This window comes from Streptomyces sp. GLSS-08, assembly GCF_056387915.1.
In genome coordinates this window covers 1-57,671 of record NZ_JBWJAQ010000029.1, presented here as the reverse complement: position 1 = coordinate 57,671, position 57,671 = coordinate 1, and the positions used below count along the sequence as shown (strand labels likewise).

Sequence of the window (57,671 nt, the reverse complement as noted above, 5' to 3'; positions counted from 1 at the left end):
TCGAACAGCGCGGAGCCGTGCACCCGCGGGATGGCCTCGACCTCGGCGGCCAGCGTACGGATGTCGGTGACACCGCGGCCGTCGATGCGCTTCTTGTCCTTGATGACGCGCTCACGCACGAGGGACTTGGTCAGCGAGCGGTACGCGGCGGAGATCTCCTTCTCGCGGCCCTCGAACTGCGGGAGCAGCTTCTCGGCGGCGAGACCCTTGACGCGGTCCAGCTCGGCCTCGCGCTCCTGCTTGCCCGCGATGGTGAGGGCCTGCGAGAGCTCGCCCTTGACGGCGGCGGTGAGCGCCTCCAGGACGTCGTCCTGGTAGTCGAGGAAGACGGGGAACTCGCCGGTCGGCTTCGCGGCCTTGGCGGCGAGGTCGGCCTGGGCCTTGCAGAGAACCCGGATGAAGGGCTTCGCGGCGTCCAGACCGGCGGCGACGACCTCCTCGGTCGGCGCCTCGGCGCCACCCTGCACGAGCTGGATCGTCTTCTCGGTGGCCTCGGCCTCGACCATCATGATCGCGACGTCGCCGTCCTCGAGGGTGCGACCGGCGACGACCATGTCGAAGACGGCGTTCTCGAGTTCGGTGTGCGTCGGGAACGCGACCCACTGGCCGTTGATCAGCGCGACGCGGACGCCGCCGATCGGGCCGGAGAAGGGCAGACCGGCCAGCTGCGTGGACGCGGACGCGGCGTTGATCGCCACGACGTCGTACAGGTGGTCGGGGTTGAGTGCCATGATCGTCGCGACGACCTGGATCTCGTTGCGCAGGCCCTTCTTGAAGGACGGGCGCAGCGGACGGTCGATGAGGCGGCAGGTGAGGATGGCGTCCTCGGAGGGCCGGCCCTCACGGCGGAAGAAGCTGCCGGGGATCTTGCCGGCGGCGTACATCCGCTCCTCGACGTCCACCGTGAGGGGGAAGAAGTCGAGCTGGTCCTTGGGGTTCTTCGAGGCGGTGGTGGCCGACAGCACCATGGTGTCGTCGTCCAGGTACGCCACGGCGGAGCCGGCGGCCTGCCTGGCCAGGCGGCCCGTCTCGAAACGGATGGTGCGGGTGCCGAAGGAACCGTTGTCGATAACGGCCTCGGCGTAGTGGGTCTCGTTCTCCACTAGCAATTTCTCCGATACTTTTCGTCTTTCGTCCCTCCTGTCCGTGTGACAGGGGGACGGTGGCGGAGAAGCGCTCCGTCTGGTGCGGGCCGGTCTTCGATCGAAGCACCCGGGCTTGCTTCCCCGGGGGCCACTACCGAGGACCGGCGGCGGCGAGGCGCGCTTCTCCTCGTTCAGTGTGTGACCTCGGCCTGCCCGGTGCGGGCGGGCGCTGTCACGTGGTGTCGTACGTCCTGCGTCGTGCTACCACATTACAAAGAGGCGGCGTTGTTCCGCACGTACGGCAAAGGGAGCGGTTCCCTCCTGAGGTGGGAACCGCTCCCTTCACGGCGTGTTACTTGGCGCCCGCCGCACCGCGGCGGATGCCCAGGCGGTCGACCAGCGCACGGAAGCGCTGGATGTCCTTCTTGGCCAGGTACTGCAGCAGACGGCGGCGCTGACCGACCAGGATCAGCAGACCACGACGGGAGTGGTGGTCGTGCTTGTGCGTCTTCAGGTGCTCGGTCAGGTCCGAGATCCGGCGGGACAGCATGGCGACCTGGACCTCGGGGGAGCCGGTGTCGCCCTCCTTCTGACCGAATTCGCTGATGAGCTGCTTCTTCGTAGCGGCGTCGAGCGGCACGCGTACTCCTCGTAGTCTTTGTGGTGGCCACCGAGTGCCCCTGGTCCACATCTCAGGGGAGCTTCCGTAACTCGGGAGGCGGGGATCCGCTGGGCGCGACCTCCAGAACACATGGCTCCGGGGGTGCGTACACAAACGGCCGTTACACAGCGTACCAGCCTGGGAGGACGCGCTCGCCAGGGTCCTGGAAGGACCCCTGGCGCGGAGGGGGCGGCCACTAGGGTGAACGCTCGGATCGTTTCGTACGGGAAGGGGTCGCTTCGCCATGGCCGAGGCACAGGACAAGGACGTCAGGGCCCGCAAGGAGCGCGAGAGGGACGAGCTCTACGCCCTCGACATCTCGGGCGTCGAGTGGCACGGCGCGCCGGGTACGGAGGAGCACGAGGAGCGGGTCGAGATCGCGTATCTGCCGGCGGGTGCCGTGGCCATGCGGTCCTCGCTGGACCCGGACACGGTCCTGCGGTACACGGAGGCGGAGTGGACCGCGTTCGTGCTGGGGGCGCGGGACGGGGAGTTCGACCTGGATCCGGCCCCGGGCGGCACAGTGGACGCGGAGCCGGCGTCCTGACCCTTCCGTACGGACACTCGTTCCCTACGGACGCCCGTTCCGTACGGACGCCCGTTCCGTCACGGACGTGACGGAACGGGGGAAGGGGCGGCACGCGGGTCTCCCACCCGCGGCCCGCCCCTTCTCGTTGTCCGCTCACACGGTCGACCCCTCAGCTGGTCATGGCGCGGGCGGTCGCGTACACGTCGAAGACGGCGAGCGCCAGCGGTACCAGCGTCAGCAGGACGAAGCCCTCGGCGATCTCCAGGAAGCGGCCCCAGAACGGGGTGAGACCCCCGCGCGGGAGGATCAGACCGAGCGCGGTGACCAGGGCCGCCGCCGCCGCGATCACGGCGACGAGCCAGATCGTACGGAGGTCCAGGGCCGCGCGGTCCCCGGCGAGGGCGTCGCGCATCAGGGCGGACGGCGGGTTCAGCGCCAGGCCGAGGCCGAGCAGGACGAGGGCGGCGAGGCCCGCGGCGAGGATGGGCGCCACCTGGGCGGTGTAGCGGAAGAGGTGGGCGCGCATCAGCAGCGCGACGCCGGTCGCGAGGGCGAGCAGCCGGCCCCACACGTCGTCGGAGAAGCCGAGCACCGCGCAGGCCGCGACGGCCACCAGCGCGCAGCCGCCCACCAGGCCGACGAGCAGTTCGTGGCCGCGGCGGGCCTGCGCCTGGATGCGTTCGGCGTCGACCGGCTCGGGCGGCACGGGATCGGTGCCGTACGCGCTGCGCTGCGAGTTGTTCGGCGGGTCGAAGCCGATCGGCAGGCGGGCGAAGCGCATGGACAGGCCGGGCAGGAAGGCCAGCGCGCCCACGGAGACGGGCGCGCACAGCGCGGCCGTCTCCGTGGGCGTCCAGTGCGCGAGGAGCGCCACGAACACGGTGATCAGACCGATGGCGGAGGCGCACACGAACGCCACGAACGGGCCGTCGCCACGCGGGGAGCACAAGGTGAGGACCACCGAGGCCACCAGGACCGCGGCGCAGCCGAGGAGGAACTGGAGCTTGCCGATGCCCTGGCCGGCGGCGAGGGCCAGCAGTCCGGAGCCCGCCACCGCCGTGTTCGGCAGGGCGCCGAGCCCGAGCGCGATCGCGGACGCCCGGTCGTCGTAGACCCGAGCGCGCACCGCGGCAAAGACCACCAGGAGGACGCCGGCGACGGCCGCGAGGATGCCGGGCAGGCTGTGCATGTCGTGCAGCGGGTCGGCGGTCCAGGCGACGAAGGCGAGCAGCGCCGGCAGGACACCGCCGCCGACGAGGCCCGCGGCGCGCGTCAGGTCGCCGTTCCACAGGGTGCGCTCGCGGGTGACCGCGGAGGCCACGGCCTCGGACACGTCGTCGAAGACGGCGGGCGGCAGCGACTCGGAGAAGGGGCGCAGCGTGAGGAGTTCGCCGTCGAGAATGCGCTGGGCGGCGAAGGAGCGGGAGCTGTCGAGGACCGTGCCGTCGCGGCGTACCAGGTGGTAGCCGACCGGGGCGCCCTCCGCGGGGCTCTGCCGGGAGAGCCGCAGGATCTCCGGATAGATGTCCGCGACCGGGATGTCGTCTGGCAGCGCCACGTCGATCCGGCTGTCCGGCGCGACGATGGTGACCCGGCAGAAACCGAGACCCGCGCCCGCCCCGGAAGGGGCTGCGGGACCGGGACCGCCGGCTCCGGTGGTCGTCGCGGAGGCCGTCATGCTCACCTGCTGCTCCCCCTCAGTGATGGTTGTGGAACTGGGCTGTGAAGGTCCTGCGCCCGTTTCCGCGGGGTGCTCCGCCGATCGCCCGACGGGGCGCCGATCCTGGGCCCGTCCGGCCGACCAGCGGGGCCAACGCACCTCCACATGGCGCGAAATGCCCTGATTCTCCAGCCTGGTTCGTGTGTGCTCACGCGAACATCCGGCACCCTACCGCCCACCGGTCCCGCGTGAAGTCAGTAGGATCACGCGGCGGCCTGCGTCCGCCTGACACGGGGCGGCGGGCGGAAGACCCTGGGGCCGGCAAGGGAATTGGTGAGCAGTGAGCCACATCGTCGTGAAGCGCCCGCCGCGGGCGCTGCCGTCCGAAGTGCCCACGGACGAGGTCGTCCTGCAGCCTCCGCCCGAGCTGCCGCGAGGACATCAGGAGAGCGTCCTCATGCAGTTGCTGCCGACGCTCGGCATGGGCGGCTCGGTGGTGTTCTTCTTCACGAGCGGGCAGCCGTTCATGAAGATCATGGGCATGGTGATGATCGCCTCGACGGTGGCCATGTCCATCGCGATGGTGGTGCGCTTCCGGCGCGGTTCCCAGGGCCAGCTCGCCGACATGCGCCGCGACTATCTGAGCTACCTGTCGCAGACCCGGCGCGCCGCCGTAGGCACCGCGAAGACGCAGCGCGACGCCCAGTACTACCTGCACCCCTCGCCCGAGCAGCTGTGGGCGCTGGTCGCCGAGGGCAGCCGGCTGTGGGAGCGGCGCCCGGGCGACGAGGACTTCGCGCAGGTCCGCGTCGGTCTCGGCCCGCAGTCCCTCGCCACCCCCCTGCTCACCCCCGAGACCGGCCCCGTGGATCAGCTGGAGCCGTTGACCGCGGGCGCGATGCAGCGGTTCGTCGCCACCCACAGCACATTGGACGACCTGCCGATGGCGGTCTCGCTGCGCGCCTTCTACCACGTGAGCATCAGCGGTGAGCCGCAGTCCGTACGTGCCTCGGCACGCGCCCTGACCGGTTCGCTGGCCGCCCTGCACTCCCCCGAGGATCTGATCATCGTGGTCGCGGCCGGGCGGGATGCCCTGCCGCACTGGGAGTGGGCCAAGTGGCTGCCCCATGTGCAGGCGCCCGGCGCGGTGGACGGCGCGGGCAGCCGCCGTCTGATCGGCAGCGACACCCGCGAGCTCGAGGACCTGCTCGCCACCCGCCTGACCGGCCGCCCCCGCTTCCACCCGAACGCCGCCCCGCTCACCGATGAACCGCACATCGTTGTCGTACTCGACGGCCTGTCCCTGCTGCCCGACTCCGTCCTCGCCTCCGCCGAAGGCCTCCAAGGTGTCACGGTTCTCGAGGTCGCGCCCGGTGACCCGGCGGGCGCCCAGGGCGACTTGTCCATCGTCGTACAGCCGCAGGAGCTGCACCTGGAGTCCGGGCACGGCGTCGTCTACGAGGGGATCCCCGACATCCTCTCCTACGAGTCGGCCGAGGCGCTGGCACGGCAACTCGCCCCGCTGCGCTTGGCGTCGGGCGGCGACGACGACGAACCGCTGCTCGCCAACCTGGAGTTCACCGACCTGCTGAATCTCGGCGACGCCGCGTCGGTGGACACCAAGCGCACCTGGCGGCCGCGTTCGCTGGCCGAGCGGCTGCGGGTGCCGATCGGCGTCGGCGAGGACGGCCGTCCGGTGATGCTGGACCTCAAGGAGGCCGCCCAGGAGGGCATGGGCCCGCACGGCCTGTGCGTGGGTGCGACCGGTTCCGGCAAGTCGGAGCTGCTGCGCACCCTGGTGCTCGGCCTCGCGGTCACCCACTCCTCGGAGACCCTGAACTTCGTCCTCGCGGACTTCAAGGGCGGTGCCACCTTCGCCGGCATGGCGCAGATGCCGCACGTGGCGGCCGTCATCACCAACCTCGCGGACGACCTGACGCTGGTCGACCGCATGGGCGACTCCATCCGGGGCGAGCTCAACCGCCGCCAGGAGATGCTGCGCGACGCGGGCAACTACGCCAACATCCACGACTACGAGAAGGCGCGCGCGGCCGGCGCCCCCCTCCAGCCGATCCCCTCTCTCGTCCTGGTGATCGACGAGTTCAGCGAACTGCTCACCGCGAAGCCGGACTTCATCGAGATGTTCGTGCAGATCGGCCGTATCGGCCGTTCGCTGGGCGTGCACCTGCTGCTGGCGTCCCAGCGCCTGGAGGAGGGGCGGCTGCGCGGCCTGGAGACGTATCTGTCGTACCGCGTCGGTCTGCGCACGTTCTCCGCCGCCGAGTCGCGTGCGGCTCTCGGCGTGCCGGACGCCTACGAACTGCCGAACGTGCCCGGATCGGGTTTCCTGAAGTACGGCACGGACGAGATGGTCCGGTTCAAGGCGGCGTACGTCTCCGGGGTGTACCGCTCCGGTTCGGCGCGGGCCGCCGCGCTCGGCGGGGCGCTGCCGCTGGACCGGCGGCCGGTGGTGTTCACCGCGGCCGAGGTGCCCGTGCAGTACGTGACCGTGCCCCAGCAGCGTCCGGAGGCGTCCGACACGGACGACGCGCTGGCGGACACCGTCCTCGACGTGATCGTGCGCCGGCTGGAGGCGCAGGGGCCGGCGGCGCACCAGGTGTGGCTGCCGCCGCTGGACAGCCCGCCGTCGCTCGACGGGCTGCTGCCCGGTCTGACCGCGGTCGAGGGCCGGGGGCTCACCCAGCCCGGGTACGAGGGAGCGGGACGCCTCGTCGTCCCCGTCGGCCTCGTCGACAAGCCGTACGAGCAGCGCCGCGACCCGCTGTGGGTCGACTTCTCCGGCGCGGCCGGCCACATGCAGATCGTCGGCGGCCCGCAGTCCGGCAAGTCGACGCTGCTGCGCACGCTGATCGCGTCGTTCGCCCTGACCCACACCCCGGCCGAAGTGCAGTTCTACGGACTCGACTTCGGCGGTGGCGGGCTGTCGGCGATCGCCGGGCTGCCGCACGTCGGCGGTGTCGCGTCCCGGCTGGACCCCGAGCGGGTGCGCCGCACGGTCGCCGAGGTGTACGGCGTCATGACGCGCCGCGAGGAGTACTTCCGCTCGTCCGGCATCTCCTCCATCGCGGAGTTCCGGACCAAGCGCGGCCGCGGCGGGATCTCGCTGACCGAGCAGCCGTGGGGCGACGTCTTCCTCGTCATCGACGGCTGGGGGAACTTCCGCACCGACTACGAGGGTCTGGAGCAGGTCGTCCTGGACATGGCCGCGCGGGGCCTCGGCTACGGCATCCACGTGGTGCTGTCCGCGTCCCGGTCGATGGAGGTCAGGTCCAACCTGAAGGACCACCTGATGAACCGCCTGGAGCTGCGGCTCGGCGACACGATGGACTCGGAGCTGGACCGCAAGGTGGCGGCGAACGTCCCGACGGGGGTGCCGGGGCGCGGCCAGTCGCCGCAGAAGCTGCACTTCATGGCAGCCGTTCCGCGGATCGACGGGCTCACCTCGGACACGGACCTCGCCGACGCCACGGCGGCGCTGACGACGGAGGTCGCCCGTCACTGGCAGGGGCCGGGTGCGCCGGAAGTGCGTCTGCTGCCGCGCGAGTTCCCGGCGGAGCAGCTGCCTCCGGGCGACCGGTTCCCCCGGCGCGGGGTGGCCTTCGCCCTCGACGAGGACAATCTCGAACCCGTCTTCGTCGACTTCGAGCAGGACCCGTTCTTCCTGGTCTTCGGTGAGAGCGAGACGGGCAAGTCGAACCTGCTGCGGCTGCTCATCAGGCAGCTGACCGCGCGCTACTCCGGCGACGAGTGCAAGCTGTTCGTCGTCGACAACCGGCGGTCCCTGCTCGGCGTCACCCCGTCCTCGCATCTGGCGGAGTACATCCCGATGTCCAACGCCATGGACCACCACATGACCGCGCTCGCCGACCTGATGCAGCGCCGGACGCCCACGGCCGACGTGACCGCGCAGCAGCTGCGGGACCGGAGCTGGTGGCAGGGGCCGACGGTGTACGTGATCGTGGACGACTACGACCTGGTGTCCACGTCGAGCGGGAACCCGCTGGGCGGCCTGACGGAACTCCTCCCCTTCGCCCGGGACGTCGGCGTGCGCTTCATCGTCGCGCGGTCGACGGCGGGCGCGGGGCGCGCGGCGTACGAGCCGTTCATGCAGCGCATGAAGGAACTGGGCGCGCAGGGTGTCGTGATGGCCGGTGACCCGGGCGAGGGGGACATCCTCGGCGGGGTGCGTCCCCGGCCGATGCCGGTGGGCCGGGGGGTCTTCGTCTCCCGCCGACGCGGAAAGCCCCTGGTGCAGACGGGGTTGGTCGCGGGCGAGTACTGACGGGGCTCGGTGGGCTCGGGTGTCGGGTACTTCGGGTTGCGGAGAGAGGGTGGTCGGGTCCGTGGAGAGGGTGGTCGGGTCCGTGGAGGCTCTTGCGTCGGGCGTGCGGATCCGACCGGTTGGTCGTTGGCGGAACGGGCCCGTCCTTGACACGGGCTCGACGGGGACACGGGGAAGGGTTCGCGCATGGCGTGGGACGAGTGGGAACAGCTGAAGTCGCAGGCGGCCGAGCGTCAGTCGGCCCACATGCAGCTCAATCAGCTGGAGCCGGGCGGCGGTGGCGGCCATGTCACGGATCCCGGCCAGTACGGCGACCTCACCGTGCATCAGGGCGACCTGGCGAAGATCGGCGAGCATGCGTTCACGCTGTACAACGACCTGTGGAACAAGGGCCGCCGGGCCGTCCCGAGCAGTGACAAGGCCGCCGGTGACCTGACCAAGCAGGGTTTCGCCCTCGGTGGTGGGCTCCAGCACGTCTCCACCCGCTGGGACGAGCAGCTGTCGTCCCTGCGGGACGCGTGCGCCCACATCTCGAACCACATGCAGGTCACCAAGAAACTCCACACCGGCGACGACCACTACATCCGGCGCCAGATGAGCAGCATCGACGTTCTGGACCAGGGCTTCGACGAACGCGTCGGTGCTCCGGGCGACAGGAACCCCGCCTACGCCGACAAGGACGAGAAGAAGGACAAGAAGGGCGAGTGATGGACCTCGACGCGCTCCGCTTCGCCGACTTCAAGCTGCTCGAAGATGCGGTCACCGACTGGACCACGATGATCGGTGACCTCGACGAACTCAAGGCGTCCGCCGACAAGGGCCTCAGAGGCGCCGCCAACAAGGCCGACTGGACCGGCGAGAACGCCACCGTCTCCAAGGAGTTCGTCGGCAAGACAGCCGGCGAGTTCGAGGACGCCCACACCCAGGCGACCTCCATCAGAAACATCCTCCGGGACACCCTCGGCGAACTGAAGAACCACAAGGGCAAGCTCGAAGACGCCATCGCACGCGGCCTGAAGAAGAACCTGACGGTCACGGCCACCGCGGGTGGCGGGTTCACGGTGGCCACCCACGTCCATCCTGACCGTGGCAATACGCCCGAACACGACGCCAGCGATGTCACCGGGCTGCGCGATGAGATCCAGAAGATCCTCGACGACGCGACGGAGAGCGACACCTCCGCCAACAAGGTCCTGCAAGCGCTGGCCGACCAGAGCCGACTCGGCTTCTCCGACGCGAGCTACGCCAACCGGAACGCCGCCGCCGACGCCATAAAGAAAGCCGATGAGCTGGCCGAACTGGCGAAGAAGAAACCGGAAGATCTCAGCGTCGCGGATTTCGACCGGCTCAACGCCGGCCTGAAGAAGTACGCGAACGACGACCTGTTCGCCGAGGAGTTCACCACGAAGCTCGGCGCCGAGGGAACGCTCCAGTTCTGGACGAACCTCAGTGAACCAGGAATTAATCCCGAGGTGTATCGTGCACGCCGCGAACAGCTCGACAGTCTACAAAGGCACCTATCCCTCACTCTCGCCACGGCAAGCCACAGCGACACCGCGGCCATGACGGAATGGAAGAGCCAAGTGGTGGACCTCGGGGACAAGCCACTCTCCCGGAATGGCGGATTTCCCTTGGGCGTTCAGGTCATGAGCAACCTCATGCGGTGGGGCGACTATGACGACCAGTTCCTGAATGACTATGGCCGCAAGCTCGTCGAAACGGACAAAAAGTTCACCGGGGACGGGAAACATGGCGCATGGCAGCATCCGGGCGCTGCCCCCTTCCTCAACCGCACGAAGTCTGATGGCGGCTGGGACCCCATGACTGGTTTTTTGGAGGCACTTGGACATAACCCTGGCGCCTCAACGGAGTTCTTCGCCGCGCCTGATAGGGCGAGCGGCAAAATTGGCAGCCACTCCAAAGTGAACGACAATCTTGAATACTTGCTCGACCGCCATTGGTCCCCTGACCCCGCGCAGGACGGCGGAAACAGCAGGGCCGTAGCGGGACGAGACGCTCTGGGTCATGCCCTCGAATCCGCAACGACTGGCTACGCCTACGACGCGTCGACTGGCGAGGATCCGATGGTTTCCGGCGACGGAGACCGCCGTACCGCTGCGACTGCACGCGTCATGGAACAAGTTGCCTATCTGTTCAGCGACAAGGACGGCTCGCAGACACTGCACGAGCAGCCTGAACTGGCTGACAGTCTTGGCAAAATGGGGTCCGCCTACATCGACGACATCAACTATAGCCTGTCGGGAATCGGCGATCACGGCAGAAGTGCCGACGACTTCCCCGCCATGTATCCCGGTCGGGCTGACTTCGGAAACCAGGGCGCCATCAACTTTCTCAGCGTGCTGGGGCAGAACGAGACCTCTCATGGCATTGTGACAGCAGGCCAGCATCTGTACACACTAAGTCTGCTCGACTCCAATCCGCCCACCGACCAGTCGAACTATGAGCACGGCAAGGATGCCCTGTTCATGGAGGCGGAAGCGCGCGGAATCTTGGATCACTCGCGAGTGCAACAAGCCGAGTCCGACTTCAAACAAGGCTCGGAGGACGCGAACAAGTCGCTCGGCAGATCAGCTGAGTGGGGAAAGTACTTGGCGGGTGCCGCCGTCGGAACAGGAATCGCCTTCCTCCCCCTGCCCGGAGCTCAATACGCCGGCGTCGCGATCGCCCCCATCGCAGCCGACCTGACAGGGGAAGCGGTGAGCACCTTTATTGGTCAGGAGACCGACAAGGCGGTTGATGACGCCGAACAGGACCATATCGAGCAATCTCAATTGACGAGTCAGGAGTTCTACAACAAGGGCGCGGACACGCTGGGCAAGAGCTATGAAGCGTACTTTGAAGACTTCGCAAAGTACCGCGGAAGAGCCGATTCTGATGATGTTGCCCGACAGTTGAGAACCACGTACCTTTCGACGGGTTCAGATGAGGATGACGCGCGTGGCCTTCCCCCATACAAGGACTGATCGATGAAGCAATTCTACGGCTCTGTAGGCGAGCCCAGAAAAGCACTCGCGGTGCAACGTCGATGGCTTGCAGTGGGAATAACCTGCGCGTTGACTCTTTCCGGATGCTCAGAGGGAACCGGAAAAAATATTCGCGGACATCCAGCCGGCCAGATCTGCGACGGCACGCTCAGCAAATCAGCCGCCGACTCTCTGCGCAGGCTCGCAGGAGCCGACAAGTTCACTGAACTTACAGGAAAAACCGACGCGGGCGAGCCCAACAAGTTCAGCCTCAAGCGGGCCGCCACACATCTTCACGACGAAACGAACAAACGCAGCAGATGCACGATATACAAAGCCAGTGACGACAGCGGAATTCCGCTGATTCAACTGGATTTCAAGGCAGCACAGCAATACCCTCGACCCGAAAAGGCGGATCAGAGTCAAGCGCGCGATACGACTTGGTATGACATCGGAGTCTACGCAAACACAAAAGGAAAAAACTCGACTTCTCTCTACTTCCGCTGCAAATCGAGCAGAGGCGGGAGGCCAACCGAATATGTAAATGCTGGCATGTTCAGTACGGAGAGCAAGCTGAAAGGAAACTTCGTCAGCAGTGACCGCATGAACATCCTCAACTCTGTTGCTCGTCACATAGCCGCGCAGTTGAAGTGCGAAAATGAGGCCCGGTTGCCGGATGAAGTAGCCGAGATGAAGGACAAGAAGGGCGAGTGATGGACCTCGACGCGCTCCGCTTCGCCGACTTCAAGCTGCTCGAAGATGCGGTCACCGACTGGACCACGATGATCGGTGACCTCGACGAACTCAAGGCGTCCGCCGACAAGGGCCTCAGAGGCGCCGCCAACAAGGCCGACTGGACCGGCGAGAACGCCACCGTCTCCAAGGAGTTCGTCGGCAAGACAGCCGGCGAGTTCGAGGACGCCCACACCCAGGCGACCTCCATCAGAAACATCCTCCGGGACACCCTCGGCGAACTGAAGAACCACAAGGGCAAGCTCGAAGACGCCATCGCACGCGGCCTGAAGAAGAACCTGACGGTCACGGCCACCGCGGGTGGCGGGTTCACGGTGGCCACCCACGTCCATCCTGACCGTGGCAATACGCCCGAACACGACGCCAGCGATGTCACCGGGCTGCGCGATGAGATCCAGAAGATCCTCGACGACGCGACGGAGAGCGACACCTCCGCCAACAAGGTCCTGCAAGCGCTGGCCGACCAGAGCCGACTCGGCTTCTCCGACGCGAGCTACGCCAACCGGAACGCCGCCGCCGACGCCATAAAGAAAGCCGATGAGCTGGCCGAACTGGCGAAGAAGAAACCGGAGGACCTCAGCGTCGCCGATTTCGACCGGCTCAACGCCGGCCTGAAGAAGTACGCGAACGACGACCTGTTCGCCGAGGAGTTCACCACGAAGCTCGGGCCGAGGGGGACGCTCGACTTCTGGACCGGGCTCAACGACGTGCACAGCGCCTATGCGGTGGGCAGCAAGCGGGTGGACCAGTACGACGATCTGCAGAAAAGTCTGAGCCTCACTCTGGCCAACGCCACACAGAGCGACACGGGTGCCATGACCGAGTGGAAGAGCGGCATGCTCGACCTCGCCGACAAGCCTGTCGGCCGGGGCGGCGGTTTCCCCCTCGGTGCGCAGGTCATGTCCAACCTGATGCGGTGGGGCGACTACGACGACAGGTTCCTGGTCGACTACGGCGACAAGCTGGTCGCGACGGAGAAGAAGTTCCCGGGCAACGGCCGTCACGGGGCCTGGGTGCGCATGGACATGGGCGTGAGCTCGCTCATCAACCGCACCGGCACGGACTCCGGCTGGGACCCGATGACCGGCTATCTGAAAGCACTGTCGAACAGCCCCGACGCGGCGACCGAGTTCTTCAACGACGACTTCGTCACCAAGGACGAGGACCACGACTTCACCGAGAAGAAGGACGGCAAGGACGTCAAGAAGTCCCTGTCCAACTTCGACTACCTCTTCGAGGAGCGGGACTGGCCGCCGGACCACAACGACAAGGGTGACGACAGCATCGAGGGGCGCAACAATCTGGCGCTGGCTCTGGAGGCGGCGACCACGGGGCATCCTGCCGGTGAGCTGCCTACGGCGGACACGCCTCCACACGACCTGGAACAGGCCAAGCTCATGGAGAGCCTGGTGGCATCGATTGCAGACGATCCCGAGCGCCTGACTAAGTATGGGTACATGACCGACAGTGTCGGTCAGATCACGTCAGAATATCTGCCTGACATCAACAGAGGCATGAGTGACGTGCAACGAGACCCGCACTCGGACGACTGGCGAGACATCGAGAAGCTCTACCCAGTCGCCGGCTCGGAGGCCGAACTCCAGCATACGGACATCACCAAGCTCCTCTTCGCTGTCGGACAGAATGAAGAGGGATATGCCGCGGTCGAGGTCGGCCAGAAGGCGTACATGGCCAAGCTGATGGACTACCACTTGGATCCGGACCTGCCGACAGGCCAACGCGTATCCGAGGACGAGGAACTCGTAGTCCGGCAGATCGCGGGGAGGTCCGGCGAAGTCTCCGGCACCCTCGGGCTCGGCCGTCAGGAAGCCATCGGAGAGGAAGCCTCCGACAAGGACAAGGATTACGAGCAATCCGTGTCCCAGTACAAGAACCTCATCTCCGGTGGTGTTGGCACAGTCGTCGGAGTGGGCACGTCGTTCGTCGCGACCCCTTGGGTCGGAGCGGCAGTTGGTGGCGGCGCCGGCACCGTGACCAGCGTAATTCTGGAGTCTGTCTTCAAAGATGCGGAAGGGCATGCTCTGGATGACGTCCAGAAGACGATGGGTGAGCGTTGGCAGGACGGCCTGATGAGGAACGCAGAGGTCTCCGGGCAGGCTGCTCGTCTCGCAGCGGAGGAACACCGCTCGGTCGATGCCGGCGACGCTTCTACCTGGGCGCGGGAGGCAGGACGCCAAGGTTATGTCAATGCACGGGCCATTCTGGAAGGCCAGGCTCCGGGAAGTATCGCTTACTCCTGACCAAGTCGAGCATTGGAAGAGAAACGCGATGAGCCATCGTCGAGACGCTGCGGGACTTCCTCTTTTGGTTACCTCTGCCGCGTTCGCCGCTCTGTCCCTTACGGCCACTGGGTGCAGCGGAGACACGGAGAATCGCGAATATGCCGTGCCTCACGAGCTGTGCGGAACGACCATCTCCTCCGACGAGCTCGCCCGTTTCCTCCCTCCCGGAGAAGAGATCACCGTGAGGGATGATTCCCACACGGCAGTCGAGGGATGCGAGGTCCTCGTTGACAAAAAGCTCGTCGTTTCCACTACGCAGGCCTGGCTCGAAAGAGGCAAAACGACAGCCTATTTCGCGGCCGGCCAGACTCTTGACGCGCCCGAGGGATCTTCAGCCGACGGTAGGTTCCGATACTCGGACAACGAGGCCTTCGGGAAGACTCGCGGCTGCATCGACAAGGAGCACGGACAGGAGTTGTACACCGCCGTACAGGCAGAGGGGTCGAAGCGCAGGGACGTTGAGGCCATGAAGCGCCTCATCGTCTCCTACACCAAGAATGTCGAAGAGTCAGCCGAGTGCACAGCAGGTTCCCAGTAGGAGTCACTGCGCTCACCGGCATCGCCGAGATTCAGCTCGTGTCGCCTCCACCTCGACAAGGGGTCGAAAAGTGTGATGATTCAAGTGCGCGTCGGTAGCGCACTGTTGTTGACCATGCGGGAAGCAGCCGCCGGCGTCGACCTGAACAATGAGCTGATGACCGAGGCCGTCACCACGTTCGCGAAACGCGCGCGCCAGGTTCAGGACGGCGAGACGGCGTCGGCACGTATGAGCGGTGCTTGACGCCTGGCGTGATGGCGGGAGGGCGCCCGCCCCCTCCCGCGAGGACCAGACCGGGCAGAGCGCTCGGGCACAGTTCGGGGTGGGCGCCTCCCGCGCGCGCCCACCCCGGTGACCTGTGCGCATCAGCGCTACGCGTAGTAGCTGGCGGCCTTCTTGTCGCCGCCCATGTAGTCACCGCCGGCGCGGCCGACGACCTGCGCGATGGAGACCAGGGCCTGGTGGATGTCCCGGGCTTCCTTGTCCCACAGGGCCTGTTGCTGCTTGTACATGTCGTGCGCGTCGCCCTCCCAGCCCGAGGCGACACTGGCGACCATCTTCTTGATCTCTTCCAGGTCCTGCTCGAGCTGCTTGGCCTGGTTGCCGATCTCGGTCGCGGCTGCGTCAAGCGCCCCGTACTTGACTACGAGTTCATCGTGGCTGTTGCCGGCCATACTCACTCCACTCCTTCATGTTGTGCATCGACGGATCCGGCCTCGGGTGTCCGAGGCGGCACTCGCTCAGAACCCGGCGAGACTCGACTTCGGGGCTCCGTCGTGCACGTTGATGCTGTTGACGGCCTGGCGGACGTCGTCCTCGGTGCCGTCCTTGATCTTCCTGGTGGCGGTCATGGCTTCGAGGAACTTGGTGAGGATGTTGCCGATCCGCACCAGGGACGTGTTGATCTCGTACTGCTTGGTGTTGAAGGCACCGGCACCGATGCCCTTCCACTGACCGCTCTCGAGGCTGTCGATGGTCCCCTGAAGGCGGTGGACCTGCCCCTTGATCGACTCGAACTTCGTCGCGATGTCCTGCTCGAGCTTGATTACTTGGGCATCTGATAGCCGCTGGCCGTCTGCCATGAATGGGCTTCCTTCCTGGATTGCCGTACGAACGTGCCGGGTGCGCGGGTCACCGGTCGGCGAATGCGCGTCCCGGCCTGGAAAGTTGGGCCGGAGGGGAGGACGTGCTCAGCCGTTGCGGCGCGCGCGCAGCACGGCGAAGCCGCCTCCCCCGATCACCGCCGCCGCGGCGACGGCACCCAGGACCACCCACAGCGTGTTGCCGTCGGACGGCTCCGAGCTTGATCCTGCCGTTGAAGTCCGGCCGCCTGAAGAGCTTTTTGGGGGCTGTGACGAGGCTGGGACGGATGTGGAGGGAGTGGCGCCCGCCTCACCGGCCGGCGTCTTCTCGTTGGTGATCGGATTGACGTCTGCGGGACCGGGGTCGCCCTTGCCCTTGATCAGATTGGATCCGGGGCGGATCAGGCCGTAGCCCAGGTACTTGCTCGGCGTGTTCTTGGGCCAGTCACGCGCTGCCGTGTCGATCAGGACGCGGAGCACCTGGTTCGCGGTCCAGGTGGGGTGAGCTGACCAGATGAGGGCGGCGGAGGCGGAGGCGATCGCGGAACCCTGACTCGTTCCCTTGCCCATGCAGTACCGCTGGAAGGTGTTGTCGCACCAGACGGGTACGTCGAGGCCGGGGGCCGCCAAATCTACGTAGTCACCTGACTGCGAGAACTTCCCTACGGCACCGCTCTTGTCGGCCGCTCCTACTCCGACGACCTCGAAGAATCCTGCCGGGTATCCGATGAATTCGTCTCTGTTGGTGCTCTCACTATTGCCAGCAGCAGCGAAAAGCAACTTTCCCTTCGACGCCGCATATTTTACAGCTTCTTTCTCGTCGTCCTCCGGAAGGAAGCCACCGAACGACATGTTGATGATTTGCGCGTCGGAGTCCGCAGCTGCCCGAATCGCTTCAGCGGGCGAAGCTGTACGCCTGAATTCCGCTTTGTCTTTCAGTGAGGACAACGAGACCCGGATCGGAATAATTTTCGCGCTGGGAGCGAGGCCTTTGATGCCACTTCCACGACCCGTGCCTGCGATCAACTCGGCCATGCTCGTACCGTGACCGTCGTAGTCCTTGGTTGCCCCGTATGCCACTTCCTGCGGGATGTCCTCGGTCAGCAGTTGCCCCTTCAGGGCGGGTGTCGACGCGTTGACGCCGGTATCCAGGACAGCGACCTTGATGCCTTTACCGGTGCTGACCTTCCACATCTTTTGGGCGGACATGGCATCCAGATACCACTGCTTCGGGGAGGTGCCGTCAGCGTAGGCGTGCGGAGCGACAGCGATAGAGACGGCGACGCAGACTCCAAATGCCGCCGCTGTCGAGGCAACCCGCTTCCAAACCCTGCCCCGGCGCGTGCCAATTTCAGTGCCGGGTCGGCTGATTTCTGACTTCATGCCTCTGGATGTCCCTGCTCGCGGCTGTCGGTCACTGATGAAACAGAACCCTGCCTGTCGGGCGGGCTGGCCTCTTCCCTTGTCACACGCCGGTCCGTCCTCCGCGAGGCGCTTCGCTCAGCCTCGTCAGCGGGCTGGTTGTTGCCTGAAGGGTTACGCACCAGCCCCGAACCGCCGACGGTGCCTCCGCGCGCGCTCCGTGCAGAGCGCCTTTGGGGGGCACCAACCACCCCATCGGGATTGGTTGCCGATCGACCCGCGGCACGCCCCTCACCGCTCTTTGCAGGCGGGTTTCCGATCACGCCACGCTGTCCGACCCTTGATCCGGTGCCGGTGTTCCGGGCAGCAGCCTGGGTCTCGCCGCCGACGACCGTGCCCCGGGGCACTCGCGAACCCGACCCACTTTGGGCAGTCCCTGTCGGACGCCCACCCACAACTCCGTTGGCGCGTCCTGCGCCCGTGGCACCGCTTCGTGGTGCGCCGTTCGTCCCGGTGACCTTCGGCGTGCCTCCGGTTACCGCCCGGCCCATCGGTGACCGTCCCCCGGCCCCACCCTGACCGATCGCTCCGGCACGTCCCATCGCATTGCCAGTGCGGCTTGAGGTGTTCGCGGCTGCGCGCCCGGCGGAAGCAGGAGTCCCGGCCCGCCCGGAGGCAGTCGGGTTCCCGGTGCGTCCCGTGGCGGCCGGACTTCCGGCTCTTGCCGCACCTTGCCGCGCGACCCCCTGCGCCTGGGCAGAAGCCCTGGGAACACCCGAGGCGCGGATCGGCTTCGACGGACCGGTCGTGCCTGCTTTCACGAACCCTTGAGCGAACGGCACAGGAGCATTGGTGGAGGGCGGCGTTGTACCTGTGGTGGACACGGGTGTGCTGGTGGTTGCGGGCGTGTTGACCGTCGGCGGCGTGGCGACGCTGTCGATCTGCGTGCCGATGTGTGAGGTGGCAGGGGGGTTGGGCTCCTGCAAGTCTGCTACCCCTGAGTGTTTCTCAAGGACGGGGCTTGCGTGCCCGACTGGCGTCCCCGAGTCGCTCGTGTATCGCCCGGTGCCCTGTTCCGAAGGGATAGGGCCTGAGATGTGATCAGGGTTCTTCGCACGCGCGACAGGCTTCGGAACCCCCAGATCCGGCATCGTCGAGAACGTAGGCGGCTCGCTCGCCGCCAGGGTTTGTTCCGAGACCGAGTAGAAGGACGCGAGGCGGTTCATCTGGTTGATCGCCTCTTGGCGGTCCTTCTCGACCTTCAGGGCCGCGGCGTAGTCCTTGTTCCCCTCGACCCTGCCCGGGGTGGGGATGTCGTCGACGGTCTTCTTGTCGGCCCTGTTGTCCCGAGGCGGCATCGCCTTGCGCACGGAGGCCAGGCCCGTCCCCGCGGCGGTGATCTGCACGCCCGCGACCTCCGCGTAGTCCGCGAGGAGCGTCGAGTCCTTGGCGAGGTTCTTCCCCCAGGTACGGAAGGCGTCGGCCGCTTCGCCCTCCCATTCGACACGGTCGATGTGCTCGCTGAGCTCCTTCGCCGCGGCGCTGATGGCGTCGCGCGCCTTCCACAGTGCCTCGCCGGCGCGTTCGAGTTCCTCGGGCTGTGTGTTCTCGACCAGGTCGATCATGGCGTTGAGGGCGTGTCCCTCGAAGTTCGTGCTGCCGAAGACATTCATGCGCCCGAACCCGAAGGCGTCGTGCATGATCTCCGACACCCGGTTGGGCATGTCGGTGACGCCCACCTGAACGGCGGCGGCCTCGTGTACGTTCTTGGGCTGCTCTTTATCGGTCATACGCCCACCCGCCGTCGACCTTCTTGTCGTTGTTGCGCTCAGGCTGGGCCTTGCCGTCCTTGGCCCGCTGCGCTGCCTCGTGTTCGTGGTCCACCTTGGCCTTGATGGCCCAGAAGCGGTGCCGCAGATCCTCTTCGAGGTTGTCGAACGTGACGTCCGCACCGTGCACGGCGATACCCATGGCCTCGATCTGCAGGCCCAGCGTCTTGGAGAGGGAGGTGAGGCGCTCGTGCACACGGTGGTACTGGGTGTACAGACCGGCGGCCTCGGGGAAGTTGCCCGTCCCGCTGAAGGCGTGCTGAGGAATCGTGTGCGCGGCGACCTTGGACGAGCTGGCCGCCGAGCCCTCGAACTCCGTCAGCAGTGTGTCCACGCGCTTTTTGAAGTCCGTGAGCGCCTCCAGGCCCCGCTTGAGGCCAACGCCCCCGCCGCCCATGTCCGCAGGAAGCACGATCAGTCCCCTTCCCCGTTCCCCGTTTGTACAGCCACTGAGTGGCGCGGCGGCCCAGCCGCGTGCGACACACTCGTTGACCACTGTAGTCACTGTGTAAATCCCGGCCAACTGAACTTTGTGCTGTGTCAGTTACGAAACCGTCGAGACGTCGCCGGGTGTTGACCGGCAGGCGATCTCAAATGTCCAAATAGAGCGCCAAATCGCACATCTCCTCCGTGGTCGAGTGGTGACTCTCACCATCCCCGGCCGTCGCCGCCGATCCGAGCGGATCTTTGCAACTACAAAACCTGCGGGTGCACCGCCCCGCGCGGCGTTGACGTGGTTCGCTCCGTCCGGCCGGGGGTCAAGTGGCACCACCCCTGTCCCTCCAACGAGTCGCGGTAAACCGCCCGCGGCCCTCACCCGCACCACAGGACCCTCCACCCCTCTTCACGGCTCGGTCACGAGCCTCCATCAAGGCTACTCTGCGTCACTGACAAGCACTCAGGGTGCACGCAAGGGAGGAAGCTTGCTGTGACGTGGGACGAGTGGGAGCAGGCGCGGGGTCGGGTCGCGGGGCAGGGCGCCGGGATGCGGCTGGATCAGTTGCCGGCTCAGCGGAGTGCCACCGGTGGCGGCGGGCCCGATCTGGCATCGCGTCCGGCTGAGAAGAAGGCTGCCGCGCGGGCGATCGAGGAGCACCTCGAGCCCGACACGCGGAAGTCCGGAGCCTGGGCCGACGAGGAAACAGGCACCGTGGTCGCGGAGTTCGCGGGCCGGGACGGGCACGGATGGGTTACGTCCGGAGCCCTCAAGCGGGCGCACAAAGCCTGGAGCGACCAGGTCAAGGCCCTCATGGACCGGCTCGGTTCGGAGAAGGACGCGTTGCGGAGCACCTCCGTGCTCTTCCAGAAGACGGACGCAGGGGTCGGTGCGCAGGTGCGACGGCCCTCGGGCCTCGACCTGCTCTGACCGGGTCCACCCTGCCAACGCCCGCGGCCGGCAGATCCGGTGCGCTGTTCGCACCCACCAAGACCCTCATCCCGGGAAGCCATGCCGACGTACCACGAAATCATGACCACCGACCTCTCGACCCTCACCACCGCCGCCGAACGCTGGGACGCCATGGCCGAGGAATTCGAGAAACGGGAGGCCCAGTACAAGCGGGACGTGCACGGCGTTTCCCTGGGGCACTCCTGGAAGGGACAGAGCGCGCATGCCGCCCACGCCCGGTTCGACATCACCCTCAAGGAGTTCCGGGCCGCCCAGACCGAGGCCAGAGCGGTCGCGTCGCTGCTGCGGGACGCCCACACGCGGTTCGTCGAACTGCGCGCCAAGGTCCGGGCCGTGCGGAAGGACGCCGTCGCGGCGGGAATGCGGGTCTCCGAGCGGGGAGTCGTCTCGTACGAGGGACACGACAAGGCAGGTGGTGCGCAGAAGGCCTGTACGTCGACGTCCTCCTGGCAGGACGGTCTCGACCGTGCGGTCCGGGCCGTCGAAGACGCGGACCGGGGAGTCGAGATCGCCCTGAAGGCCGTCGCGGTCGACTCGGACGTCTCCGACGGCACCTTCAACGGCTTCAACTCCCGTGCCAGCGGCGACATCGAGAAGTACGAGGCCGAGGCCGCGGACGCCATCGCCCTGCGGCTCAACAGCGGTGCGGAACTCTCCGACCGCGACATCGCGGAGCTGCGGCGCACCTTCCGCGACAACGGCCGCGACCAGGCGTTCAGCCGCATGTTCCTCGACGGGCTCGGCGCCGGCGGGACGATCAGGATGACGAACCGGCTGAACGACCTCATCCATGTCCGGGGCGGCAGGGGCGCCGGCGACTTCTCCGCCATCGAGTCCGGGCTGGCGCGCACGCTCGCCACCGCCACCAGGAACACGAGGTCCCAGTGGTACGAGGGCTGGCGGGCCGACATGCGGAAAGCGGGCGTGGAGCGCTACGAGACGGACTACCAGGGTGCCCGTCTCGACAAGGCCCGCGGGTACCAGTCGCTGGTCACGCTCATGGAGAAGGGGGACGGTTACGCGCCCCAGTTCCTCACGGACATGGGCGACGACATCATCCGGGCGGAGAAGAACGACCCTGGCATCTGGGATCTGAAGGGCGAGTACGCCGGCAAGCGGGGCGGCTGGTTCGCCAACGATCCACTGGACGGGTTGCTCGGTGTCATGAGCCACGACCCGGACACCGCCGCGTCCTATCTGAAGTCGGATAACCGGATGAAGTACCTGATGGAGGAACGTGACTGGAAGGTGGTCCAGCAGGCTCAGGAGGGCGCCAAGGCTCCGGCCTACGGCGCCGTCCTGGACGGGGACGATCGTGCCGGGTTCGGTGCCGCGCTCCAGGCCGCGACGACCGGGATCGATCCCTCCGACAAGGACGCGGAGTTCGTACGGCACACCAAGGACAACGACGCCGTCCTCCGGTCGTCGCTGCGCTACCTGGCTGACAGCGGGGACGACTTTCCGCCCTCGCTGCGGGCGCCCGTCGCCGGGATCCTTGCCAATCACGGTGACGCCGTGCACGCGTCGGCCAGCAGTGTCGACATGTCCGCGTCTCCGCTGAAGCAGGAGCAGCTTCTCGAGGTCATGAAGCAGGTCTCCAGGGACCAGGGCGCGTACGGGACCCTGAATCGCGGGATCAACCACGCGCTGGTCTCCGACATCCACGAGCCCGGTCAGCGGGAGCCCGAGGAGTCGCTTCTCCGCGCGGGGCGCACGGTGGGCTTCCTGGAGGAGGCCCGCGCGCAGACCGCCTCGGAGCCCAAGACGGCCGAGCTGCCGGGCAAGTGGGTGGTGGACCAGGCCATCGGTCACCTCCCGGTGGGCAGCGGAGAGGTCCAGGCGGGGGTGGACTACGTGACGGAGCGGTGGCTCGCCGACGAACAGAGGCGTTATGACGATAAGGCGGTTGCGGAAAAGGTCGCCCACTACGAGAACAGAAACCATCAGTTGACGGCACTGACCAATGAATGGTGGGGGGTGCACGGCGACGGCGGCCGCACACCGTACAGCCGTCAGGATGCCACCGAGCGAGCTGCGGATGCCGGCATCAACCGCGCCCGAGGAATCTCAGGATAGGTGGCACGTGAACGGCACCACGAGATATGGCAAGAGCATTCCGGTAGCAATCAGCCTCACGGCTCTGCTTCTGACGTCGTGCGGCGGCTCACGCTCAGATCAGACGGTTCCTCGGTCTATGTGCGGGACTCCCGTCAGTCGACCTATGGTCAAGCCGCTCCTGCAACCCATGGGCAAAGTCACGGAGTGGACCAGCGCAGGTTTCCGCGAAGCGGGCGAGACGTCGTGGTGCGTCGTCCTCGTCGGAGGTGACGACGCGATGCACCTCAAGTTCGCCTCCCACGGCGGCCCAGCCGACGTAACGGAAGCCGCCTCCCCCGGTAACTCCGTCACCGGGCTACAAAACCCCCGTCCCCTCCGTCTCGCCGACAGTGCCGTTGCCGGTGATGACGGGGCCATCGCAACCACCCGTTGCCGGGACGGGAGCGGGGCCGATCACTTCACCCTCGCGCTCAAGGTGACGCGGGGGAAGTTCGACGAGGACCGCAGGGTCGCCATCGAGAGGTTCATGCGGGCGTACATGCCGGCGACCGTGAAGACGCTCGGCTGCCTCAAGGGGTAGGGCCGGGCCCGCCACCCGTCACGCGGCGGGCCCGTCGACGGGCGTCGCGGAGGGCCACGGCCGTTCCGCCCAGCGCGGCGACCAGGACCGCCGCGCCCACCGCCACGTACGTGCCGAGGCGGGCGTTGCGCTCGTCCGGGGATTCGCCGAGGCGGAGCTCGGCGGGGGTGGGAGCCTCGGCCTTCGTGACGCCCTCGTGGGGGGTGGGGGTCTCGACGGGCCGGTCGTCCTCCGTCAGGGCGCGGACCGGGTCCACCACGCCCCAGCCGACGTAGCTGTCGTGACCGGCGACGGAGCGCTCCGCGGTCTGTTCGATCTGGGCGACGATCTGGCGTTGGGTCCAGTCGCGGTGCTTCGCCTTGATGAGCGCGGCGACTCCGGCCACGTAGGGGGCGGAGAAACTGGTGCCGTTGTCGGTGCAGTGGCCGCCCCTGGGGACGGTGGAGATCATGTCGACGCCGGGGGCGGCCACGCCGACGAAGCCGCCCGACTGGGAGAACGGGGCGCGTTCGTTGTTGCGGTCGGAGGACGCCACGGCCAGCACGCCGGGGTACGACGCGGGGTAGGTCCGCTTGACGTTGCCGCCGAGGCCGTCGTTGCCCGCGGAGGCGACCACCACGATCTGCTGCGCCAGGGCCGCGTCCACCGCCTGCTTCAGGGCGGGGGCGGGCTCGACGGCGTTCGCGGTGTCCTGGGAGATGTTGATGACGTCGGCTTTGACCCTGATCGCGTGGCGGATGGCGCGGGCGAGCGAGTCCGCCGTGCCGTGTCCCTCCGCGTCGTTCTGCTTGACGGGGATGACGGTCGCCGCCGGGGCGAGGCCCACGAAGCCCGTTCCCGCGGTGGGGCGGGCCGCGATGATGCCCGCCACGCGCGTGCCGTGGCCCACCGTGTCCGTGGTGCCCTGGGCGTTGCCGCGGTCGATCTTCTCGCCCTTGTCGTCCTTCGGCGGCAGGAAGTTGGCGCCGGTCGACGTGTCCACCGCGTGCGTGAGCTGGGGATTCTTGACGTCGACACCCGTGTCGATCACCGCCACCCGTACGCCCTTGCCCCGGGACTGGCTCCACAGTTCGTCCAGCAGGACGCGTTGCAGGGACCAAGGGCGGCCCGCGTACTTCTTGTTGGGGAAGGTGCACTGGTCGGTGGAGGAGTCGGCGGTCGCCGGGGGCGCGAGGGCGAGGATCAGCGTCGCGGCCGCGGCGGCGACCGTACGGACGGAGCCCGGGGCGCCGGAGGATGCGTACGGCATGGTCTCCCCCGTCCTACGAGCCCTGCGGCTGGCGTGCCGCCGACGTCGACAGGCGGGGGCCCGTGGACAGGAACCGGGACCATTCGGCGGGGACGGGTGCCGGGTCCACGTCCGCGTAACCCAGGCGGATCTGGGCCTGCTTGGCCTCCTGCTGGAGCTGCTGGCGCTCCTTGGCCGTGATGCCGATGCCCGAATCGCCGCTGTCACCGTCGTCGTTGGACTGGATGGCGTACCGCAGGCCGGTGTCGGTGACGAGGAAGACGCCGCCCGCCTTGATCTCCTCGCCCTTGAACTGGCGGTACAGCTGGCCGGATCCGGGCGTGACGTACGCGCTGTCGGAGCCGGTAGGCAGGACGGCGGGGAACGCGGTGCCGGCCCAAGTGCTCAGCGTGGTGGCGCCCTTGTTCTCGTCGTCGACGTCGCGCAGGACGTTGCAGACGGTGTTGCGGCTGCCTTCGGCGGTGCCCGCGTCGTTGACGGCCTTGGGTTCGTGGGTCGGCCAGTCGCGGTCCGCGGCGAACTCGTCCGTGGTGGGGACGAAGGCACCCGCGCTGACGTCGAGCGCCCGGCCGGCCTGGCCGAGGTCCACCAGGTCCCGGCTGTTGAGGAGCAGCGTGGCGGTGAAGTCCGAGACGGGGGCGACCTTGCCCGGCTGGACGACGTAGTACTGGTCGGTGTCGCCGTCGGGTGCCTTGAGGACCATGCCGACCTTGTTCGCCTCGGCCGGCAGGCTGCCCTCGATGTCCGCCGCGGCGCCGATCCGTCCCCGCACGTCGGGGAAGGTGACGGCGTCGCCCCGGTGCAGGGTCTTCAGCCAGGGGTCGGACACCCGCTCCGGTTCGCGCCCGGAGCCGACGAGGGTCCGCAGCAGCAGCTCGTCCTTTCCGACCTCGTAGGCGGTGCCGTGCGCGTCGACGATGTAGCGGGTGCTGTCCGGTCCTACGACGTACATGAGCTCACCGCCGCGCAGTTTGTTCGTGCCCTCGGTCCTGTTCATGTCGCGGGAGGCGAGGACGAACGCGGCCTTCTGGATGGACCGGCCGCCGGCGCTGGGGCGCTCGCAGACGGCCCAGCGCTTCGCGGAGCCGGCTTCCTTCTCGGACGGCAGGCGGTCGGGGGCGTACGGAATGCCGATCGTGACGCCGCGGGGGATGTCGCCCTTGTCCAGGACCGACTCGTCCACGGTGACGACCTCACCCTCACCCGTTTTGAGGAGGAGCTTCGCGGACGCCATGTTGAGGACGGGGTGCAGCCGGGTCTTGCCCCTGGTCTTCAGGACCACGTAGCGGGTGGTGGACTCGCTGGCGACGATCACCTTCTCGCCGGGGGCGTCCCAGCCCTTCGGGGCGGTCGGCTTGAACATGCCCCACGCCCCGAAGGCGGCCATCACGATCACTCCGACGACGATGCCCGGGACCACGGCGCGCAGCGGGCGCGGCGCCCCTTCCTCGGAGCCGTCGGGGGACGACTGGACGAAGGATGCCAGCATGCGGCGCTTCGCGAAGGTGTAGGCGTTGAGCTGGTCCCGCCGAGATGCCATGTGTGCCTGCTTCTCCCCGTGTTTCGCCTGGTCGGCGCTCGGGGGTCACCGTCCCCCCGCCCTCCGTTGTCGGACCGGCCCCCTACTATGCCTGGTAAGTGGACGGTCTCGTGGAGCGGGTAGGGTACCTGGACCTTCAAGGGCCCTTTGTGGCGGCGGAATTCCAGTGAGTTGTGAGCAAAGCGGGGGGATGGAGTGATGGCTTCCGGAACGCGTGCCCGGATGCGCGAGCGGTCGCGTGCGCGCGGTGCCGCGGAGCCCCGGCCGCCGCACGCGGGGCAGCCGTCGGCGTCGCGCACGCAGCCGCGGGAGCCGGACGCGCTGCAACTGCGGACGCGGCCCGGGCAGTTCGGGTCGTTCCGGTTGCAACGGGTCGTTCTGCTGGAGCTCGCCGCCGCCGTGCTGCTGACCGGGTGGGTCATCGGCCCGCTGGCGCTGACCGTGGCCGGCGTGGTCGCGCTGGTCCTCGTGCTCCTCGCCTTCGTACGCCGCCGCGGCCGCTCCCTGCCCGAATGGCTCGGTACGGCCAGGGCCCTGCGCACCCGTCTCCGCCAGGCGGCGGGTACGCCGATACAGCCGGGCACGGAGCCCGGGCTCGCCCCCGCCGTGGAGTGCGACCCGAGCCTGCGCACGTACGCGTACGGCGGCCGGGACCGTCGGTCCGTGGGGATGATCGGGGACGGCACGTTCGTGACCGCGGTTCTCCAGGTGGAGGCCGACGCGACGGCGCTGAGGGCCGAGCGGAGCCGGCAGCCGCTGCCGCTGGGCCTGGTGGCGGACGCTCTGCAGGTGGACGGGATCCGGCTGGAGTCGGCGCAGATCGTGCTGCACACGCAGCCCGCGCCCGCGCTGCACCTCCCCCAGCAGTCCGTCGCGGTGAGCAACTACGCGCCGTTGCAGGCACAGACCGGGGCCCCCGCGGTGCGCATCACCTGGATCGCGCTGAAGCTGGACCCGGAGCTGTGCCCGGAGGCCGTGGCCGCGCGCGGGGGTGGGCTCGTCGGGGCGCAGAAGTGTGTCGTGCGGGCCGCTGACCATCTCGCCAGCAGGCTGACGGGGGCCGGTTTCCGTACGACGGTCCTCGACGAGGAGGAGCTGACCGCGGCCGTCGCCACGTCGGCGTGCGCGAACCCGCTGGTGACCGCGGAGGCCGGGCGGACCGACGTGCCGGAGCGGCGGACCGAGGAGTCCGGCCGGAGCTGGCGCTGCGACAACCGCAGGCATACGACGTACTGGGTGCGCCGCTGGCCCCGGTTGGGCGGGCGGGGGCCCGCGCTGCCGCAGCTCGTGGCGCTGCTGACCGCCGTTCCCGCGCTGGCCACGACGTTCAGTCTCACGATGGCGCGCGGTGAGCGGCAGGAGGTGTCGCTCACGGGGCATCTGCGGGTGACGGGGCGCTCCGACGACGAACTGGTCGCCGCCCGGCGCGCGTTGGAGGGCGCCGCACGGCAGGCCGGGGTGGGTCTTGCCCGGCTCGACCGTCAGCAACTGCCCGGCGTGCTCGCCACTCTGCCTCTCGGAGGTGCTCGATGACGGCCACGACGTCACAGCCGGCGGGCGGTTCGGGCGCGTATCCCCCCGGACAGTACGTGCCGGGGGCGGGCGCAGGAGGGTTCGCGCCCGGTGGGGGCCCTGGGTCCGGTGGCGCTCCGGAACCGTCGGCCGCGGACCGGCTCCGCGGCCGGGTGCGCAGCGGGTTCGGGCTGCTCGGCCCGCGGCACGGCCGCCACACCCTGCCCGCGGACCAGCTCGACTCCCTCGCGCTGCCCATCGGGGACGACGGGGTCGTCATCGGCGTGGACGCGGAGGGACAGCCCGCGGTGCTGGGCCTCAACAGGCCGACTCCGTACGACGTCGTCCTGATCGGCGGACTGTGGACCGCGCAGGTGCTCGCCCTGCGGGCGGCGGCCACGGGGACGCGTGTCGCCGTGGAGACGGGGCGGGCGCAGGCCTGGGCGCAGATGGTGCAGGCCGTCGGTGGCGGGCAGACCGGGATGACCGTGTACGACGTGGGGCGGGTGCCGCCGCAGGGTGCGTCGGCCGGGAACCCGGTGCTCGTGGTGCGGGACTGCGGGATGCGGCCGCCGCGCGGGCGGGTCGTCTCGGGTCCCTGGCAGGCGGTGCTGACGCTGCTGCCGTATCTCAGCCCGGTGGCCCCGCGGTTGATGCGGCAGGCGCGGCTCGTCGGAGTGCAGCGCGTCTCCCCGGACGAGGCCGCGGAGATAGGCCGCACGCTGGCGCTGCCCCGGGGGGACATGGACTCCCTGCCGACGCTGGCCGACGGCGTCACACTCTGGTGCGCCGACCGCGACCGGCAGTACGTGATGACCCAGCCGACGGACGCCGAGACCGGATTGTTGGGTACGCCACGCAGGATGGACTGACCCGGCCCAACGGCCGCCCGGTCTGGGGCGTTTGCGACTGATTCGGTCCCGCTTTCATTCGGCTCCATCACCGCAATCACCCGTTTTGTTCGTGCGCGGGGAACATTAGTGTGCGGGCTCCGGGCGAGGGGTGACGGAGCGGGCGGGCGCAGAGGGGCGGACGGGCCTGCCCCGGGGGCGCTTGTGGTGATTAGGCTGGGACCGGGCGCGACATCGAGACCCGTGAGAGGGGCCCTCGGCACCCCAGGGGGACAGCCGGGCGGATTCGGACGACTTCGGACAACGAGAGCGGTCGCCCCAGCACGGCATGAGGGTGCTCGACCACACCAGGAGGAATTGTGAACAGCGATCGGGACGGGATCCGCGGGGGCTGGGCCACGCCCGGCGATGACCAGTCCGACGCCGAGTCCGCCATCGAGACGACGGGCGAGTTCACCATCGACTACGCGCCGCCTGCCTGGTACACGCAGAACGCCTCGGGCGGTTCGGCGGAGGCGGCACCGGTTCCGGAGCCGCAGGCCCCGTCACCGGCGGCTCCTCCGGCGCCCCCTGCCCCTCCTGTCGGCCCGGTTGATCCGGCCCATCCCGTCGGCGCGGTGCCGACGCCCGCTCCGCCGGTCGGCGTGCCCGTCGACCTTCCTCCCCCGCCTCCGGACGGCTTCCAGCAGCAGAGTTGGACGCCAGCGGCTCCTCCGGCTCCTCCGGCCGCGCCGGCCGCGCCGACCGCCGAGGCGGATGCCGGGAACGGGGACCTGGAGAGCGGCGCGACCATGCGTTTCTCCTCCGCGGCGCTGAGGCGTGAGATCGCGTCGCGGGCCGCCGAGTCGGCGGTTGCCGACGGGACGGCCGGAACGGGTGGGGTGAACGCCGGTTCCGACGGATCCCGGTCCTCCGAGTCCGGGGCCGGTTCCGACGCGGCCGGTTCCTCCGGGTCCGGTTCCTCCGGGTCCGGTTCCTCCGGGTCCGGTTCCTCCGGGGCCGGTTCCTCCGGGTCCGGTTCAGGAGGCTCCCGCTCCGACGGTTCGGGAGCCGGATCCGACCGTTCTGCGTCCGGGCAGCAGGCCGGGAACAGCACCGGGGCCGACGTCACTTCCTCCGGCGCGCCCGCGCACGCACCCTCCGGCGCCCCTGTGTCCGACGGCACCTCGTCCGTCGACGTGGCACCCGCCGCGTCCGCTCCCGAAGCCGCGGCTCCGGCCGTCCCCGGTGTCGCCGACGCCGCCGGCGCGGCCCATCCGCACGGTGGCACGGACGGCGGCTCTCCGGAGCCGGCCCAGGAGTCCGAGCAGCCGCCCGCGGTCGGCGGTGCCGGTGCGGGCGCAGGCGCCGTGGAGTCGGCCGACGCCGCCCCGAACGCCGCCCCGGACACCGGCACCGGCACCGGCACCGGCACCGAGGGTGAGGCCCCTTCTGCGACGCCGGACGCGGTACCCGACGACGCCGCCGCCGAATCCGGCTCCGTCCGGAACGCCGCCGTGCAGGACACCGGCGCCCCGGAGGGCACGGCCCCCCAGGCCTCGGAGGCACCGGCGCAGCCCGACGCCCGGCCCGGCGCAGGGGCGGATGTCTCCGCCGGCACCTCCGGTGACGTACCGGCGGCTTCCCCGGCCTGGACACCGCCGCCGGTGCCGCAGAGCGGGCTTCCGCCGTTGCCGCCCGCGTTCCAGCCCGCGGCGCCCGACCCGGCGGTTCAGTGGCCCGCGTCGACGCAGCCGGCCGAGCCGACGGCGCCCCAGGCTCCGGTGCCCCCGCAGCCCCAGCCGCAGGTCACGCCCGTACAGCAGGCCGAGGCCCCCGCACAGGCACCCGTGCCGCCCCAGGCACCCACGCCGCAGCCGCCGTCCTTCCAGCCCCAGCAGCCGTCCCGGCCCGAGGCGCCGCAGCCCTTCCCGCCGCAGGCCCCGCAGCCGGCTCCGGCCGCCTGGACCACGGCTCCCGCGCCGCAGCCGCCCCACGCCGCCCAGGCACAGCCTGCGCCCGCCGACGCCCCGCCGGCCCCCCAGGCCGGTTACGGCTTCCCGCAGCCGGGCGTCCCCGCCCCGCACGCGCCCGCTCCCCAGCCCCCCGCCCCGCGGGCCCCGGCACCGCAGTCCGGTTACGGCTTCCCGCAGACCGGCGCACCGGTCCCGCCGCAGGGTGGTTACGGTTTCCCCCAGCCCGGCACCCCCGCTCCCAGTGCACCGGCCCCGCATTCACCGGGCCCGCAGGCACCCGCGCCCCAGCCCCCGGCCGACCGGTCCGGGTACGGGTTCCCGCACACCGCTCCCCCGGCCGCGCCCAACGCCCCGGCGCAGCAGCCCGGTTACGGCTTCCCGCAGCCGCCCGTCCAGCAGGGCCCCGTGCAGCAGGACCCTCCGTACCAAGGGCACCCGCAGCAGGCTCAGCCCCCGGCCGCGCCCGTGGATCCGCGTGCCGGTGCCGCCTGGCCGCAGCCCATCCAGCACGATCAGCGGCAGCCGACCAACCCGGGTGCCGCACCCCTCGGTTACACCGCCGCGGTGGAGCTGTCCTCCGACCGGCTGCTCAACAACAAGAGGCAGAAGCCGAAGAGCGGCCGTCCGGCCGCGGGCGCCTCGCGGTTCAAGCTCGGCGGCAAGAAGGAAGAGGCGGAGCGCCAGCGGAAGTTGGAGCTGATCCGTACCCCGGTGCTGTCCTGCTACCGGATCGCGGTCATCAGCCTGAAGGGCGGCGTGGGCAAGACGACCACGACCACCGCGCTCGGCTCCACGCTCGCCAGCGAGCGGCAGGACAAGATCCTCGCGATCGACGCCAACCCGGACGCCGGTACGCTCGGCCGCCGGGTCCGCCGGGAGACCGGCGCGACGATCCGCGACCTCGTGCAGGCGATCCCGCACCTCAACTCGTACATGGACATCCGGCGGTTCACCTCGCAGGCGTCCTCCGGGTTGGAGATCATCGCCAACGACGTCGACCCCGCGGTGTCGACGGCCTTCAACGACGAGGACTACCGCCGGGCGATCGACGTGCTCGGCAAGCAGTACCCGATCATCCTCACCGACTCGGGCACCGGCCTGCTCTACAGCGCCATGCGCGGCGTGCTCGACCTCGCCGACCAGCTCATCATCGTCTCGACGCCGTCCGTCGACGGTGCGAGCAGTGCGAGTACGACGCTGGACTGGCTGTCGGCGCACGGGTACGCGGATCTCGTCTCGCGGTCCGTCACGGTCATCTCCGGGGTGCGTGAGACCGGCAAGATGATCAAGGTGGACGACATCGTCGCGCACTTCGAGACCCGCTGCCGGGGTGTCGTCGTCGTACCGTTCGACGAGCACCTCGCGGCCGGTGCCGAGGTCGATCTCGACATGATGCGGCCGAAGGTGCGTGAGGCGTACTTCAACCTGTCCGCGATGGTGGCCGAGGACATCGCGCGCCACCAGCAGTCGCACGGCCTGTGGACGTCCGACGGCAATCCGCCGCCGGTCGCCGCGCCGCCGCTGCCGGGCCAGGCGGTGCCGCCGCAGCCGATGCCGGGGCAGCCCCTGCCCGGACAGGCGCCGGGCGGGCCCTTCCCCGGGCAGATCCCGGGCCAGTACGCGCCCGGACAGCCGGTTCCGGGCCAGGTGCCGGGGCAGCCGGTTCCGGGCCCGTACGCACCCGGACAGCCGATGCCGGGCCAGGTGCCTCAGCAGCCGCATCCGCAGGCACAGCCCGGGCCGGTGTACCCGCCGCATCCCGGCCAGCCCTACCCGCCCCAGCAGGCCCACCCGCAGCAGGGTGCGCCGCAGCAAGGTGCCCCGCAGCCCGGAATCCCGCACCAGGGCGCCCCGCAGCCCGGAATCCCGCACCAGGGCGCCCCCCAGCCGGACGTGCCCCACCAGGGCGCCCCGCAGCCCGGTTACCCGCCGCACCCGGGGCAGACCCCGCCCCCGCCCCCTCAGCAGTAACCGGACCGGTCCCTCCCGGGGGCCGGTCGCCGCTCGGGCCCGCACCGTCGAGGACGGTGCGGGCCCTTCGCATGTCAGCCGGATCCCCTCTCACCCCTGCCTCGCGTACGCATGGACGATACGAGGCGTCAGGCCCCCACCTGGGCGGCTTCAGGGGTCTGGACCAATGAGCGCGAAATCCGCATCAACTCGTTATTTCCGCAGGCCACATGGGGTGCACGCGCCGTTGACGTGCGGAGACCGCCGCTGATAGACACACACATCAACCCCGCCGGCGTCACCCGATCAACCCTGGTCCAGCAGTTCGACAAGCCATCCCTGTGCGAGCGATGACGCGAGGTCACCGACCCATGAACACACACGATCAGCACGGCAGAGTGCCGTTGCGCCCACGGATCCGCCTGCCCCGGCTCGTCGCCCTCGCAGGCGCCGCAGCACTCACTCTCACCGCAGGTCTCGCGACCCCGCTCAACCCTGCGCCCCAGCCGGCCCAGGCCAAGGAGGGCAAGCGGGTCCTCACCGTGGCGGTCGCGCAGAGTGTCGACTCGCTGAGCCCGTTCCTGGCGTCGCGCCTGGTCAGTACGAGCATCCACCGGCTCATGTACGAGTACCTGACCAACTACGACCCCAAGGACAACCACGCGATCCCGGGCCTCGCCACCAAGTGGTCGCCCTCCGCGGACAAGCTCACCTGGACCTACACGATCCGCTCCAACTCCAAGTGGTCGGACGGCGAGCAGGCCACCGCCGAGGACGCGGCGTGGACGTTCAACAAGATGATGACCGACGAGGGCGCGGCGACGGCCAACGGCAGCTTCGTCGCCAACTTCAGGAAGGTCACCGCCCCGAGCCCCACCGAGCTGGTCGTCGAGCTGAAGAAGCCGCAGGCCACGATGGCGGCGCTCGACGTGCCGATCGTGCCCCGGCACGTGTGGGAGAAGGTCGACGACTTCTCCGAGTTCAACAACGACAAGAACTTCCCGATCGTCGGCAACGGACCGTTCGTCCTCACCGACTACAAGGCCGACAGCTACGTCCGGCTCGAGCCCAACAAGAGCTTCTGGCGCGGCGCGCCCAAGTTCGACGAGTTGGTCTTCAAGTACTACAAGGACGGTGACGCGGCGGTCGCGGCCCTGCAGAAAGGGGAGGTGTCGTTCGTCTCCGGACTTGCGCCGGCTCAGGCGTCGGCACTCAGGAGCCAGTCCGACATCAAGGTCAACGACGCCCCCGGCCGCCGCTTCTACGCCCTGGCCACCAACCCGGGCGCCCAGGCCAGGAACGGCAAGCACTTCGGCGACGGGGCCAGGTCGCTGCTCGATGAGAAAGTCCGCCAGGCGCTGTTCCGGGCGATCGACCGCAAGGCCCTCATCGACAAGGTGTTCCAGGGCCACGCCGTCGAGGGCCAGGGGTACATCCCGCCGCGCTTCTCGACGTACTACTGGAAGCCGTCGGCCGGGCAGGAACTCGCGTACGACCCGGCCAAGGCGGCCCGGCTCCTCGACGAGGCCGGCTACAAGAAGAACGGCGACGGCAAGCGCGTCGAGAAGAACGGCAAGCCGATCAACTACCGCGTTCTGTGCCACGCCACCGATCCGAACGACAAGGCGGTCGGCAAGTACCTCAAGGAGTGGTTCGGCAGACTCGGCATCGGTGTCACACTCAACTGCCTGGACAACGTGACCGATCCGTGGCTGGCGGGCGAGTACGACCTCGCGTTCGACGGCTGGTCCGTCAATCCGGACCCGGACTTCGTCCTCTCCATCCACACCTGCGCGGCGCTGCCCGCCACTCCCAAGGACACCGGCGCGACCGACAACTTCATCTGCGACAAGAAGTACGACGGCCTGTACGCGCGGCAGCTCGCCGAGTACGACACGGCCAAGCGGGCGGACCTGGTCAAGCAGATGCAGTCGCGGCTGTACGACTCCGGCTACATGAACGTGATGGCGTACCCGAACGCGGTCGAGGCCTATCGTACCGACCAGATCAAGTCGATCACCACCATGCCCGAGGCCGCGGGCAACATCTTCGGGCAGGACGGCTACTGGAGCTGGTGGTCGGCGGTTCCCGCCGCCTCTTCCGGTGAGTCCTCCGACGATTCGAGTTCGACGGGCGCCATCATCGGCATCGTCGCCGGGGTCGTCGTCCTGGCGGGTGCCGGGGTGTTCCTCGCGATGCGGCGCCGCTCCACCGCCGAGGACCGCGAGTAGGGAGCGGGCCGTGATCGACGAGAAGACCGCGAACAGCGAGTAGTAAGAGCCACTGATGACCGCTGAGGCAACACCGGCGCTGGTCGAGGGGACCGGCGGTCCGGCTACGGCCGGGCCGTCGGCCCGCGGCCCGAGGGCGCGCACCACCACCGCGTATCTGCGTTATGTGGCGGGCAAGTTGGGCGGCGCGGCCGTCTCGCTGCTCGCCGTTCTCGTCACCAGTTTCTTCCTCTTCCGGCTGATCCCGGGCGACCCGGTGAAGTACATGACGGGCGGCCGTCAGGTATCGGCTGAGCAACTTGCCTCCTACCGGCGCGAGTTCGGGCTCGATCTGCCGATGTGGCAGCAGTTCACGGACTACTGCGGCAAGGCGCTGACCGGTGACCTCGGAACGTCGTACCAGTTCCGGGCGCCCGTCATGGACAAGGTCACCGAGGCGCTGCCGAACACACTGCTGCTGACCGGCACGGCGTTCGTCCTGTACACCGTGCTCGGCATCTTCCTCGGCACGCGCTCCGCGTGGCGCAACGGCGGGCTCGGCGACCGGCTCAACACCGGTCTGGCACTGACCCTCTACTCGATCCCCTCGTTCTGGCTCGGGCTGCTGCTCATCATCGTCTTCTCGGTGGGCATCGGGCCGGTCCCCGGACTCTTCCCGACCGGCGGCATGGAGTCGGGCGGCGAGCAGGGCTTCGCGTACGTCCTCGACGTCGCCCACCACCTGGTCCTGCCGGTGGTCACGCTCGTCGCCGTCGAGTACGGGCAGACCCTGCTCGTCACCCGTTCCGCGCTGCTGGACGAGATGGGCAGCGACTACCTCACCACCGCACGCGCCAAGGGCCTGCGGGACGACCAGGTCCGCCGCCGTCACGCGGTGCCCAACGCGCTGCTGCCGACGGTCACGCTGATCTTCGTCAATCTCGGCCGTACGGTCGCGGGCGTCATCCTCGTGGAGACCGTGTTCTCCTGGCCGGGGCTCGGCGGCCTGTTCTACCAGGCGCTGAGCGTGCCCGATCTGCCGCTGGTGCAGGGGCTGTTCTTCATCTTCGCGGCGGCGGTGATCGTGATGAACACGCTGGCCGACCTGATCTATCCGCTTCTGGACCCCCGGGTGGGCCGATGACCACGACCGAGTCGGACGGGCCGCTGACGCCCGACGCAGTTCCCCGCGTGTCACCGGCAGGACCGCGCGCCCTCGCCCGGCAGCGCCGCCGACGTTCCGCCGCGCGCTTCTGGCGGCAGTACCGCAGCCACCGGGCCGGTGTCGTCGGTCTCGCCGCGCTCGCGCTGTTCGCGCTGGTCGCCCTGACCGCGCCGCTGACCGTGGGCGCGGGCGTGCAGAACGTGACGGACGCGCCGGGCGGCCCCATGGAGAGCCCGAGCGCCCGTTTCCCGCTGGGCACGGACCAGTTCGGCCGTAACCTGCTGGGCCTGGTGGTGTGGGGGTCCCGCGTCTCGCTGCTCGTGGGACTGCTCGCCGCCGTCCTGTCCGTCGCGATCGGCGCGCTCATCGGCATCACCGCCGGGCACTTCCGCGGCTGGTACGCGACAGTGATCATGCGGATCACGGACTGGTTCCTGGTGATGCCGACGCTCGTCCTCGCGATCGCCCTCGCGACCGTCCTGTCCCGCTCCCTCGGCACCATCATCCTGGCGATCGGCGTCACCACCTGGCCTACGACGGCCCGGCTGGTGCGCGCCCAGACGCTTGCCGTGGAGTCGCGGCCGTACATCGAACGCGCCAAGGCGCTCGGCGGCGGCCACTGGCACGTGATGTCCCGCCATGTACTGCCCAACGTGATGCCGCTGGTGCTGGCGCAGACGACCCTCATCATCTCCTCGGCGATCCTCGCCGAGGCGACGCTCGCCTTCCTCGGCCTCGGCGATCCGACGGTCGTGTCCTGGGGCGGGCTGCTCCAGGACGCGCGTGAGGCGGGCGCGGTCAGCTCCGGCGACTGGTGGTACCTCGTACCGCCGGGCGTGGCGATCGCCGTCGTGGCGCTCGCCTTCACACTGTGCGGACGCGCCGTGGAGTCCGTCCTCAACCCCAGGCTGGGGGTGTCCCGTTGAGCCTGCTCGACGTCCGCGACCTCGAAGTGACCTACGCCGGCGGGGCAGCCGCCGTGCGCGGGGTGAGCCTCTCCCTGGAGGCGGGGCAGAAGCTCGGCATCGCCGGCGAGTCCGGCTGCGGCAAGTCCACGCTGGCCCTCGCGCTGCTGCGGCTGCTGCCCGCGGGCACGCGCACGAGCGGACGGATCCTGCTGGACGGCGAGGACGTCCTGACGATGAAGTGGGGCCGGGTGCGGGCGGTCCGCTGGGCGGGCGCCTCGATCGTCTTCCAGGGCGCGATGCACTCGCTGAACGCCGTGCACCGCATCGGCGACCAGATCGCCGAGCCGGTCCTGCTGCACCGCAAGGCCACCCCCGCGGGCGCGAGGAAGAAGACCGGCGAGCTGCTGGAACAGGTCGGACTCCCCGCCGCCCGCGCGGAGGCGTACCCCCACGAGCTGTCCGGCGGACAGCGCCAGCGCGTCATGATCGCCATGGCGCTGGCCTGCGACCCGCGGCTGGTCGTCGCCGACGAACCGACCACCGCGCTCGACGTGATGATCCAGGCGCAGATCCTGCGCCTGATCGAACAGCTGGTCGCGGACCAGGACCTGGGCCTCGTCATGATCAGCCACGACCTCGCGGTGCTGGCCGACACGTGCGACCGGCTGGCGGTCATGTACGCGGGCCGCGTGGTCGAGGAGGGCCCCGCCCGGCAGGTGTACGAGGACGCGCGGCACCCGTACGGCAAGGCCCTGTCGGCGGCGTTCCCGCGGATCGGTGACGCCGCGTCCCGGTTCGCGCCGCGCGGCCTGCCGGGCGACCCGCCGGACCCGGCCGACCTGCCGGCCGGCTGCACGTTCCATCCCCGGTGCGCGGTGGCACTGGACGGCTGCGCCACGCAGGACCAGTCGCTGCGTACGGCGGGCCCGCGGCGCCGGGCGGCCTGCGTGCACGTCGGCACCACACCCGGACAGGACGCCCCGGCCCCCGCCCGCACCACCCCCGGTCCCGGCACCCCGGCCGCCCACCCGGGCGCCGTACCGGCCGACCCTGACGGCACGACCGACCACCGGCCCGCCGCCGCACACCCAGGACCCGGCACCCCCACGGCCGTGCCGGACACCTCACCCCCCGCCCCCGGCACTCCCAGCGCCCACCCGGGCACCGCACCTCCCGCCCCCGGCGCGACAACCGCCCGCCAAGGCACCACGGACGACGACGCGAGGAGTACCGCGTGACCACCTCCCCCGGCACCGGTCCTGAACACCCCGCCACGCAACCGCTGTTGAGTGCCGAGGGGCTGCGCGTCTCCTTCCCCGGACGGCACGGGGCCGAGCGGGCCCGCGCCGTCGACGGCGTCGACCTGGACATCCGGCCCGGCGAGGTCGTGGCCCTGGTCGGCGAGTCGGGCTGCGGCAAGACCACACTGGCCCGGTCCCTGCTCGGCCTCGTCCCGCCGACCGGCGGCCGGGTCACCTTCGACGGCAAGCCGCTCGACTACACCTCGCGCGCCCTGAAGGCGTACCGCAAGCGCGTCCAGCTGGTCCTCCAGGATCCGAGCGGTTCGCTCAACCCGCGGCACACCGTGTACGACGCGGTGGCCGAGGGACTGCGCATCCACCGCTACGGCGGCGACGAACGTGCGGCCGTGGCGGAGGCGCTCTCCCGGGCCGGGCTCCGGCCCCCCGAGCGCTTCTTCCTCCGCTACCCGCACGAGCTCTCCGGCGGCCAGCGCCAGCGCGTGGTGATCGCGGGCGCACTGGTCCTGGAACCCGAACTCCTCGTCGCCGACGAGCCGGTGGCCTCCCTGGACGCCTCGGTACGCGGCGAGATCCTGTCCCTGCTCCTGAGGCTGCGCACCGAACTGGGCCTCTCCGCCCTGGTGGTGACCCATGACCTCGGCCTGGCCTGGAACATCGCCGACCGGGTCGCCGTGATGTATCTCGGCCGCATCGTGGAGACGGGCGAGGTCGAGCAGGTACTGACGGCACCTCAGCATCCGTACACGCAGGCACTGTTGTCGGTGCTGCCGGAGGCGCCGGGCGAGCCGGTCGTGCTGACCGGCGAGCCGCCGGACCCCTCCCGCATCCCGTCCGGCTGCCGCTTCCACGTCCGCTGCCAGATCCTGGCGAGCGGGGAGGCCGAACGGGCCGGGGTCGCGGACGCGTGCCGCGGCCAGGACCTGGAAGTGCTCGGCGGAGGCGGCGAGGCGCAGGTCGCCTGCCACTGGGCCAGGACCCGCGTCACCGCGTAGGACGTCCGCTGCCGACGGAGAGGGGGCCGGTGCAGTGCACCGGCCCCCTCTCCGTCGACGAACGCCGACTACTCGCCCTCGTACGCCTCGATCAGCTCCAGCGACCGCTTGACGTCGTCCGCGATGGCCACCAGCAGCTCGTCGATGGAGTCGAACCTGGCCTGGCCGCGGACGAAGGCGAGGAAGTCGACGGCGACGTGCAGGCCGTACAGGTCCAGGCCGACCCTGTCGATGGCGTACGCCTCGACGGTCCGCTCGGTGCCGTCGAACTGCGGGTTCGTGCCGACGGAGATGGCGGCCGGCATCGCCTCGCCCTGGGCGTGCAGCCAGCCTGCGTAGACGCCGTCGGCGGGGATCGCGGTGTGCGGGAGCGTCTCGACGTTGGCGGTGGGGAAGCCCAGCTCACGGCCCCGCTGGGCACCGCGCACGACGACGCCCTCGACGCGGTGCGGGCGGCCGAGGATCTCGCGCGCGCCCTGGATGTCGCCCTCGGCGACCAGCCTGCGGGTGAGGGTCGAGGAGAAGGGCTCCCCGGCACCGGCCTCACCGGTCACGTACAGGTCGACGACCTCGACCTCGAAGTCGTACGTCCGCCCCTGCTCACGCAGGAAGTCGACGTTGCCCGCGGCCCGGTGACCGAAGCGGAAGTTGGGCCCCTCCACGACGGCCTTCGCGCGCAGCCTGTCGACGAGGACCTTGGCGACGAAGTCGGCGGGCGACAGCTTCGAGAACTCGGTGGTGAAGGGAAGGATGAGCAGGGCGTCCACACCCAGCTCGGCCATCAGCTCGGCCCGCCGGTGGTGCGGCGCGAGCAGCGGCGGATGGCTTCCGGGGCGCACGACCTCGCTGGGGTGCGGGTCGAAGGTGACGACGACGGAGGGAACGCCCAGCTCGCGGGCGCGGTCCACGGCATGCCGGATGATCAGCTGGTGCCCGCGGTGCACCCCGTCGTAGGAACCGATGGTGACGACGCTGCGCCCCCAGTCCTCGGGGATGTCCTCCAAGCCACGCCAGCGCTGCACTGTGACCGCTCCTTGTCGAACCTGTGTCCGTGGTTGCCTCATACGCAGGACTAAGGGTGCCATGCCGAGGTGGTTCGGCTCGCATCGGCATGGGCGCTGTGACGGGGCGCACCTCCGCGCCGGACTCAGACGGGGACCCGTACCTCCGCGAGTTTCTCGATCAGGCGCTGGGCGCTGGGTCCCACCACCGCGGACCAGTCCTGCGGAGCGTCGGTGAGCCAGCCCGCGGCCAGGGCCGCGAAGCCCGGCACTTCCCTGGCCAGGTCGACCAGGCCGCAGTCTAAGAGGGTGGCCCCGTCCGGGGTGCGGACCAGCAGGAGACCCGTACGGCGCACCAGCTCACGGGCGTGTCGTCCGTCGCCGCGTGCCGCACCGGCCGCCGCGGCACGCAGCAGGGCGTCGAGGACGCCGAGGTCCCGCTCACCGGCGAGCAGCAGTTCCAGCAGTTCGTGCCGGAGCGCCCGCGAGCGCGGGTCGCCCGGGGTTGCGAGGACGGACGCGAGCCGGGCCCGTACCGCGGGCGGGCCGCCGTCCAGCAGCCCCGTGACGAGGGGCAGGAGCACGGCACGTGCGTCGCAGCCGTGTTCCAGACGGCGTTCCACGCAGGCAGCCACGTGCCGGGCGGCCCCGGGGCACAGCTCGACGGCCTCCCGTACGAGAGCGGCGACGCGGTGGGCGAGCGCGGGCGTGGTGGCGTCGGCGAGGGTGCGCAGCACGTCACCCGTGTCGGGGGCGGGTTGCCGCAGCCGCGTCCGGAAGGCGTCGAGCACCGGCTCCGGATCCGTGGTGAGAGCGGGGACGAGGGCGCTCGCGGGAAGCCGCGGGTCACCGGCGGCGAAGTGCTCCAGCGTCGCGGGCAGATACCGGTCCCGGGTCTGTGGGTCGTGGACGAGGAGGGCGAGCGCCGCACCGTGGGCGGCGCCGTCGGCGGGGCGGGCCAGCAGGGCGAACGCCGCGTGGCGCAGCAGGTCACGGTCGGTCTCGGTGCGGACGTGCGGCCCGGTGCGCAGCCCGTACGTCATCGCGGCGGCGTGCCGGGCGGGCCGCTCGTCGTGGGCCCAGCGGTCGACCGCCCGGCACATGGCCGACGGTTCCTCCTCCGCGAGGGCGGCGAGCAGTTCGTCCCCGCGCGGGTGCGCACACCCGGCGAGGGCCTCCGTGAGGTCGTCGAGTGCCCGCCTGCGGTGGGCGTACAGCAGGGCCTGGGCCGCGGTCGCCACGGTGGCGTCCGGCGTCGCGGGCAGCGGACGCTCGTCGTCGAACCAGCGGGTCAGGTGCGGCGCTACGGCGGCGGGGTCGGCGGCGAGGAGCCGGGCGACGGCGTCCAGATAGCGGGGCGCCGACGGGCGGGAGCCTTCCGGAACAGGACGTTCCACACGCGTGCCGGGGCCACCCGCGGGAGCGTCCGCGGCCTCGTCGTGATCGCTCGGGCACGCGCCGGAAGCGTCCGCGCGAGCGCCCGTGTTCCCTCCATGATCCCGCCGGCGCGCGTCGGAACCGATCGCGCAGGCGTCGGCGGAAGGGTCCGCGGCCTCACCGTGATTCCGCCAGGGCTGCCGGGCGGGGGTTGGCCTGCCCGGGGCCGCCGGGTGCGGTGCGTCGTCCGCGACGACCAGTCGCCGCAACAGCTCGAACCGTTCCGACGCCGTCAGCCGCACCGCCTCCCAGAACCACGGCCCGAACTCCCCCGGCACCCGCCGCCCCTGCGCCCGCCACATGACGATCCGCTCGGCGAGCTGCCGCAGCACCCCGGTGTACGGGGTCGCGTCGGGTACGCGCACCAGGACGTCGCGGAGGAGACGGGCGGCCCACCAGACGGCGTCGCCGGGCGGCTCGGGCGCCGCCGGCAGCAGGGCGTCCACGGCGTCGACCAGGTCCTCGAGGCGAGCTGCAGCGGGTTCGGCGCCGCCGTGCTGCCCGGCCAGCAGGAGGAACGCCTCGACGACCGGGCCGATACGGTGCCGCGGCACGGGAGGCGTACGGCGGTACACGTCCGCGGCGGCCTCCCCTCCGGCCCGGGAACGGCCGGGCGGGACGGGCTCCGCGGGACGGGACGGAAGCCGGTCGTCGCCCGCCGCGGACGGGTTCTCCCGGGCCCGGTGGACGAGCGCGTGCAGGGCCGCGTCCAGGTCGAGATGCATGCCCTGGATCCAGTCGGCGAGTTCCTCGTGGGCGAAGCGGTAACCGGTGCCCGCCGGCACGACGAGGCTCTCGGCGAGGACGGCTGAGGCCCATCCCGTGGCGGCGCCTAGCCGGCTCGCGGGGGCCGCGCCCCATGGGAAGACGGACTCGAAGGCCGCGCGGTCCAACTCCCCCTGTCCGGGGCCGAGACAGCGCCGTGCGGCCTCGTGCAGCTGCCCGGAGACCCGCGCCGCGAGCCGCCGTACGGCGGTGCCCCGCAGCCCGTTCGCCGCCGCGAGCCGGATCGCGACGCGCAGGCACATCAGGTCCAGGTGGGCGGCGAAGACCTCGTCCCGGCCGACGGGACCCTGCGGCGTCTCGCCGGCCCCGGCGGGCAGGGCCGCACGCACCTCCGCCAGCAGCCGCAGGGTCAGGGGGTGGCGGGCGTCGGTGTCCCGGAGGACGCCGTCGGGGATCCCGTGGCGTGCGCGGGCCCGCCGGGCCGCCTCCTCGCCCAGGTCGCCGAGCCGCACACAGGGCGGCAGACGATCACCGTCGAACGGCACGGGCCCCCCGTCCTCACACCCCCCGAACCCCGGCCCACGCCCTTCCCGCCCTTCACGCCTCCCGCACCCCGGACCCCCGTCCTCGTGCTCCCCGCACCCCGGACCCTCGATTTGGGGCGCCCCGCACCCCCGCCTCCCGCCCTCGCGCTCCCCGCACCCCCGCCCTTCCCGCCCATCGCACTCACACCCCTCACGCCCCTCACCCAGGCGCACCCCAGCACCACCACCCCCGACCGGACCCACCCCGTCACCCACGGGGCCCGCGCCCGCGGCGCCCGCGTCCTCCGCGCCGGACGCCCGATCCGCACCCCCGCCGACCGGCAGCCTCCCGTCCCGCCCCGGCGGCGGTTCACAGCCGCCGGCACGCCCGCCCGCCCCGTGCAGCAGCTCCCGCGGGAACTGCTCCCCCGCCTGTTCCCAGTACTCCTCCCGGCACGCGACGACCAGCCGCGCACCGCTGTCCCGCAGCCACGCGGCCGTCCCCGCCGCCCACTCGGCGAGCCGGTGGGCCCGTTCGGGCGGCATCTCCTCGGGGCTGTCGAGAAGCAGCAGCAGCGGACGGCCGGCGGTCCGCGCGAGCCGGGCCAGGCGGCCGGGGCCGATGTCGCCCAGCTCGCCCGCGTGGCCGGCGGGCGGCAGCACACCTGCTGCGTCGCCGTCTGTACCGGCGCCGGGGGACCCCGGCGCCCCGGACCGCGAGGCCGCCACGATCCGCCCCGCCCGCTCCAGCGCCCGCGCCGCCGCGTCGGCCACCGAGGTGTCCGTGGCGCGCAGGTCCGCGCCGCGCAGCCACAGCGTGGGCGCCGGTTCCGGGCCCTGGGCCCTTCGTGCGGCGAGCGCCGCCAGTTCCGTCGTACGGCCGCTGCCCGGCCGGCCGACCAGTGCGAGCACCACCGGCCCGCCGGTCGTGAACGCCGCGAACTCCCTGATGACGTCGGGCCGTTCAGCGGTCTCCGGCGCCCCGGCGAAACTCCCGGTGCCGAAGCCCGTCCGCCGTTCCTCGCCCGCGCCCGCCGCCACCCCCGGGTCCGCGGGCGGGCAGGCGGCCCAGGAGCCCGTACGAGCCCGCCCGTCGGCACCGGAACGCCCAGCGGCCCCGCCCCTGGAGAAGGCGGCACCGGCACCCGCACCCACACCGGCACCGGCACCGGCACCGGCACCGGCACCGGCACCGAACACGGTCCCCGGCCCGTCCGACCCCAGCGACGTGGCCGTCAGCTCCAGCACCCCCGCCGGATTCAGATCGGCCCCGTACGCGGGCACCGTCGACGCGTTGCGCGCCAGCAGGTCCGCGAGAACGGGCGGCACGGGGGACCGGCGCAGGGGCACCGCCAGGCCCGCCGTCCGGTGCCCGGTGTGCAGAGCGGTGCCGAGGACCGCGACGACCGCGCCGGTCGCCGCGTCGAGCACGGGTCCCCCGGCCGCTCCGCCGCCGGGCCGGAGCGCGTCCGTGCCCGCCGTGCCGATCGCCAGCTCCAGGGCGGAGTCGAGCCGGTGGAGACGGCCGGTCGCCGGGTACGTCGCGGCCGTCGCGCCGAGCACGCGCGCCTCCCGCCAGCCGCCCGCGGCGATCCGGACGTACGCGCCGGTCTCGACCCCGTCCCGCATGGTGACGGGCAGGGGGCAGAGGCCGAGGTCGTCGGTGCGTACGAGAGCCAGGTCCGCCTCGGGCAGGGCGGTCACGGAGTCGGCGCCCACCACGCGGACGCGGCCGTCGGACGTGCGCAGGACCAGCCGGGCCAGGCCGTCCACCGCCTCGTGGCTGGTGACGACGGTGCCGTGGTGGTCGGCGGCGAAGCCCGTGCCGCGCGGGCGGCCCGCCAGATCGCTGACCTGCACCAGGGCCGCGTCCGGGGCCGCCACCGCCACCGGGGCGACGTCCGGTGTCCGCCGGCCCCCGGTCCGAGGGCCACGTCCCGCCATGGTCGAACCTCCCCGCCGTGCGCCTGGCTCCGACGGTAGACAGGGGTTGATCAGCGGGACAGATCGCGTGGCGAACGCGCCCCCTCGCACACCCTCGGTTCACTCCGAGCGCCCGTCCGAAGGGGTGAACGGACGGGCGCGGATGGATACACCCTTGGATGGGGGAACCGAGGGGGGACCGTGGAGCGGCGATCAAGAACGACACCCATGACCGTCGCTCCACGGACACCGGATGAGCCGGCCGGACGGGACCGCCCGGCGCGTGCTCAGCCGAACACCGCCAGGCTCTTCGCCTTGCCCTTCTGTGCCTCCACCAGCGCGAGGAAGCGCCCCGTCGGGTCGTAGACGGCCACGGCGCCCGCTCCCGCGTACTCCTCGGGCATGTCGAGGCGCACGCCGTTGAGGAGCAGCCGGGCCCGCCGGTCGTCCACGTCCCAGCGGGGGAACGCGGCGGCGGCGGCATCGGCGATGGGCATCACGGTCAGCTCCTGCTGGAGCTGGTCCAGAGTCCTCGCCGTGTCCAGCTTGTACGGGCCGACGCGGGTACGGCGCAGAGCGGTCAGGTGGCCCCCCACCCCGAGGTCCGCCCCGAGGTCGCGGGCGAGCGCCCGGATGTAGGTGCCCGAGGAGCACACCACGGACACGATCAGGTCGAGCACGGGCGTGCCGTCCTGCGCGACCGCGTCCCGGACGTCGTACACCGCGAACGACGAGATGGTCACCGGCCGGGCCGGGATCTCGAAGTCCTCGCCCTCACGCGCCCGCTTGTACGAGCGCACCCCGTCGATCTTGATGGCGCTGACCTTGGACGGCACCTGCATGATGTCGCCGCTCAGCGCGGCGATCCCGGCGTCGATGGCGTCGCGCCTGATGCCGGAGGCGTCGGTTGAGGAGATGATGTCGCCCTCGGCGTCGTCCGTCAGCGTGTTCTGGCCGAGCCGGATCGTGCCGAGGTATTCCTTCTCGGTGAGCGCGAGGTGCCCGAGCAGCTTGGTCGCCTTCTCGACGCCGAGGACGAGCACGCCCGTCGCCATGGGGTCGAGAGTGCCGGCGTGGCCGACGCGGCGCGTTCTGGCGATCCCGCGCATCTTTGCGACCACGTCGTGCGAAGTGAAGCCCGACGGCTTGTCTACGACGACAAGCCCGTCGGGCGTCCTGTGCTTCTCCGTCATTCGGCGGCGTCGTCCTCGTCGTCGTCCTCGCCCGGCTTCTTGTACGGGTCGGCGTCGCCCGCGAAGGCGGCGCCCGCCGAGACCTCGCGGACCTTCGCGTCGGAGGCCCGCGCCTTGTCGAGGAGGTCCTCGATGGTCTTGGCGGTGTCGGGCAGGGCGTCCGCCACGAAGGTGAGGGAGGGCGTGAACTTCACACCGGCCGCCGCACCCACCGCGGAACGGAGCACGCCCTTGGCGCTCTCCAGGCCCGCGGCCGCCGCCGCCCGCTCCTCGTCGTCCCCGTACACCGTGTAGAAGACGGTCGCCTCCCGGAGGTCCCCGGTGACCCGGGTGTCCGTGATGGTCACATGCGAACCGAGCCGCGGGTCCTTGATCCCGCGCTGCAGCTTCTGGGCCACCACCTCTCGGATGAGGTCCGCCAGCTTCTTAGCCCGCGCGTTGTCGGCCACTGGTCCGTCTCCTTCTTCGCCTTGCTTGTTCCGTCAGTCTTCGTCTTTGTGGAGTCTGCGCCGAACCGACAGCAGATCCACCTCCGGTCGCGCCGCGACGAGCCGTTCGCACCGGTCCAGGACGTCGGTGAGGTGCTCGGTGTCTCCGGAGACCACCGCCAGACCGATCTCGGCCCTGCGGTGGAGGTCCTGGTTGCCCGTCTCCGCCACGCTCACCGGGTACTTCCGCTGAAGCTCGGCGACGATCGGCCGGACGAGGGAGCGCTTCTCCTTCAGCGAGTGGACGTCGCCGAGAAGCAGATCGAAGGACAGTGTCCCCACGTACATGTGTGTCCGGATGTCCCGCCGGTACGGGGTAGATGGCCCAGCCAAATGTTTGGCGGGACACCAGAACCGTACAACGAAGGGCCGGGGTCCTCGACAGGGTTTCCGGGGCGCGACCCCCGCAAACGGCAAGCTGGCCGGCGGTGACTTGTCACCGCCGGCCAGCTCACACAACCGCTTTACGAGCGCGGCTTCTCCCGCATCTCGTACGTCGCGATGACGTCGTCGACCTTGATGTCGTTGAAGTTTCCGAGGTTGATACCACCCTCGAAGCCTTCGCGGATCTCGGTGACGTCGTCCTTGAAGCGACGCAGCCCGGAGATGTTGAGGCTCTCCGCGATGACCTTGCCGTCGCGGATGAGGCGCGCCTTGGTGTTGCGCTTGACCTCGCCCGAGCGGACCAGGACACCGGCGATGTTGCCCAGCTTGGACGACTTGAAGACCTCGCGGATCTCCGCCGTGCCGAGCTCGACCTCCTCGTACTCCGGCTTCAGCATGCCCTTCAGGGCCGCCTCGATCTCCTCGATGGCCTGGTAGATCACCGAGTAGTACCGGACGTCGACGCCCTCGCGCTCCGCCATCTGCGCCGCGCGGCCCGCAGCGCGGACGTTGAAGCCGATGACGATCGCGTCGGAGCCGGTCGCCAGGTTGATGTCCGACTCGGTGACCGCACCAACACCGCGGTGCAGGATGCGGATGTCGACCTCCTCGCCGACGTCGAGCTGGAGCAGCGAGGACTCGAGAGCCTCCACCGAACCGGACGCGTCGCCCTTGATGATGAGGTTGAGTTCCTGCACCAGACCGGCCTTGAGGGCCTCGTCCAGGTTCTCCAGGGAGAACCGGACTCCGCGCCGGGCGAAGTTGGCGTTGCGCTCACGCGCCGCGCGCTTCTCGGCGATCTGGCGGGCCGTGCGGTCCTCGTCGACGACGAGGAAGTTGTCGCCGGCGCCGGGGACGTTGGTGAGACCGAGGACGAGGACCGGGGTCGAGGGACCCGCCTCTTCCACGTTCTCGCCCTTGTCGTCGAGCATCGCGCGGACACGGCCGTACGCGTCGCCGACCACCATGGTGTCGCCGACCCGCAGGGTGCCTCGCTGGACCAGGACGGTCGCGACGGCACCGCGGCCGCGGTCGAGGTGGGACTCGATCGCAATACCCTGCGCGTCCTGCTCCGGGTTGGCCCGAAGGTCGAGCGAGGCGTCCGCGGTGAGGACCACGGCCTCCAGCAGGCTCTCGATGTTGAGGCCCTGCTTGGCGGAGATGTCGACGAACATCGTGTCGCCGCCGTACTCCTCGGCCACCAGACCGAACTCGGTGAGCTGGCCGCGCACCTTGGTCGGGTCCGCGCCCTCGACGTCGATCTTGTTGACCGCGACCACGATCGGCACGTCGGCCGCCTTGGCGTGGTTCAGCGCCTCGATCGTCTGGGGCATCACACCGTCGTTGGCCGCCACCACGAGGATCGCGATGTCGGTCGACTTGGCACCACGGGCACGCATGGCGGTGAACGCCTCGTGACCCGGGGTGTCGATGAAGGTGATCTTGCGCTCTTCGTCGTTGACCTGAGTCGTGACCTGGTACGCACCGATGTGCTGCGTGATACCGCCGGCCTCGCCCGCGACGACGTTCGTCTTGCGGATGGTGTCGAGGAGGCGGGTCTTACCGTGGTCGACGTGACCCATGACGGTCACGACCGGCGGACGCGCGACGAGGAACTCCTCGCCACCCTCGTCCTCGCCGAACTCGATGTCGAAGGACTCGAGCAGCTCGCGGTCCTCCTCCTCGGGGCTGACGATCTCGAGGACGAAGTTCATCTCGTCCGCGAGGAGCTTCAGCGTCTCGTCGGAGACGGACTGCGTGGCAGTGACCATCTCGCCGAGGTTCATCATCACGCCGACGAGCGACGCCGGGTTCGCGCCGATCTTCTCCGCGAAGTCGGTGAGGGACGCACCGCGCGACAGGCGGACGGACTGTCCGTTGCCGCGAGGCAGCATGACGCCGCCGACCGACGGGGCCTGCATGGCCTCGTACTCCTGGCGCCTCTGCCGCTTCGACTTGCGGCCACGACGGGCGGGCCCGCCGGGACGGCCGAACGCACCCTGCGTGCCTCCACGGGCACCGGGACCACCCGGACGACCGCCGAAGCCGGGACGGCCACCGCCGCCACCGGGACCACCCGGACGGCCGGCGAAACCGCCGCCACCGCCACCGGGACCACCCGGACGACCGGCGAAACCGCCACCGGGACCAGCGGGACGACCGGCGAAACCGCCGCCGCCACCCGGACGACCGCCGCCACCGGCACCGCCGGGACGACCGCCGCCACCGGGACCGCGGCCACCGCCGGGGCCACCACCGGGACGCGGGCCCGCAGCGGGACGCTGCGGCATCATGCCGGGGTTCGGACGGTTGCCGCCGGGGGCGCCGCCGGGACGCGGAGCGCCGCCCTGCGGGCGGGGCATGCCGCCCGGAGCCGGACGGGCACCGCCCTGGCCCTGCGGACGCGGAGCGCCACCGGGACCACCCTGCGGACGGGGACCACCCTGGCCGGCACCCTGCGGGCGCGGGGCGCCCGGGGCACCGGGGCCGCCGGGACGCGGAGCGCCGCCCGGACGGGGCGCCTGCGGGCGCGCCATACCGGTGGAGCCACCAGAGGTGAAGGGGTTGTTGCCCGGACGGGGACCGGCCGGACGGGCGCCCGGACGCGGGGCCTGGCCGCCGGGACGCGCGGCGCCCTGACGGTCACCGCGGTCGCTGCGCTCGGGACGGTCACCACGGCCCTGGCCGCCCTGGCCGGGACCACCGGCGGGACGGGCACCGGGACGCGGAGCCTGGCCGCCGGGACGCGGAGCGCCCGGACGGGCACCCGCGGCGGGGGCGGAGGGAGCCGACGGGGCCGCCGGAGCCGAGGGCGGCGCGGTGAACTCGGGCGCGGCCGGAGCCGGAGCCGCCGGAGCGGGCTTCGGCGCGGGCTTGGGACCCGGGCGCGGGCCCGCTGCCGCCGGGGTGACCGGAGCAGCCGGGGCGGCAGGCGCCGCGGGCTTCTCGGCCGCGGCCGGCTTCGGGGCCGGCGGGCGCGGGGCGGCCGGACGGGCCGCCTGCGCCGGAGAGGGGGCTGCCGGACGAGCCGGCGAAGACCTGCGCGGGGCGGACTTGCCGCCGCCGTTGCTGCCCTGCTGGAAAGCATCGGTCAGCTTGCGTACAACGGGCGCCTCGATCGTCGAGGACGCCGAACGGACGAATTCACCGAGTTCCTGGAGCTTGGCCATGACGGCCTTGCTCTCAACTCCGAACTCCTTGGCGAGTTCATATACCCGGACCTTAGCCACATCGCTCCTTTTAGGTCCGGGTTGCGTCCGGACCGTCGCTACTTCATGGGCGTACTCATCGCGTGCTCATCGAGTGCTCATCGCAATCTCGACCTACTTCCAACTCGCGGGGTACCAAGGCCGCACGGGGTTCCGTGCGACACATGTCTTACGGTGTTGCCTGCTCGGCAACCGTCTCCTCGACCGCTCGGCGCAAGGCCGACATGTCGAGCACTCCCTGGGCACGCAGCGCCCGTGGGATCGCCCGGCGGCGGACCGCCAGGTCGAGACAGGCCACGGTGGGGTGCACGTATGCACCCCGGCCGGGCAGCGTACCGCGAAGATCGGGGACGCATGCGCCCTCGATCGCCACGATGCGCAGCAGATCGGTCTTGGCCGCTCGATCCCGGCACCCCACACAGGTGCGTTCGGGGCATGCGCAGTCTCGCGTCCGGCCAGACACTCTTAAGTCTACCTCCCCGCACGGACCTCACCCCTTTGGGGCAAGAATCGAACAGTTGCCGTGCGTAAAACTGTCGTGATCGAAGCGTCACACGGCCGGGATCCGTCCCCCGGCCGTGCGTGTGCCCGCGTCAGTCCCGCTTCTCGTCCGGCTGCTCGGTGTCCGGTCGGATGTCGATGCGCCAGCCGGTCAGCCGGGCGGCGAGGCGGGCGTTCTGGCCCTCCTTGCCGATGGCCAGCGACAGCTGGTAGTCCGGGACCGTCACCCGCGCGGAGCGGGCCGCGAGGTCGACGACCTCGACCTTGGAGACCCGGGCCGGGGACAGCGCGTTCCCGACCATGTCGGCCGGGTCGTCCGACCAGTCGACGATGTCGATCTTCTCACCGTTGAGCTCGGCCATCACGTTGCGCACCCGGCCGCCCATGGGGCCGATGCAGGCGCCCTTGGCGTTCAGGCCCGAGCGTGTGGAGCGCACCGCGATCTTGGTGCGGTGGCCGGCCTCGCGGGCGATGGCCGCGATCTCGACCGAGCCGTCGGCGATCTCCGGCACCTCGAGGGCGAACAGCTTCTTGACCAAGTTCGGGTGCGTACGGGACAGGGTCACCGAGGGGCCGCGTACGCCCTTGGCCACCCGCACGACGTACGAGCGCAGGCGGGTGCCGTGCTGGTACTGCTCGCCGGGCACCTGCTCCTGCACCGGCAGGATGGCCTCCATCTTGCCGATGTCGACCATCACGTTCTTCGGGTCGCGGCCCTGCTGGACGACGCCCGTGACGATGTCGCCCTCCCGGCCCGCGTACTCACCGAGGGTCGCGTCGTCCTCGGCGTCCCGCAGACGCTGCAGGATCACCTGCTTGGCGGTGGTGGCGGCGATACGGCCGAATCCCGACGGTGTGTCGTCGAACTCGCGCGCCTCCTGCCCCTCCTCCAGCTCCGCCGGGTCCTCCTTCGCCCACACGGTCACGTGACCGCTCTCCCGGTCGAGCTCCACGCGCGCGTGGCGGCGGCTTCCGTCGGTGCGGTGGTAGGCGATGAGGAGGGCCGACTCGATCGCTCCGACCAGCAGGTCGAAGGAGATCTCCTTCTCCCGTACCAGGCCCCGCAGGGCACTCATGTCGATGTCCACGGCTACGCCTCCTCTGCGTTCTCTTCGTTCTCGTCGTTCTTGGTCCTGCGGTTGAACTCGACCTGGACGCGCGCCTTTGCGACGTCCGAGAAGGCGAGCCGCCTGGCGGTGGGTCTGCGCCCCTTCACGCCGGGCACTTCGACGTCGATGCCGTCGTCGTCGACCTCGAGGATCCGGGCGACCAGTTCGTCGCCCTCGCCCAGCTGGAACTTCACGAGCCGGTCGACGGCGCGTACGTAGTGGCGGTGCTCCGTGAGCTCGCGCTCGGCACCCGGGGTTCCGACCTCGAGGGTGTACTCGCCCTCGCCCATCGCGTCCGTCTCGTCGAGCTTCGCCGAGAGCGCGCGGCTCACATCGGCGATCTGGTCGAGGTCGGCACCGGCGTCCGAGTCGACAACGACACGCAGCACCCGCTTGCGCCCGACCGAGTCCACTTCGATCTGCTCGAGATCGAGTCCCTGAGAGCCGACGAGCGGTTCCAGCAGTTCTCGCAGCCTCTCGCTCTGGGTGGTGCTCATCCGGGTGACTCCTCGGCCGCGTGTGCTGTTGTGGGTTGGTCGCGTGTCAGGTGAAAGGGTATCCGGTCGCGGGGGGTGTTGCCGTCCACCGCGGCGGGGCGGCACGCGGGACGGGACTCCCCCGCTCCCGGGAGAGCCGCTGGCGGGCGCCGGGCCGGTGCGCGGGTACCGTGATCGCGGGCCTGCCGCCCTCCCTGTCGTTCGAGCCTGCCGAGGACGTCTGCCGTGCCGTTCACCCTGCCGCCGCGCACCCCGTCGGGGCCGCGCCGAAGGAGCCTGCTCGCGTCGGCCGCGGGCGCGTTCGCGCTCGCGGGCTGTACCGCCCACGAGTCCGCCACCGACACCGCCGACGGGAGCCCTTCCGCGGGCGACCGGGCACGCGCGCGTGCGGCCCGCGACAGCGAGACGCTCGCCGCGCGGTACGCCGCCGTGACCGCCGCCCATCCGCCCCTGGCCGGGCGGCTGGACCCGCTGCGCGCCGAGGTCGTCCGCCACGCACGAGCCTTCGGAGCGGGCGCGCGGACGTCGGCCTCCCCCTCGCCCTCCCGTTCGGCATCGGCATCGGTCTCCGCGGTTCCGTCCGCGAGCGCCTCCGCCGTACCGGAGCGGGAGAAGGACGCGCTCGCCGAACTGGCCGCGGCGGAGCGCACCCTGGCGGACCGGCGCGCCAAGGAGCTGATGGAGGTGCCGGGCGAACTGGCCAGGCTGCTGGCCTCGGTGGCGGCGGCCGGCGCGGCCCACGCCTTTCTGCTGACGGAGGACGGCAAGTGAGCACGGCGGGTAACGGGAGGAAGGCCGCGGAGCTGAAGGCCCTGCAGGCCGCACTGGGCGCCGAACACGCCGCCGTGTACGGATACGGCGTCGTCGGCGGCAGGATCGCCGCGGCGCGGCGGGACGAGGCACGGGCGGCCTACGACGCGCACCGGGCGCGGCGCGACGAGCTGGAGCGTCTCGTGCGTGACCTGGACGGGAAGCCGGTGGCCTCGGCGGCCGCGTACGCGCTGCCGTTCGCCGTGCCGGACTCGGCAGCGGCCGTGCGGCTCGCGGCCGAGCTGGAGGACCGGCTGGCCGGTGTCTACGGCGACCTGGTGCGGGCAGCCGGGGGGACACGGCGGCGCGGCGCCGCGGACGCGCTCCGGGAGGCGGCGGTGCGTGCGGTGCGCTGGCGCGGCGAGAGCGTAGCCTTCCCTGGGCTCGCCGAGCGGGCGGCCGGCCCCTCGGCGTCGGTGGCCCCGCCGACGTGACGCGACCTGGAAGGAACGACTCGCGGATGGCTTTCGAACCGCCGCATCGCCTCGTGCGGGCGCTCGGCGAGACGCGGCAGAACGGGACCGACGCGGCCGCCGAGTGGCTGGAGAAGCTGCCCGAGCAGGTTCAGCGGGCCGTCGGTCTACGCGAGTTGACGGTCGAGCGGGTGCAGGCTCCGGGTGGCCGCAGCAGTCTGGTCGTCCTGGTCCGGCTGGCCGACGGGACACCCGCCGTGCTGAAGCTGGCGCCCGAGCGGGCCCGGCCCGCGCACGAGCGGGCGGCACTGGCGCACTGGGACGGCTTCGGCGCCGTGCAGCTGCTCGATCGCGGCGACGCGCAGGGGGTGCTGCTGCTGGAGCGGCTGCACCCCGAGGTGTCGGTGCGGTCGCTGCCCGAGGCGAAGGCGCTGCTGGAGGCCGCCGGGACGCTGCGGCGGCTGTGGGTCGAGCCGCCGTCCTGGCATGTCTTCGAGACGGTGGCCGAGCGGACCGGCCGGCAGGCCGAGGCGATGCGGGCGAGCGCCGACAGTGAGAGCGGACCGCTGGTGGACGCGGCGCTCGCGGCGCGTGAGGAGCTGCTCGCCGGTGACCCCGAACAGCGGCTGCTGCACGGCACGTTCCGGCAGAGCAAGGTGCTGGCCGGGGAGCGGCTGCCGTGGCTGGCGGTGGGCCCCGATCCGGTGGTCGGCGAGTGCGCCTTCGACCTGGCCCGGCTGGTCCGGGACCGCGTGGAGGACCTGATCGCCTCGCCGTCGGGCGCGTCGATCACCCGCCGCCGGGTGAAGCGGCTGGCCGAGTCGCTGGACCTGGACCAGGAACGGCTGCGGGGCTGGACCCTGTTCCGGGCGGTGGAGTCCGGCGTCAGGGCCCGGCGGGTGGGGCGGGCACAGGACGCGGAGCTGCTGCTGGAGTTCGCGGGCTGGCTCTGAGGGGCCCCCGCGGCCGCTCCCCGGCGGCGGGCACGCGGTGACACGCACTCCCCCACTGCTGAAGGGGCGTGGGAGGTACCCCACCTGTCGTAAGGCCGTGGGAGGTACCCCACTCGCCGCACCGGGCGCAGACTCAAGTACGTCCGGTACGAGGCTCCACGCCCGGAGGGCGGCCACGCGCCTGACGCCGCGGGGCCGCCCTCCGGGCGACGACGGGAATGGCCGGACGGCCCCTAGGCCGACAGGCGGGCGATGGCCTCGTCGACGGTGAGCTCCTCGCGCTCACCGGTGCGGCGGTCCTTGAGTTCCAGGACGCCCTCGGCGGAGCGACGGCCGGCGACGAGGATCTTCGGCACGCCGATGAGTTCGGCGTCGGTGAACTTCACGCCCGGCGACACGCCGGCCCGGTCGTCCACCAGGACCCGTACGCCGGCCTCGGCCAGCTTCTCGGAGACGTCCAGGGCCAGTTCGGTCTGCAGGGCCTTGCCCGCGGCGACGACGTGGACGTCGGCCGGGGCGATTTCCTTGGGCCAGCACAGGCCCTGCTCGTCCGCCGACTGCTCCGCCAGCGCGGCCACGGCACGCGAGACGCCGATGCCGTACGAGCCCATGGTCACGCGGACGGGCTTGCCCTGCTGGCCGAGGACGTCGAGCTGGAAGGTGTCCGCGTACTTGCGGCCCAGCTGGAAGATGTGGCCGATCTCGATGGCGCGGTCCAGCTTCAGGCCGGTGCCGCACTTGGGGCAGGGGTCGCCCTCCTCGACGACGACGACGTCGAGGTGGTCGTCGACCTCGAAGTCGCGGCCGGCGACGACGTTCTTCGCGTGCTTGCCGGCCTTGTTGGCACCGGTGATCCAGGCGGTGCCGGGCGCGACGCGCGGGTCGGCGATGTAGCGGACCTTGTCCAGGCCCTGCGGGCCGACGTAGCCGCGTACGAGGTCGTCGCGGCCCTCGAAGTCCTCGGCCGTGACCAGCTCGACGACCGCCGGGGCGAGGTGCTCGCCGAGCTTGCCGAGGTCGACCTCGCGGTCGCCGGGGACGCCGACGGCCACGATCTCGCCGTCGACCTTGACCAGCAGGTTCTTCAGGGTGGCGGAGGCGGGGACGCCGAGGTGGCCGGCCAGCGTCTCGATGGTCGGGGTGTCGGGGGTGTCCAGCTCCTCGACCGGGCCGTGGTCTCCCTGGACGGGGGCGAGGGCGAAGGTGACCGCCTCCGTGTTCGCCGCGTAGTCGCAGGCGGGGCAGTCCACGAAGGTGTCCTCACCCGCGGCGGCGGGGGCGAGGAACTCCTCGGAGGCCGAGCCGCCCATCGCGCCGGAGACGGCGGAGACGATGCGGTAGTCCAGGCCGAGGCGCTCGAAGATCTTCTGGTACGCGGCGCGGTGCAGCGCGTACGACTCGGCCAGGCCCTCGTCGGTGGTGTCGAAGGAGTACGAGTCCTTCATCTGGAACTCGCGGCCGCGCAGCACGCCGGAGCGGGGGCGGGCCTCGTCGCGGTACTTCGTCTGGATCTGGTAGAGCATGACCGGCAGGTCCTTGTAGGACGTGCACTGGTCCTTGACGACCAGGGTGAAGATCTCCTCGTGGGTGGGGCCGAGGAGGTAGTCGCCGCCCTTGCGGTCCTTCAGGCGGAACAGCAGGTCGCCGTACTCCTCCCAGCGGCCGGACGCCTCGTAGGGCTCCTTGGGGAGCAGGGCCGGCAGCAGGACCTCCTGGGCGCCGATCGCGTCCATCTCCTCGCGGACGACGCGGGAGATGTTGTCGAGGACCTTCTTGCCCAGCGGCAGCCAGGTCCAGATGCCCGCGGAGTTGCGGCGCACGTAGCCGGCGCGGACGAGCAGCTTGTGGCTGAGCGTCTCGGCGTCCGCCGGGTCGTCACGCAGTGTCTTGACCATCAAACGGGACATGCGCTGGACCTGGGCCATGATTCTCGACTCCTGCTGCGTAAGGGTGATGGCAAGGAGGTTAGCCGGGCGGTACGGGACGGTGGAAATCGGATTACGGGCGCCGCCGCCGGCCGGGGGTCGCTAGCGGCGCCGCAGCGGGAGCGGGGCACCCATGACCACGTACGGTTTCGGGGCGCTCGGGAAGAGGACCTGGCGCGCCAGGTCCGTGTAGCCGAGGGAGCGGTACAGGCCGCGGGCGGGGCTCTCGGTGTCGATCGCCGAGAGGATGGAGCGGGGTTGTGCGGCGCCGTCCGTCAGGGTGGTGATCAGGGCGCGGCCGATGCCCTGGTTCTGGTGGTCGGGGTGGACGTGCAGCTCGGTGATCACGAAGGAGTTGTCGAGCCAGCCGTCCTGGCCCTGGCCGCGCAGATACGGCTCCACGACGGTGGACCACCAGTGCGTGCGGTCGTTGGGCATGCCGTAGACGAAGCCGGCGAGCCGTCCGTCGGCGGTGGTGGCGCCGAGCGCGCGGGCCCCCGGGTACACCAGGTGCCGCAGCACGATCTGCCGGCGTACGGCGATCTCCTCGGCGCCGAGCCCGAACGCGAGGGCCTGTACGGCGAGCGCCTCGTCGACCCGCGCGGCGAGATCCAGCGTGCCGATGACCACGTCGCCGGGGTGGTGGGGCCCCTGACCGGGAAAGCGCAGCATGCCGGGGAGACTACAGGCAGCTCCGGGGTGTCAGAACAGCACGCTCATGAAGGCCCCGACCTCGCGGAATCCCACGCGCCGGTACGTCGCGCGGGCGGCGGTGTTGAAGTCGTTGACGTAGAGACTGACGAGGGGCGCGACGTCGGCGAGCGCGTAGCGCAGGACGGCGGCCATGCCGGGCGCGGCGACTCCCCGGCCCCGGTGCTCGGGGGAGACCCAGACGCCCTGGATCTGGCAGGCGTGGTCGGTGGCGGCGCCGATCTCGGCCTTGAAGACGACCTTGCCGTCCTCGCCCAGGCGGGCGAACGAGCGTCCCGCGCCGACGAGTTCGGCGACCCGGGCCTGGTAGAGCAGTCCGCCGTCACCGGCCGTCGGGGAGACGCCGACCTCCTCGGTGAACATCGCCACGCAGGCGGGCATGATCGTCTCCATCTCGTCCTTGCGCATACGGCGGACGTACGGATCCGGGGCGATGTCGTCGGGGAGCCGGTCGGTGACCATCAGCGGCTGATTGCCGCGGACCTCGCGGGCGGGTCCCCAGTTGGGTTCGAGCAGCCGCCACAGCTGGGCGGTGGGTCCGGCGGGGCCGACGATGGAGGAGCAGCGGCGGCCCGCGCGGCGGGCGCGGTCGGCGAAGGCGCGGACGGCGCGGGGGGTGGCGCAGATGGGGACGAGGTTCGCGCCCGCGTAGCACAGGGACGTCAGCATGCCGTCCTCGTACCAGCCCCACATCTCGCCGCCGAGGCGCCAGGGGTCGAGGCCCGCGACCTTCACCCGGGAGGCCACGAAGGCGTTCGCCACCGGCTCGCTGTCGAGGACGGCGAGCGCGGCGTCCAGGTCACTCGGTTCGAGGACCCTGGTGGTGGTCTGGGTCAACACGTGCGGGGGCCTCACCATACGGTCTGCTGATCTCCGCACTGTACCTGTCAGGGGTGTGCGGCGCCGCCGGTGTCCGCGGCCCGGAAACCCGTGCGGCGGCCCGGGAGCGAGGGGCTCCCGGGGCGGGGGCGTTGGGCGGAGGGTCAGCCCGCGACCGACACCGAGGGCTCTCCGGAGGCGATGCCGTCGGCCTCCATCTGCTCGGCGAGTTTCATCGCCTCTTCGATGAGGGTCTCGACGATCTTCGACTCGGGAACGGTCTTGATGACCTCGCCCTTGACGAAGATCTGCCCCTTGC

At 70.7% G+C, this 57,671-nt stretch carries 44 protein-coding genes and 1 pseudogene (1 of these 45 running past the window's edge); 22 read left to right on the top strand and 23 right to left on the bottom strand.

From position 1 onward, the window contains the following. Both AC0ZLC_RS32020 and rpsO read right to left on the bottom strand, forming a co-directional pair. On the bottom strand, positions 1 to 1,103 hold the 5' portion of the coding sequence (locus AC0ZLC_RS32020) for a polyribonucleotide nucleotidyltransferase (protein ID WP_476755440.1). The gene continues 1,114 nt to the left of window position 1, outside the view; the window shows 1,103 of its 2,217 coding nt (coding positions 1–1,103); it begins with the start codon at positions 1,101 to 1,103; its stop codon lies off the left edge, out of view. A 334-nt stretch (positions 1,104 to 1,437) separates the two neighbouring features. Next, complete coding sequence (gene rpsO / locus AC0ZLC_RS32015; protein ID WP_057579463.1) at positions 1,438 to 1,725, bottom strand: 30S ribosomal protein S15; 288 nt, start codon at positions 1,723 to 1,725, stop codon at positions 1,438 to 1,440. Positions 1,726 to 1,990: 265 nt separating this feature from the next. Between rpsO and AC0ZLC_RS32010 the strand changes: the two genes are divergently transcribed. Next, complete coding sequence (locus tag AC0ZLC_RS32010; RefSeq protein ID WP_476755439.1) at positions 1,991 to 2,293, top strand: DUF397 domain-containing protein; 303 nt, start codon at positions 1,991 to 1,993, stop codon at positions 2,291 to 2,293. 151 nt (positions 2,294 to 2,444) lie between these two features. On the opposite strand, the gene eccD is transcribed toward AC0ZLC_RS32010, so the two are convergent. Next, the gene (gene eccD / locus AC0ZLC_RS32005; RefSeq protein ID WP_476755449.1) at positions 2,445 to 3,953 is read right to left on the bottom strand and encodes a type VII secretion integral membrane protein EccD; all 1,509 of its coding nucleotides are present in this window, start codon (positions 3,951 to 3,953) and stop codon (positions 2,445 to 2,447) included. Between the two features lie 322 nt (positions 3,954 to 4,275). On the opposite strand from eccD, the gene eccCa reads away from it, so the two are divergent. The 7 genes from eccCa to AC0ZLC_RS31970 all read left to right on the top strand — a co-directional run bounded on the left by eccCa (position 4,276) and on the right by AC0ZLC_RS31970 (position 15,059). Beyond that, entirely contained in the window at positions 4,276 to 8,238 is a 3,963-nt protein-coding gene (eccCa, locus tag AC0ZLC_RS32000; RefSeq protein WP_476755438.1) for a type VII secretion protein EccCa, read from the top strand. A 186-nt stretch (positions 8,239 to 8,424) separates the two neighbouring features. Next, positions 8,425 to 8,946, top strand: a complete 522-nt coding sequence (locus AC0ZLC_RS31995) for a hypothetical protein (protein WP_476755437.1) — start codon at positions 8,425 to 8,427, stop codon at positions 8,944 to 8,946. Continuing rightward, the gene (locus tag AC0ZLC_RS31990) at positions 8,946 to 11,222 is read left to right on the top strand and encodes a hypothetical protein (RefSeq protein WP_476755436.1); all 2,277 of its coding nucleotides are present in this window, start codon (positions 8,946 to 8,948) and stop codon (positions 11,220 to 11,222) included. Before AC0ZLC_RS31995 ends, AC0ZLC_RS31990 begins: the two co-directional genes overlap by 1 nt. A gap of 3 nt (positions 11,223 to 11,225) precedes the next feature. Then, entirely contained in the window at positions 11,226 to 11,936 is a 711-nt protein-coding gene (locus AC0ZLC_RS31985; RefSeq protein WP_476755435.1) for a hypothetical protein, read from the top strand. Further along, a complete protein-coding gene (locus AC0ZLC_RS31980; RefSeq protein ID WP_476755434.1) occupies positions 11,936 to 14,236 on the top strand; it encodes a hypothetical protein in 2,301 nt (766 codons plus the stop codon). The genes AC0ZLC_RS31985 and AC0ZLC_RS31980 overlap by 1 nt, the downstream gene beginning before the upstream one ends. A 145-nt stretch (positions 14,237 to 14,381) precedes the next feature. After that, the gene (locus AC0ZLC_RS31975) at positions 14,382 to 14,816 is read left to right on the top strand and encodes a hypothetical protein (RefSeq protein WP_476755433.1); all 435 of its coding nucleotides are present in this window, start codon (positions 14,382 to 14,384) and stop codon (positions 14,814 to 14,816) included. A 72-nt stretch (positions 14,817 to 14,888) separates the two neighbouring features. Then, positions 14,889 to 15,059, top strand: coding sequence for a hypothetical protein (locus tag AC0ZLC_RS31970; protein ID WP_476755432.1), 171 nt, complete (start codon positions 14,889 to 14,891; stop codon positions 15,057 to 15,059). Positions 15,060 to 15,187: 128 nt separating this feature from the next. Here AC0ZLC_RS31970 and AC0ZLC_RS31965 read toward each other — a convergent pair whose 3' ends face one another. From AC0ZLC_RS31965 to AC0ZLC_RS31945, 5 genes are all read right to left on the bottom strand, one after another. Continuing rightward, positions 15,188 to 15,490 carry a WXG100 family type VII secretion target gene (locus AC0ZLC_RS31965; RefSeq protein ID WP_358854447.1) on the bottom strand — a complete coding sequence of 101 codons (303 nt, stop codon included), beginning with the start codon at positions 15,488 to 15,490 and terminating at the stop codon, positions 15,188 to 15,190. Between the two features lie 66 nt (positions 15,491 to 15,556). Beyond that, a complete protein-coding gene (locus AC0ZLC_RS31960; RefSeq protein ID WP_358854436.1) occupies positions 15,557 to 15,898 on the bottom strand; it encodes a WXG100 family type VII secretion target in 342 nt (113 codons plus the stop codon). Positions 15,899 to 16,006: 108 nt separating this feature from the next. After that, entirely contained in the window at positions 16,007 to 17,281 is a 1,275-nt protein-coding gene (locus tag AC0ZLC_RS31955; RefSeq protein WP_476755431.1) for a S8 family serine peptidase, read from the bottom strand. Continuing rightward, on the bottom strand, positions 17,278 to 19,050 hold the full coding sequence (locus AC0ZLC_RS31950) for a hypothetical protein (protein WP_476755430.1): 1,773 nt from the start codon (positions 19,048 to 19,050) through the stop codon (positions 17,278 to 17,280). The genes AC0ZLC_RS31955 and AC0ZLC_RS31950 overlap by 4 nt, the downstream gene beginning before the upstream one ends. Further along, positions 19,040 to 19,501, bottom strand: coding sequence for a hypothetical protein (locus tag AC0ZLC_RS31945; RefSeq protein ID WP_476755429.1), 462 nt, complete (start codon positions 19,499 to 19,501; stop codon positions 19,040 to 19,042). The genes AC0ZLC_RS31950 and AC0ZLC_RS31945 overlap by 11 nt, the downstream gene beginning before the upstream one ends. Positions 19,502 to 20,017: 516 nt before the next feature. On the opposite strand from AC0ZLC_RS31945, the gene AC0ZLC_RS31940 reads away from it, so the two are divergent. From AC0ZLC_RS31940 to AC0ZLC_RS31930, 3 genes are all read left to right on the top strand, one after another. Then, positions 20,018 to 20,455: a hypothetical protein gene (locus tag AC0ZLC_RS31940; protein ID WP_476755428.1), complete on the top strand. Its 438-nt coding sequence runs from the start codon at positions 20,018 to 20,020 to the stop codon at positions 20,453 to 20,455. A 102-nt stretch (positions 20,456 to 20,557) separates the two neighbouring features. Further along, complete coding sequence (locus AC0ZLC_RS31935; protein ID WP_476755427.1) at positions 20,558 to 22,573, top strand: hypothetical protein; 2,016 nt, start codon at positions 20,558 to 20,560, stop codon at positions 22,571 to 22,573. A 145-nt stretch (positions 22,574 to 22,718) separates the two neighbouring features. Beyond that, positions 22,719 to 23,135, top strand: a complete 417-nt coding sequence (locus tag AC0ZLC_RS31930) for a hypothetical protein (protein WP_476755426.1) — start codon at positions 22,719 to 22,721, stop codon at positions 23,133 to 23,135. On the opposite strand, the gene mycP is transcribed toward AC0ZLC_RS31930, so the two are convergent. Further along, positions 23,125 to 24,384 carry a type VII secretion-associated serine protease mycosin gene (gene mycP, locus AC0ZLC_RS31925; RefSeq protein ID WP_476755425.1) on the bottom strand — a complete coding sequence of 420 codons (1,260 nt, stop codon included), beginning with the start codon at positions 24,382 to 24,384 and terminating at the stop codon, positions 23,125 to 23,127. The two genes, AC0ZLC_RS31930 and mycP, sit on opposite strands and share 11 nt — an antisense overlap. Before the next feature lie 13 nt (positions 24,385 to 24,397). Next, complete coding sequence (gene eccB / locus AC0ZLC_RS31920) at positions 24,398 to 25,924, bottom strand: type VII secretion protein EccB (protein ID WP_476755424.1); 1,527 nt, start codon at positions 25,922 to 25,924, stop codon at positions 24,398 to 24,400. Between the two features lie 198 nt (positions 25,925 to 26,122). On the opposite strand from eccB, the gene eccE reads away from it, so the two are divergent. The 8 genes from eccE to AC0ZLC_RS31880 all read left to right on the top strand — a co-directional run bounded on the left by eccE (position 26,123) and on the right by AC0ZLC_RS31880 (position 38,729). Continuing rightward, a complete protein-coding gene (gene eccE / locus AC0ZLC_RS31915) occupies positions 26,123 to 27,457 on the top strand; it encodes a type VII secretion protein EccE (protein ID WP_476755423.1) in 1,335 nt (444 codons plus the stop codon). Then, positions 27,454 to 28,308, top strand: a complete 855-nt coding sequence (locus tag AC0ZLC_RS31910; RefSeq protein WP_476755422.1) for a hypothetical protein — start codon at positions 27,454 to 27,456, stop codon at positions 28,306 to 28,308. Before eccE ends, AC0ZLC_RS31910 begins: the two co-directional genes overlap by 4 nt. Positions 28,309 to 28,646: 338 nt before the next feature. After that, positions 28,647 to 32,213 (top strand): SCO5717 family growth-regulating ATPase, encoded by a 3,567-nt coding sequence (locus AC0ZLC_RS31905; RefSeq protein WP_476755421.1) that lies wholly within the window; start codon positions 28,647 to 28,649, stop codon positions 32,211 to 32,213. A 350-nt stretch (positions 32,214 to 32,563) separates the two neighbouring features. Continuing rightward, positions 32,564 to 34,423 carry an ABC transporter substrate-binding protein gene (locus tag AC0ZLC_RS31900; protein ID WP_476755420.1) on the top strand — a complete coding sequence of 620 codons (1,860 nt, stop codon included), beginning with the start codon at positions 32,564 to 32,566 and terminating at the stop codon, positions 34,421 to 34,423. A 55-nt stretch (positions 34,424 to 34,478) separates the two neighbouring features. After that, entirely contained in the window at positions 34,479 to 35,546 is a 1,068-nt protein-coding gene (locus AC0ZLC_RS31895) for an ABC transporter permease (RefSeq protein ID WP_476755419.1), read from the top strand. Further along, positions 35,543 to 36,493, top strand: a complete 951-nt coding sequence (locus AC0ZLC_RS31890) for an ABC transporter permease (RefSeq protein ID WP_476755418.1) — start codon at positions 35,543 to 35,545, stop codon at positions 36,491 to 36,493. Before AC0ZLC_RS31895 ends, AC0ZLC_RS31890 begins: the two co-directional genes overlap by 4 nt. Next, positions 36,490 to 37,713 (top strand): ABC transporter ATP-binding protein, encoded by a 1,224-nt coding sequence (locus tag AC0ZLC_RS31885; RefSeq protein ID WP_476755417.1) that lies wholly within the window; start codon positions 36,490 to 36,492, stop codon positions 37,711 to 37,713. The genes AC0ZLC_RS31890 and AC0ZLC_RS31885 overlap by 4 nt, the downstream gene beginning before the upstream one ends. Further along, positions 37,710 to 38,729 carry an oligopeptide/dipeptide ABC transporter ATP-binding protein gene (locus tag AC0ZLC_RS31880; protein WP_476755416.1) on the top strand — a complete coding sequence of 340 codons (1,020 nt, stop codon included), beginning with the start codon at positions 37,710 to 37,712 and terminating at the stop codon, positions 38,727 to 38,729. The genes AC0ZLC_RS31885 and AC0ZLC_RS31880 overlap by 4 nt, the downstream gene beginning before the upstream one ends. 68 nt (positions 38,730 to 38,797) lie before the next feature. Here the strand turns inward: AC0ZLC_RS31880 and AC0ZLC_RS31875 are convergent, their stop codons facing one another. The 9 genes from AC0ZLC_RS31875 to rimP all read right to left on the bottom strand — a co-directional run bounded on the left by AC0ZLC_RS31875 (position 38,798) and on the right by rimP (position 51,721). After that, entirely contained in the window at positions 38,798 to 39,751 is a 954-nt protein-coding gene (locus AC0ZLC_RS31875; protein WP_476755415.1) for a bifunctional riboflavin kinase/FAD synthetase, read from the bottom strand. Positions 39,752 to 39,876: 125 nt separating this feature from the next. After that, positions 39,877 to 44,361, bottom strand: coding sequence for a hypothetical protein (locus tag AC0ZLC_RS31870; RefSeq protein WP_476755414.1), 4,485 nt, complete (start codon positions 44,359 to 44,361; stop codon positions 39,877 to 39,879). Positions 44,362 to 44,627: 266 nt separating this feature from the next. After that, complete coding sequence (truB, locus tag AC0ZLC_RS31865; RefSeq protein WP_476755413.1) at positions 44,628 to 45,533, bottom strand: tRNA pseudouridine(55) synthase TruB; 906 nt, start codon at positions 45,531 to 45,533, stop codon at positions 44,628 to 44,630. Beyond that, positions 45,530 to 45,982 carry a 30S ribosome-binding factor RbfA gene (rbfA, locus tag AC0ZLC_RS31860; RefSeq protein ID WP_476755412.1) on the bottom strand — a complete coding sequence of 151 codons (453 nt, stop codon included), beginning with the start codon at positions 45,980 to 45,982 and terminating at the stop codon, positions 45,530 to 45,532. Before rbfA ends, truB begins: the two co-directional genes overlap by 4 nt. A gap of 33 nt (positions 45,983 to 46,015) precedes the next feature. Beyond that, complete coding sequence (locus AC0ZLC_RS31855; protein ID WP_355793302.1) at positions 46,016 to 46,309, bottom strand: DUF503 domain-containing protein; 294 nt, start codon at positions 46,307 to 46,309, stop codon at positions 46,016 to 46,018. Positions 46,310 to 46,485: 176 nt separating this feature from the next. Then, positions 46,486 to 49,635: a translation initiation factor IF-2 gene (gene infB / locus AC0ZLC_RS31850; RefSeq protein WP_476755411.1), complete on the bottom strand. Its 3,150-nt coding sequence runs from the start codon at positions 49,633 to 49,635 to the stop codon at positions 46,486 to 46,488. Positions 49,636 to 49,783: 148 nt separating this feature from the next. Then, complete coding sequence (locus tag AC0ZLC_RS31845) at positions 49,784 to 50,077, bottom strand: YlxR family protein (protein ID WP_476755410.1); 294 nt, start codon at positions 50,075 to 50,077, stop codon at positions 49,784 to 49,786. 130 nt (positions 50,078 to 50,207) lie between these two features. Further along, positions 50,208 to 51,203 carry a transcription termination factor NusA gene (nusA, locus tag AC0ZLC_RS31840; protein WP_358854836.1) on the bottom strand — a complete coding sequence of 332 codons (996 nt, stop codon included), beginning with the start codon at positions 51,201 to 51,203 and terminating at the stop codon, positions 50,208 to 50,210. Between the two features lie 2 nt (positions 51,204 to 51,205). Beyond that, on the bottom strand, positions 51,206 to 51,721 hold the full coding sequence (rimP, locus tag AC0ZLC_RS31835; RefSeq protein WP_476755409.1) for a ribosome maturation factor RimP: 516 nt from the start codon (positions 51,719 to 51,721) through the stop codon (positions 51,206 to 51,208). 225 nt (positions 51,722 to 51,946) lie between these two features. Between rimP and AC0ZLC_RS31830 the strand changes: the two genes are divergently transcribed. Genes AC0ZLC_RS31830 through AC0ZLC_RS31820 form a run of 3 tightly spaced genes read left to right on the top strand, consistent with a single transcriptional unit; the run spans position 51,947 to position 53,897 of the window. Beyond that, positions 51,947 to 52,492: a hypothetical protein gene (locus tag AC0ZLC_RS31830; protein ID WP_476755408.1), complete on the top strand. Its 546-nt coding sequence runs from the start codon at positions 51,947 to 51,949 to the stop codon at positions 52,490 to 52,492. Next, complete coding sequence (locus AC0ZLC_RS31825; RefSeq protein WP_476755407.1) at positions 52,489 to 52,965, top strand: ferritin-like domain-containing protein; 477 nt, start codon at positions 52,489 to 52,491, stop codon at positions 52,963 to 52,965. Before AC0ZLC_RS31830 ends, AC0ZLC_RS31825 begins: the two co-directional genes overlap by 4 nt. A 26-nt stretch (positions 52,966 to 52,991) precedes the next feature. After that, positions 52,992 to 53,897 carry an aminoglycoside phosphotransferase family protein gene (locus AC0ZLC_RS31820; RefSeq protein ID WP_476755406.1) on the top strand — a complete coding sequence of 302 codons (906 nt, stop codon included), beginning with the start codon at positions 52,992 to 52,994 and terminating at the stop codon, positions 53,895 to 53,897. Positions 53,898 to 54,130: 233 nt separating this feature from the next. On the opposite strand, the gene AC0ZLC_RS31815 is transcribed toward AC0ZLC_RS31820, so the two are convergent. From AC0ZLC_RS31815 to AC0ZLC_RS31800, 4 genes and pseudogenes are all read right to left on the bottom strand, one after another. Then, a complete protein-coding gene (locus AC0ZLC_RS31815) occupies positions 54,131 to 55,822 on the bottom strand; it encodes a proline--tRNA ligase (RefSeq protein ID WP_476755405.1) in 1,692 nt (563 codons plus the stop codon). A 102-nt stretch (positions 55,823 to 55,924) separates the two neighbouring features. After that, positions 55,925 to 56,494, bottom strand: a complete 570-nt coding sequence (locus AC0ZLC_RS31810) for a GNAT family N-acetyltransferase (RefSeq protein ID WP_476755404.1) — start codon at positions 56,492 to 56,494, stop codon at positions 55,925 to 55,927. A 30-nt stretch (positions 56,495 to 56,524) separates the two neighbouring features. After that, positions 56,525 to 57,373 carry a GNAT family N-acetyltransferase gene (locus AC0ZLC_RS31805; protein WP_476755403.1) on the bottom strand — a complete coding sequence of 283 codons (849 nt, stop codon included), beginning with the start codon at positions 57,371 to 57,373 and terminating at the stop codon, positions 56,525 to 56,527. Between the two features lie 143 nt (positions 57,374 to 57,516). After that, positions 57,517 to 57,671 (bottom strand): annotated as a pseudogene (locus AC0ZLC_RS31800) (flavodoxin-dependent (E)-4-hydroxy-3-methylbut-2-enyl-diphosphate synthase); the annotation flags it as partial.

What these genes read in the sequence shown, in the direction of transcription:
- AC0ZLC_RS32010 (WP_476755439.1), top strand. Translation starts at nt 1,991, where the DNA reads ATGGCCGAGGCACAGGACAAGGACGTCAGGGCCCGCAAGGAGCGCGAG.
- eccD (WP_476755449.1), bottom strand. Translation starts at nt 3,953, where the DNA reads ATGACGGCCTCCGCGACGACCACCGGAGCCGGCGGTCCCGGTCCCGCA.
- AC0ZLC_RS31995 (WP_476755437.1), top strand. Translation starts at nt 8,425, where the DNA reads ATGGCGTGGGACGAGTGGGAACAGCTGAAGTCGCAGGCGGCCGAGCGT.
- AC0ZLC_RS31990 (WP_476755436.1), top strand. Translation starts at nt 8,946, where the DNA reads ATGGACCTCGACGCGCTCCGCTTCGCCGACTTCAAGCTGCTCGAAGAT.
- AC0ZLC_RS31985 (WP_476755435.1), top strand. Translation starts at nt 11,226, where the DNA reads ATGAAGCAATTCTACGGCTCTGTAGGCGAGCCCAGAAAAGCACTCGCG.
- AC0ZLC_RS31980 (WP_476755434.1), top strand. Translation starts at nt 11,936, where the DNA reads ATGGACCTCGACGCGCTCCGCTTCGCCGACTTCAAGCTGCTCGAAGAT.
- AC0ZLC_RS31965 (WP_358854447.1), bottom strand. Translation starts at nt 15,490, where the DNA reads ATGGCCGGCAACAGCCACGATGAACTCGTAGTCAAGTACGGGGCGCTT.
- AC0ZLC_RS31960 (WP_358854436.1), bottom strand. Translation starts at nt 15,898, where the DNA reads ATGGCAGACGGCCAGCGGCTATCAGATGCCCAAGTAATCAAGCTCGAG.
- AC0ZLC_RS31955 (WP_476755431.1), bottom strand. Translation starts at nt 17,281, where the DNA reads ATGAAGTCAGAAATCAGCCGACCCGGCACTGAAATTGGCACGCGCCGG.
- AC0ZLC_RS31950 (WP_476755430.1), bottom strand. Translation starts at nt 19,050, where the DNA reads ATGACCGATAAAGAGCAGCCCAAGAACGTACACGAGGCCGCCGCCGTT.
- AC0ZLC_RS31935 (WP_476755427.1), top strand. Translation starts at nt 20,558, where the DNA reads ATGACCACCGACCTCTCGACCCTCACCACCGCCGCCGAACGCTGGGAC.
- AC0ZLC_RS31930 (WP_476755426.1), top strand. Translation starts at nt 22,719, where the DNA reads ATGGTCAAGCCGCTCCTGCAACCCATGGGCAAAGTCACGGAGTGGACC.
- mycP (WP_476755425.1), bottom strand. Translation starts at nt 24,384, where the DNA reads ATGCCGTACGCATCCTCCGGCGCCCCGGGCTCCGTCCGTACGGTCGCC.
- eccB (WP_476755424.1), bottom strand. Translation starts at nt 25,924, where the DNA reads ATGGCATCTCGGCGGGACCAGCTCAACGCCTACACCTTCGCGAAGCGC.
- eccE (WP_476755423.1), top strand. Translation starts at nt 26,123, where the DNA reads ATGGCTTCCGGAACGCGTGCCCGGATGCGCGAGCGGTCGCGTGCGCGC.
- AC0ZLC_RS31910 (WP_476755422.1), top strand. Translation starts at nt 27,454, where the DNA reads ATGACGGCCACGACGTCACAGCCGGCGGGCGGTTCGGGCGCGTATCCC.
- AC0ZLC_RS31900 (WP_476755420.1), top strand. Translation starts at nt 32,564, where the DNA reads ATGAACACACACGATCAGCACGGCAGAGTGCCGTTGCGCCCACGGATC.
- AC0ZLC_RS31895 (WP_476755419.1), top strand. Translation starts at nt 34,479, where the DNA reads ATGACCGCTGAGGCAACACCGGCGCTGGTCGAGGGGACCGGCGGTCCG.
- AC0ZLC_RS31890 (WP_476755418.1), top strand. Translation starts at nt 35,543, where the DNA reads ATGACCACGACCGAGTCGGACGGGCCGCTGACGCCCGACGCAGTTCCC.
- AC0ZLC_RS31870 (WP_476755414.1), bottom strand. Translation starts at nt 44,361, where the DNA reads ATGGCGGGACGTGGCCCTCGGACCGGGGGCCGGCGGACACCGGACGTC.
- truB (WP_476755413.1), bottom strand. Translation starts at nt 45,533, where the DNA reads ATGACGGAGAAGCACAGGACGCCCGACGGGCTTGTCGTCGTAGACAAG.
- AC0ZLC_RS31855 (WP_355793302.1), bottom strand. Translation starts at nt 46,309, where the DNA reads ATGTACGTGGGGACACTGTCCTTCGATCTGCTTCTCGGCGACGTCCAC.
- rimP (WP_476755409.1), bottom strand. Translation starts at nt 51,721, where the DNA reads ATGAGCACCACCCAGAGCGAGAGGCTGCGAGAACTGCTGGAACCGCTC.
- AC0ZLC_RS31820 (WP_476755406.1), top strand. Translation starts at nt 52,992, where the DNA reads ATGGCTTTCGAACCGCCGCATCGCCTCGTGCGGGCGCTCGGCGAGACG.
- AC0ZLC_RS31815 (WP_476755405.1), bottom strand. Translation starts at nt 55,822, where the DNA reads ATGGCCCAGGTCCAGCGCATGTCCCGTTTGATGGTCAAGACACTGCGT.
- AC0ZLC_RS31810 (WP_476755404.1), bottom strand. Translation starts at nt 56,494, where the DNA reads ATGCTGCGCTTTCCCGGTCAGGGGCCCCACCACCCCGGCGACGTGGTC.